Origin of the sequence: Actinomycetospora sp. CA-101289 (genome assembly GCF_050955895.1) — a bacterium.
Classification (GTDB): domain Bacteria; phylum Actinomycetota; class Actinomycetes; order Mycobacteriales; family Pseudonocardiaceae; genus Actinomycetospora.
Map to the genome: position 1 here is coordinate 5,169,418 of NZ_CP192093.1, position 57,294 is coordinate 5,226,711.

Sequence of the window (57,294 nt, forward strand, 5' to 3'; positions counted from 1 at the left end):
CGCCCACCCGGGCCGGATCGCCGCGGTGTTCATGGAGGCCGCCACCGCGCTGCACGACCCCGCGCCCGGCTTCCTCGAGGGCGTCCGCGAGCTGTGCACCGCGGAGGGCGCGGTGCTGGTGTTCGACGAGATGATCACCGGGTTCCGCTGGTCCGCCGCCGGTGCGCAGTCGCTCTACGGCGTGACCCCCGACCTGTCGACGTGGGGCAAGGCGATGGGCAACGGCTTCCCCGTCTCGGCCCTCGCCGGGCGCCGCGAGCTCATGGAGCTCGGCGGCCTGCGCACCGACGACGAGCGCGTCTTCCTCCTCTCCACCACCCACGGCCCCGAGACGGTCGGGCTCACCGCGTTCCGCGCCGTCGTCGAGGCCTACCGCCGCGAGGATCCCGTGGCCACCATGCGCCGCCAGGGCGAGAAGCTGGCCGAGGGCGCCGCACAGGTGATCGCCGCCGCCGGGCTCGCCGAGCACGTCGACGTCGTCGGCCACCCGGCGTGCCTCGTCTTCCGCACCCGCGACCGCGACGGCCGGCCCTCGCAGGAGATGCGCACCGTGTTCCTCGCCGAGCTGCTGCGCCGCGGCGTGCTCGGGCAGTCGTTCGTCATCTCCGCCGCGCACACCGACGCCGACGTCGAGCAGACCGTCGCCGCCGTCGAGGCCGCGCTGCCGGCCTACGAGCGCGCCCTGACCCACGGCGCAGCTGCGGTGCTCGACGGTCGCCCCGTCGCCCCGGCGCTGCGCGCCACCGCGGCCCCCCGCCGGCTGCGATGACGGGCCGCTGGCTGGTCACCGGCGGCGCGGGCTACATCGGCGCGCACACCGTGCGCGCGCTGCGGGCGCGCGGCGACGCGGTGGTGGTGCTCGACGACCTCTCCGCGGGCCTCGGAGAGCGCGTCGACGACGACGTGCCGCTGGTGCGCGCGAGCGTGCTCGACGAGGACGCCGTCGCGGGCGCGCTGACCGAACACCGCCTCGACGGCGTCATGCACTTCGCCGCCCGCAAGAGCGTCCCCGAGTCGGTGGCGCACCCGCTGTACTACTGGCGCGAGAACGTCGAGGGCCTGCGCAGCGTGCTCGGCGCGTGCGCCCGCGCCGGCGTGGAGCGCTTCGTGTACTCGTCGAGCGCCGCGGTCTACGGCGCGACGACGGGCGCCGCGGTGGCCGAGGACGACCCGTGCATGCCCGTCAACCCGTACGGCACCACCAAGCTCGCCGGCGAGTGGCTGCTCGCCGAGGTGCACCGCGCGACGGGCCTGCGCTACGTCGCGCTGCGCTACTTCAACGTGGCCGGCGCGCACGACGCCCGGCTCGCCGACCGGGGGCAGGCGAACCTCGTCCCGATCGCGCTCGACGCCGTCGTCCGCGGGGACGCGCCGACCGTGTTCGGCACCGACTACGACACCCCCGACGGCAGCTGCGTGCGCGACTTCGTGCACGTCGACGACCTCGCCGACGCCCACGTCGCGGCCACCGCGCTGCTCGACGGCCCGTGCGCGGAGACGCTGAACGTCGGGGTGGGGCGCGGCTACTCGGTGCTCGAGGTGATGGCCACCGTCGCCCGCGTCGCCGGCCGGCCCGTCGAGCCCGTCGTCGCCGACCGGCGTCCCGGCGACCCCGCCGCCGTCGTCGCCGACGTCACCCGCATCGGCGAACGCCTGGGCTGGCGGGCGCGCCACGACCTCGACGACATCGTCGCGTCGGCGTGGGACGCGCGGGTCAGCCGGTCGGCGTCAGGGTCCTGAACGCGCGGTTGGCCACCTTCCGGGCGACGCCGGTGCTCTTGCGGGCCACCTTGCCGAACAGCTCGCCCACGTCGGTGAGCGGCGTGAGCACGATGCGGTGCATCGCGAGCGGCGGCTCCTGCGGCCCCACGAGACCGGGCCGGGTGGTGACCGCGGCGCGGTAGCCCGCGGCGTGCGCGAGCTCCATCGTGCGCTGGTCGTAGTCGCCGGCGTTGCCGTTGGGGTAGGCGAGCAGGTCGACGGTCTGCCCCAGGCCCGCCTCGAGGGCGCGGCGCGACTCCTCGAGCTCCTGGCGCTGGGTCGCGGTCTCCTCGCGGGCCAGGATCGGGTGGGTCACCGTGTGCGAGCCGATGCCGTGGCCCGTCGCCGCGAGGGCCTTCGCGCCGGCCCAGTCGAGGAACATCGGGGGCCGCTCCGGCGGCGGCGGGGCGATGCGCTCGGCGATGCGGCCGACGGCCTCGACGCGGGTGGCGCGGTCGACGAGCTTGAGCTCGTCCTTGAGCGCGGACTGCGCCGCCCGGCGCGCCACCGGCGTCGACAGGTCGTGGACGCGCCCGGCCCACGCGAGCTCCGACGCGGTGCACCGGGCGAACGCGTCGGCCAGCTCCTCCCACCAGGCCCCGATGCGCCCGGAGACGATGTCGGAGACCAGGAAGAACGTGCCGTGCATGCCGCGGCGGTCCAGCGCCGGGACCGCGGCGTCGACCCAGTCCGCGTAGCCGTCGTCGAACGTCAGCGCCACCGCCCGCGGCGGCAGCGACCCGCCGGCGGCGAGGGTGTCGACGGCCTCGGAGAGCGGCACGACGGTGCCCAACCGGTCGATCGCGGCGAGCTGGCGCTCGAAGCCGCGCCGCCCCGCGCCGGGGGTGGCGGGGTAGAACGGCGTGGGGTCGATGTTGTGCCAGCCGAGCACGAGGAGCCGTCGACTCATGGCCACCGACGGTAGCGGCCCCCTCGGCGCGGGCGTCTCCCGGGCGCGCACCGCCGCCCAACTAGCATCCGCCACGCACCGCAGTCGACGACGGAGATCCTCATGAGAAGTCGGTCCCGCGCGGTCCGCGCGGAAGGCCCACTGCGTGTCATGTTCGTCGTCCCGCACCTGGGCAGGGGCGGCGCCGAGCGCCACGTGGCCACGCTCCTCCCCGCGATGGACCCGTCCCGCTTCGCCCCGTCGGTGGTGGCGCTCGCCCACGGGGGACTCCGCTTCGACGACCTGCAGCGCGCCGGGGGCCGGGCCGTCGCGCTGCACCGCAAGAGCCGTGAGGTCCTCGGCACGCTGCGTGACCTGGTCCGTCTCGTGCGGCGCGAGCGTCCGGACGTGATCGTCACGCGGGGGTTCAACGCCGAGGCGCTCGGCGGGCTGGCGGCGGTCCTGACCCGGACGCCCCGCCTGGTCGTCTGGGTCCACAACTGCGGGGACCTCGGCGGCCGGCCGCGCCACCGGCGCCTGGTCGACCGTCTCCTCGCCCGCGTGGTCAGCGCCGTCTACGGCGTCGCCCACGGGCAGGTGCCCTACATCACCGAGGACCTCGGCTACCCGGCGGAGAAGGTGCGGGTCGTCCAGAACGGCGCCGACCTGTCGGACCGCGTCGGCGACGACGAGCGCGACGAGGACGTGGCGCGCGAGTTCGGGATCGCCCCCGACGAGCCGATCGTCGGGATCACCGCCGTGCTCCGCACCGAGAAGGACCACCCGAACCTGCTGCGCGCGATGCGCATCGTCCTCGCCGAGCAGCCGCGCGCCCGCCTGCTCGTCATCGGGGACGGTCCCGAGCGCACGGCGATCGAGAAGCTCGCCGCCGAGCTCGGCCTCGCCGACCGGACGGTGTTCACCGGCTACCGGGACGACGTCCCGCGGCTGCTGCGGGGCCTCGACGTCTTCACCCTGAGCTCCCGCATCGTGGAGTGCTTCCCGATGGCGCTGCTCGAGTCGATGGCCGCCGCGCGGCCCTCGGTCTGCACCGCCGTCGGCGGCATCCCGGAGATGATCGACGACGGACGGACCGGCCACGTCGTCCCGAAGGAGGACCCCGAGGCGCTCGCCGAGGGGCTCCTCCGCGTGCTGCGCGACCCGGCGGCGGCGCGGGCGATGGGCCGGGCCGCGCGCGAGCGCCTCGAGCACGAGTTCAGCCTCGAGCGCTCGATCCGGGAGGCGGAGGCCGCCCTCGAGGAGACCGCCGGACGCGTCCCGGCGTGACCCGGGTCGCCCGGACCGTGTCCCGCCGCGGGGCAACCCCCGCCGCCCCCGGGGCGTCTTCTCTGGTGGAGAGCACCGGACCGACCGCCCGAGGCGTCGTCGGACCGCCCCGCTACCGTGGGTGCACTCCTCCGGGACGGCCCGGCACGGAGCGCGCCCACCGCACCCGACCCGCTGCGAGGCCACCACGATGAAGGTCAGTGTCTTCGGTCTCGGCTACGTCGGCACGGTGAGCGCCGCCTGCCTCGCGACGGAGGGCCACGACGTCGTCGGCGTGGACGTGAACCCGGCCAAGCTCGCCATGATCGGCGAGGGCCGCACGCCCGTCGTCGAGGAGCGCATCGGCGACATCGTCCGCGACGTCGTCGCCAGTGGCCGCCTCACCGTCACCGACGACGTCACCGCCGCGATCCACGGCACCGACCTCTCGCTCGTGTGCGTCGGCACGCCCTCGGCGTCCAACGGCGCCCTCGACACCACCTACCTGCAGCGCGCGGCCCGCGAGATCGGCGCCGCGCTCGCGACGCGCCCCGCGCCCGAGCGCCACACGGTCGTGTTCCGCTCGACGATGCTGCCGGGCACCTGCCTTGGCGTCCTGGTGCCGCTGCTCGAGGAGGCCTCGGGCCTCGTCGCCGGCGCCGACTTCGGCGTCGCGGTGAACCCCGAGTTCCTGCGCGAGGGTTCCAGCGTCAAGGACTTCTACGACCCGCCGAAGACGGTGGTCGGCGAGGTCGACCGCGCCAGCGGCGACGCCGTGCTCGGCCTGTACTCCGGGCTCGACGCCCCGGAGTTCCGGGTCGAACCGCCGGTGGCCGAGATGACGAAGTACGTGGACAACACGTTCCACGGGCTCAAGATCGGGTTCGCCAACGAGATCGGCGCGCTCGCCCGCGAGCTCGGGGTCGACTCCCGCGACGTCATGGAGATCTTCCTGGCGGACACCAAGCTCAACATCAGCCCGGCGTACCTGCGGCCCGGCTTCGCCTTCGGCGGGTCCTGCCTGCCGAAGGACCTGCGCGGGCTGGTGCACGCCGCGCGCCGCCACGACGTGCGGGTGCCGATCCTGGAGAACGTGCTGCCGTCGAACGACGAGCACATCCAGCGGGCGTTCGAGCACGTCGCGGCCACCGGCAGGCGCAAGGTCGGCGTGTTCGGCCTCGCGTTCAAGGGCGGCACCGACGACCTGCGCGAGAGCCCCCTGGTCGAGCTCTGCGAGCGGATGCTCGGCAAGGGCTACGACCTGCGCATCTACGACCCCGCCGTCGTCGAGTCGGCGCTGCTCGGCGCGAACCGGGCCTTCATCGAGGCCCACCTCCCCCACCTGCGCGATCTCCTCGTCGACACCGTCGCCGAGGTCGTCGACCACGCGGAGGTCCTCGTGGTGGGGAAGGCGGACGAGGACGTGCAGCACGCACTGACCGGCACCACGACGCCGGTCATCGACCTCATCCGGCTCCCGGACGCCTCCGCGCGTCGCCAACAGGAGGGATATGTCGGCCTTGCCTGGTAGAGCCCTGATCGTCGTCGAGAACCTCTCGGTCCCGTTCGACCGGCGGGTGTGGCAGGAGTGCCAGACCCTCACCGGCCACGGCTGGGAGGTCGAGGTGATCTGCCCGCTGGGGACGAAGCGGGACACCGAGACCGAGATCGTGATCGACGGCGTCCGGATCCACCGCTACCCGCTGGTGGCGGCCACCGGGGGGCCGCAGGGCTACCTCAAGGAGTACGGCACCGCCCTCTTCCACACCAACCGGCTAATCAAGCGCATCCAGAAGCGCGCGCCGGTCGACGTGGTGCACCTGTGCAACCCGCCGGACCTGCTGTTCCTGCCCGCGCTGCGCGCGAAGGCCCGCGGCGCCCGCATCATCTTCGACCAGCACGACCTCGTGCCGGAGCTCTACCTCTCGCGGTTCCGCGAGAAGCGCGACTCCATGTACTGGGCGATGCGCCTGCTCGAGTGGGGCACCTACCGCACCGCCGACACGGTCATCGCCACCAACGAGAGCTACCGCGCCGTCGCCACCGGGCGCGGCCGCGTGCCGGTCGAGGACACCTTCGTGGTGCGCAGCGCGCCGGCCGTCGAGCGGTTCTCGCTGCGCGCCCCCGAGCCCGCGCTGGCCCGGGGCCGCGAGCACCTGCTCTGCTACCTCGGCGTCATGGGCCCGCAGGACGGCGTCGACTACGCGATCCGCGCGCTGGCCGACCTCGCCGAGCGCCGTGACGACTGGCACGCCGTCTTCATGGGCACCGGCGACGCGTTCGACGACGTCGTCGCCCTGTCCCACGCCTACGGGCTGGACGACCGGGTGTCGTTCACCGGGCGCATCCCCGACGAGGACGTGCTGCGCCACCTGTCGACCGCGTCGGTGTGCCTGGCGCCGGACCCCCGCAACCCCCTCAACGACGTGTCCACCATGAACAAGATCATGGAGTACATGGCGATGGGGCGGCCGGTGGTCTCGTTCGACCTGGTCGAGGCCCGGGTGTCGGCCGGCGAGGCCGCCGTCTACGCCCGCCCCAACGACGTCGCCGAGTTCGCGGACCTCGTGTCCGAGCTGCTCGACGACCCCCGTCGCCGCGCGGCGATGGGCGAGATCGGCGTGGAACGCGTGTCCGGGCCGCTCTCGTGGACGAACTCCGAGAAGGAACTGCTGGCCGCGTACGAATCGGCCATGCGGGGACGCTGAGCGGTGAACCACCCCGACCGTCCCGCACGAAGGCGCCCGGACGTGCGAAGCATGTCTGAGACTCCGACGTTCGACATTAGGATGCCGGCAGGTGGCCGCTCCGAGCGACACGCCGAGGACCCGAGGAAAGGCACGTCATGAGCCCGCTCCAGATCCAGTGGGACCGCATCCGCCGCCGGTGGGTGCTGATCCTCGTCATCGGCATCGTGGCAGCGGCCGGTTCCCTGGGCGCCTCGCTCCTGCAGGGGTCGACCTACACCGGCCGCTCCGCCCTGACGATCGTGTCCCAGGACCGCGCACCGGAGCAGGACACGGTCCTCGCGCAGGGCTACGCCGACTACTTCAACCAGGCGTCGTCGCAGCAGCAGCTGCGCCAGACCGCCGGGGTCGACTCGTCGGTGGGCCTCAACGCCCGCATCGCCGCGGCCAGCCCGATCGTCTACATCGAGGCCGTCGCCGACACGCCGGAGGAGGCGGCGGAGTCCGCCACCAAGATGGCGGTGGCGCTGCGCGACGACGTCAACTCCAGCCTCGGCGGTGAGACCAAGCAGCAGCAGCTCGACGCGCTCGACGGGCAGCTGAACGCGGCGCGGGCCGCGGGCAACCAGACCGAGGCGGCGCGGCTGCAGGAGACGCGCAACGAGCTCCAGGCCAACACCACGAACCAGCTGCAGGACCTCCAGCTCAACGCCGGTGTCGTGGGCAACCCCAGCAACGCCGCCCGCAACGCCGGTGCCGCGCTGGTCGGTGGCCTGCTCCTCGGCGCCCTGCTGGCCATGGCGCTGGGTCGCTTCGAGAACCGCATCGTGACCCCGAACGAGGTCCGCGACCGGCTCGGTCTCCAGGTCCTCGCCGCCGTCGGCGGCAAGAAGCGCTCCGGCGAGAACGCCCGCAACGAGATGCTGCGCGCGCTGATGGGCCTCACCAACGCCGCCGGCATGCCCACCCCGGGCTCGCTGGCCATCACCGGCCCCACCACCACGCGGGCGTCGAAGTCCCGCGTGGCCGTGGCCCTCGCCGGCCTGCGCGCGCTGCAGGGCCAGACGACGTTGCTGGTGCAGGCCGACCTCGAGACCGAGCCCACCGGCGCCACCGAGCTCTCCTCGATGTCCGGTGTCGCCGACTTCCTCGCCGAGCGCGGCGACAGCCGCATCGACGGCAAGGTCTTCTCCAATGGGCGGGCGCTGCTCGTCGCGCCGCGCGGCAGCAAGCGGGACGACCTGTTCGCGCTGTTCTCGCGCTCGCACGTCTCGCGGCTGCTCAAGCAGGGCACGATGCTCGCCGACCTCGTGATCATCGACGCCCCGCCCGTTCAGTCGGTCGAGGGCCAGGTCGTGTGCTCGGCCGCTGACCGCTCGCTGCTGGTCGTCGAGGAGGGCGAGACCCGCTCCCGCGACGCATCGGCCGCGCTCGACGCGCTGGCTAGCGCCGGCGGCACCGCGCTCGGCGTGGTGCTGGTGCGCAACCCGAGCCAGCTGACCGACCCGGGCTTCCTCGCCGAGCGCTCCTGGACGCCCGTGCGCCTGCCCACCGGCCCCGCGCCGGTGCCCGCCGGCCGCCCCGGCCCGCCCGCCGGGGCCCCGGCGCAGGGCGGCCCCCGGTCGGCCGCCCAGGTGCCGCCGGCCGACCGCACCGCCCCGATCTCGCGCGAGAAGCTCGAGGAGGCCCGCGCCGCCATGGGCGCCGGCCCGTCCGCGGGCAGCGCGTCCGCCGGGCACGAGGGCACCAACGGCACCGCGGTCAACGGCACGAAGAACACCAACGGCGCCCCGGTGCGCACCCCGGGCTCGGGTCCCTCGGGGCAGTCCGGCCCGACGGGCACCAACGGCTCGTCGGCCGAGCGGCCCACCGGGCGGCGCGACGACCCGGCCGCCGGCCGCGGCGGCGCCCCGGCCGGCGGCGCCGGACGCGGCGGTGCCCCCGAGGGCACCGCACCCGCAGGCGGCGGCAAGCCGTCGCCCGGCGCCGGTCCCACCTCCAAGCCCTCCCCCGGCGCCAAGCCCTCCCCCGGCGCCAAGCCCTCCCCCGGTTCCGGCCCGTCGGGCGCGCCGGCTGGGCAGGCGGGTACGCCGACGGGCACCGCGAAGCCCTCCGCGGGCGCGGGACCGTCGTCCTCGGGCCCCTCGGGTCCGTCGTCGCCGTCGGGCCCGTCGGGTCCCGACGGGGCCGCCCCCGGCCTGAGCGTCCAGACCCGCCGCGGCGGCGCACCGTCCGGCGGCAAGCCGTCGCCGAGCCCCAAGCCCGGTGCCGGCCCCAAGCCCGGCGGCACGGGTCCCTCGGGCGCCAAGCCCGCGTCCGGCCCGAAGGCCGGGGGCTCCTCGTCCGGGTCGGCCTCCGGCGGCCCGTCGGCGTCGCCGAGCTCGCCCCCCGGGGCGAAGCGGGTCGGCACGGCGCGGTTCACGCGCAGCGCGGCGCCCAAGGGTGCGTCCTCCTCGGGCGCGCCGAGCTCCGGCGGACCCGCGTCGTCGGCCAAGGAGGGTGACGCCGCGTCCTCCTCCGCGCAGCCCGCCGGCGGGCTCTCCGCCCCGACGGTCACGCTGCGCACCGAGAAGTGAGCCTGATCCCCGGGCGTCTGCGCGCCTCGTCCCGGAGTGACCTGGTCGTGGGCGGGATCGCCGTCGTGGTGGTCTTCGGTCTCGCCGTCGCCGAGCCGGGCGACGTCGGCTTCCTGCTGGCGGGGCTCGCCGTGGGCGCCGTCGTGTTCGCCCTCGCCGTGAGCGACCCGCTGCTCGCGCTCCTGCTGGTGGTGGTGTCGAGCTTCCTGCGCACCGCGCAGAAGGAGTTCGTGTCGGTCGAGGCCCTGACGCCGGCGTTCTGGGCGATGCTCCTGGCCCTCGCCCTGGCCCTCGCACGGCGGGCCAAGGACTGGCCCCGCCTCGGGGTCGTCGAGTGGCTGATGGCGGCCTACCTCGCGTGGAACATCACGTCGATGCTCATCCCGCACGAGTACGACGCGGTCGACCCGGTCACCGGCACCTCGATCGACACGTACCGCTGGCTGTTCGCCGGGGTGATGCTGCCGCTCGTGGTCTACGTCGTGGCCAAGAGCGTGCTGGACGACGAGCGCTCGGTGCGCTGGCTGCTCTGGACCACCGTGGGCATGTCCGCCTACTCGTCGTGGGTCAGCATCCTGCAGTTCCACGGGCCGAAGTCGCTGGTCTGGCCGAGCTACATCGTCGACGCTCCCAACTGGGAGGGCCGCGCCAACGGTGTGTTCAACCAGCCCGTGGTCAACGGCCTCATCCTCGTCGTCGGCTTCGTGGTGTGCCTGTTCCTCGCCGATCGGCCGGGCACCCGCCGGTGGGTGCGGTTCGGTCTGTGGGCGCTCGCGGGTGCGGCGGCGTACTCGGTCTACCTCACCCACACCCGCGCGGCGCTCCTCGCGCTCATCGTGGTCCTGGGGCTGGGCATCGTGCTGGCCAGCGGGTGGCGGCGCGGCTTCGTCGTCAGCGCCGTGCTGGGCCTCCTCGCCGTCGCGGCCAACGCGTCGACGTTCTTCTCCAGCGACCGCTCCGCCGGCGGCGTCGGGTCCTCCAACGAGGTGTACGACCGGCTCAACATCATGGCGACCTGCCTGCGCGCCGTCGCCGAGCACCCGTTCGTCGGCATCGGCCTCGGCCGCTTCGAGGCGTACAACACCTCTGAGCACGTGGTCTGGTCGCAGGAGATGGACTGGAACCGCGGGTGGGGGATCATCTCCCACCAGAACGAGCTCGGCATCGCCGCGGAGCTCGGCATCCCCGGCGTGCTGCTCTGGATCGCCGTCGTGGTCGCGGTCATGTGGACGCTCTGGCGGGCCATCCGCGAGCTCCCCCGCGACGAGTTCCTCGGGGCGCCGCTGGCCGTGGTCGGCGCGATGGTCATGGTGGTGATGGTCGTCAACGGCCTCACCGTGGACCTGCGCATCCTCGACTTCGCCGGCATGCTGCCGTTCCTCTACGCGGGCATGGTCGCCGGGCAGCTCGACCGCCACCGGCGCCGGCGGCCCGAGCCCCGCAACGGCACCGCGGGCGCGGGCCTGCCCGGCGGGATGAGCCCGGCGGAGGTCGCCGACTGGGAGGCCGACCACCGTCGCCTCGTGACGGCGAAGTGAGGCGCCGCCCCCCGCGCACGCTGTGGGTCTCCACCAGCACCACCACCCAGGGCGGCATCGCCACGTGCGTGCGCACGCTCGCCGCGACCGGCCTGTGGGAGCGCTGGGGCGTGCGGCACGTCGCGACCCACCGCGACGGCTCGACGCTCACCAAGGCGACGACGTTCGTCCGCGGGCTCGTGCGCTACGCCGGCGAGGTGGTCCTGCGCCGTCCCGACCTCGTGCACGTCCACATGTCGTCGGCGGGCAGCTTCGTGCGCAAGGCCGCGATGGCCTGGCTCGCCTACCTGCTGCGCGTCCCGGTGGTGCTCCACGTCCACAGTGGCCGGTTCCACCTGTTCCACGACGGGGCGCCCGCGCCGGTGCGGCGGTTCATCCGCGCGACGCTCACCCGCGCCGACGTGGTCATCGCCCTCGGCGAGCTCATGCGCACCCGCCTCGCGGTGATCGCGCCCGACGCGCGGCTGACCTCGCTGCCCAACCCGGTCCCGATCAGCCCGGTGACCGAGCTGCCCGCCGGTGCGGCCCCGCACGTCGTGTTCCTGGGCCGGATCTGGGCGAAGAAGGGCGCGTTCGCCCTGGTCGAGGCCTGGGCCAAGCAGGTCGGCAGCAGCGGCGGGCACCTGACGATGGCCGGTGACGGCGAGCCCGAGCGCGCGCGCGAGATGGCCCGCGAGCTGGGCGTGGCCGACTCGGTCACCGTGCACGGCTGGCTCGCCCCCGACGAGGTCGCCGACCTCCTCGCCCGGGCCGACGTGCTCGCGCTGCCGTCGGAGAACGAGGGCCAGCCGATGGTCGTGCTCGAGGCGATGTCGCGCGGGCTGGCCGTCCTGGCCACGCGCGTCGGCGGCATCCCCGAGCTGGTCACCGACGGCGCGGAGGGCCTGCTCGTGCCGCCCCACGACGCGGGGGCGCTGGCCGACGCGCTCGGCGAGCTGCTCGCCGACGAGGACCGGCGCCGGGCGCTCGGCACGGCCGGCGCTGCTCGCGCGCGCGCCGAGTTCGCGGCCGACGCCGTCGCGGCGCGGATCGAGGAGCTGTACCACGAGGTCCTGGCCGGCCGTCGGCGCCGGTCGCGGGCCGTGTCGGCGGGCTCCGCACTACGGTGACGGCCATGATCGACGCGACGGTCGCGCGGTGAGGTCGCTCCATGCCCTCGCGGCCGGCCGCTGACGCCGGGCCCGTCCGGGTCACCCTCGTCCTCGACGTGGCCGCGGTCGGCGGCGCCGAGATCGTCCTGCGCGACACCTTCGCCCACCTCGATCGCGCGCGCGTCGTCACGGACGTCGTCTGCCTGCGCGAGCCCGGCCCCCTCGCCGACGACTTCCGCGCGGTGTCGGACGGGCTCACGACCCTCCCCCGCGGCGGGCGGCTGGGCCTCGCGCGCGTGCCGCGGCTGGTGCGGCACTTCCGGCGGCGCGGCACCGACGTCGCCGTGGTCTCCCACCACCACCGCGCCGCGCTGACCCTGGCGCGGGTCGCCGCCCGGCTCACCGGGCGGACGCGCTCGGTGATCGCGGCGCACGACATGGACCTGACCCGCGTCGGCGGGCGGGTGCTGCCGCGCTACGTCGTCGAGACCCTGTTCCTCAGCCAGGGGCTCGCCCTGCTCGCGCCGAGCCAGGGCCGCTACCTGCACGACGAGGAGGGCGTCGGGACCTCGTGGCGCAGCCGGGTGCGGGAGTACCTCGTCCCCAACGGCATCCCCGCGTCCGCTCTCCCGACGGCCGCGGAGCACGCCGCGCGGCGGGCCGAGGTCCGCGCCGAGCTCGGGGTCGGTGACGACGACGTCGTCGTGCTCATGGTGGCGCGGCTGAGCCCGCAGAAGGCGCACGAGGTGATGCTCGACGCACTCGCGCGCGCCGCGCACCCGCGCCTGCGGCTGGTCGTGGTCGGCGACGGCAAGCGCCGTGCCGAACTCGAGACGTTGGTGGCCGAGCGGGGCCTCGGCGCCACGGTGACCTTCCTCGGCCTGCGCCGCGACGTGCCGCGCCTGCTCGCCGGCGGCGACGTGTTCGCGCTGTCCTCGGTGCACGAGGGCGTGCCGATCTCGGTGATCGAGGCCATGACGGCCGGGCTGCCCGTCGTCTCCACCGACGTCGGCGCGCTGGGTGACCTGGTCACCGAGGGGGAGGACGGGTTCCTCGTCCCGTCCGGCGACGCCGCGGCCCTCGCCGAGCGGCTGACCCGGTTGGCCGACGACCCGGCCCTGCGCGCGGCGCTCGGGAACCGGGCCCGCACCCGCGCGCGCACCGAGTTCACGGTGGAGAACACCGCCGCCGCGTTCACCGCGATGGTCGAGTCGGTGACCGGGCGTCAGGCCGCCTGAGGCGGTGCCTCCCGGAGGCTCACCCGCGGAGCCCAGCGAGGGTGCTCATCCGTGCGGGGGACCCTGCCCCTACCGTGGAGTCATGCCCGGCTTCCGTGCTCTCGCCCCGGCGAAGCTCACGTGGTACGCCCGGCGACTCCGCTCGATGGGCCCCCGGGAGGTCGCGGACCGGGCGCTGACCGTCGGGGCCACGGCCACCCGGCGGGTCACCGGGGATCGGGAGCCGGACGACGCGGCGCTGCTGGGAGACGGAGCGCAGCGGAGCTCGACCCGATCGGGGGGCGACGGGGCGCCGGACTGGTCCGCGCTGCTCGCCGACTTCCGGGCCGGCACGGGGCGTCCGGTGCTGCTCGACCGCGCCACCGCCACCGCCGTGGCCGCCGAGCACCCGGACGCCGTGAAGGAGCTGCTCGCCGCGGCCGACCGCGTGCTCGAGCACCGCTTCACGTTCTTCGCCCACCCCGAGGCGCGCTACGACGGGCCGATCGAGTGGTCCTGCGACCCGCTGTCCGGGGTGCGCTGGCCCGACCTGCCCTCGCACGCGATCAACCACCGCGCCGGGCACGGCGAGCCCAAGTGGATCTGGGAGCTCAACCGGCTCCAGCACCTGCCCTGGCTCGCGCAGGCCTGGCTGCTGACCGGCGACGAGCGCTACGGCACCGAGGCCCTCGACCAGCTCGACGCCTGGATCACCGCGAACCCGCCCGGGCGCGGGATCGCCTGGCGCGGCGCGTTCGAGGTGGGCGTGCGGGCGATCTCCGTGCTCGTCGCGCTGCAGGGCCTCGCCGACCACCCGGCCCTGACCCCGGAGCGCTACGCCCGCGCGGTGCGGATGCTCGCCGCCGGCGCCCGGCGCTGCTGGCGCGACCGGTCGAAGCACAGCTCGGCCAACAACCACCTGGTCGGCGAGCTCGCCGGCCTCGCGACGGTGGCGATCCTGCTGCCCGAGCTCGCCCGCGCACCGCGCTGGGAGCGCGACGCCGTCGCCGCCCTGGCCGTCGAGGCCGACCGCCAGATCCTGGGAGACGGCGTCGGCGCCGAGCAGGCCGTCGGCTACCAGGTCTTCACCGCCGAGCTGCTCGCCGTCGTCGCCCTGCTGCGGCGCCTGCGCCCCGGCCACGTCCCGGGCCCGGCCGACACGACGCTGGTGGACGCCGTGCGGCGCTCCGCGGCGCACCTCGCCGACCTCGTGGGCACCGGTGACCCCACCCCGCGCACCGGCGACGACGACGAGGGCTTCGCGCTGCGCCTCGACCCCGCGCCGACCCGCGAGGTCCGCCCGCACCTCGCGCTGGCCGCCGCCCTCACCGGCCTGCCCGCCGCCCGCCGCGCCGGCACCACCGACCTCACGGCCGCGTGGATCGCCACGCGGCTGGGCGCCACGGACGCGCCGAGCTCCTGGGAGCCCGGGTCCGTCCACGCCCCCGACGGCGGGCTCGCGATCCTGCGGTCCGGGCGGCGCCGGGTGCTCGTCGACGTCGGGCCGCTGGGCTACCTGTCGATCGCCGCCCACGGGCACGCCGACGCGCTGGCGCTCGGGCTGGCCGTCGACGGGCACGACCTCGTCGGCGACCCCGGCACCGGCAGCTACTTCGCCCATCCCGACTGGCGCACCGCGCACCGCTCCACCCGCGCGCACGCCACGGTCGCCGTCGACGACGCCGACCAGTCGGTGATGGGCGGGCCCTTCCTGTGGACCGAGCACGCCGCGGTCCGGGTGCACGCCGTGGACCTCGCCGACGGCCGCGTCGACGCCGAGCACGACGGCTACCGCCGCCTCCCGACGCCCGCGACCCACCGCCGCGTCGTCCACGCCCCGCCCGACGACGACGTGGTGCTCGTCGTCGACGTCGTCACGACCGACGGCACCGGGGACGCCCCGGCGCCGGTGCGCACGACGTGGCCGCTGCACCCCGACCTCGAGGTCGACCCGGCGGGCACCGACGGCACCGTGGTCGCCCGCCGCGACGGCGAGCCGGTGCTGCAGATCGTCACCGCCGCCACGGCCCCGGCCACCGGCTGGCGGCTGCGCGGCGGCGACCCCGGCGCGGGCGAGCTCGGCTGGTGGTCCGACCGCCTCGAGCAGCGCCGGCCCTGCTGGTTCGTCGGCGCGCAGGTCGCCCCCGACCCGGGGACGCGGACGGTCGTCCTCGCCACCCTGCTCGCGGCCGGCGCTTCCACTACGGACCTGCCCGTCCCCGAGGTCCGGGTGGACGGCGACGAGGTCGACGTCCGCTGGACCGGCAGCCGTGGCCCCCGGCACACGAGGGTGCCGGGACGATGACCTCGCGGCCCCGGCAGGGCCCCGCCGACGGGACCCCCGTCGCGGACGCCGAGCACAACCCCTCGCTGAACGGGCTCAGCCGGACGCTGCGCCGCGGCGCCACGATCTCCGCGGCGATGCTCTTCCTCACGCAGCTCATCTCGCTGGGTCAGACGGTGGTCGTGGCCCGCCTGCTCACGCCGGCCGAGATCGGCGTGTTCACCCTCGGCACCCTGTTCGCCAACTTCCTGGTCGTCGTGGCGGGCGGCGGGATGAAGGCCGCGCTCATCCAGCGCGACACGGACGTCGAGACCGCCGCCAACACCGCCTTCTGGGCCAGCCTGTTCACCGGCGTGGCGATGACCACCGGCGCCCTCGCCGCGTCCCCGCTGCTGGGGATGTTCTTCGACGACCGGATGGTGGCCCTCGTCGCCGCGGCGACCTCGGGCACCCTGCTCGTCCACTCCCTGCTCAACGTGCCCGAGGCGCTCATGCAGCGCCGGTTCAACTTCAAGCGCAAGCTGATCGTCGACCCGCTCACCGCCGGGTCCTTCGCGGTGGTGACCGTGACGACCTGCGCGCTGGGCTACGGCATCTGGGGCATGGTCGCCGGGCTCTACGCCTCGCAGGTGGCCACGCTCGTCGCGTCGTGGTGGCTGGCCGGGTGGCGCCCGGGCCGGGACGGGTTCAGCTTCCGCGTGTGGCGGGAGATGGCGAGCTTCGCGTTCCCGCTCATCGTGCAGGGCCTGGCCAAGGACCTGCGGGAGATCGTCCAGCAGTCGATCGTGGGCCGCAGCCTCGACATCGGCACCGCCGGTCAGTACCGCTACGGGCGGCGCATCGGGATCCTGCCCGGCCAGGCGATCATCCAGGTCGCCTCGTACGTGCTGTTCCCCGCGTTCTCGCGCATCGCCGACGACGCGGTCCGCTTCCGGCGCGGCTTCCTGCGCGCGCTGCGCCTGCTGTGGACGGCCACCGTCCCGGTCGGCGCGTTCCTCGTCGCCGCGGGCGGACCCGCGATCGTGGTGCTCCTCGGCGAGCAGTGGGCCCCGGCCGGGCTGTTCGTCGCGGCGATGGCGGGGTTCGGCCCCGGGACCGCGCTCAACGCCGTGGGCGTCGAGTCCATCAAGGGCGCCGGCCAGAGCCGGCGCCTGCACTGGGTCACCGGCACGTCGCTCGTGGTCGGCATCGGCGGGCTGGTGGCCCTGCTGCCCCTCGGCCTGCTCGGGGTGGGCCTCGCGGTCTCGCTCGAGGGCCTCGTCGCCGGGATCCTGACCCTCGCGCTGGCGCGCCCGCTGGTGCACGTCTCCTGGCTCCAGCTCGGCCGCGTCCTGCTGCCGCCGCTGGTCGCCGCGGCGATCGCGGGGACGGCCACGTGGGCGCTGGAGACGCAGGTCCTGGCCTCGGGCAGCCGCGGGATCGTCGTCGGCCTGCTCTTCCTGCTCGTGGACGGCCTCGTCTTCCTCGTCGCCTACCTCGCCGTGCTCGGGGTGCTCGCGCCGGAGACGGTCACCGAGCTGCGTGGCCTGCTGGCCAAGGTCCTCGGGCGCCGCCGGGCGCGATCCGGGGGCGACGACGGAGCGGCCGGTGCCGACGGTCCCGGCGCGGGACCCGACGGTCCGCGGGACCCGGACGACGACCGGCAGCGTCTCGGCGAGGACGACCTGCTCGACGCCCCCACCGTCGTGCTCGGCCTGCGCGACCTGCGCACCGAGCAGCTCCGGCGGCAGGGCGCACCACGCCACGCCGCCGCACCGCCCGACCTCGGCGCGCCCACGGCGCCGGTGGTCCGCCAGGGCCCGCCCGCCCGCGGGTCGTCGCACGGCCCGGGTCACCGCCGACCGGGCACGAAGCGCCGGGTGGTCGCGCTGCAGGACGTCACGGCCCGGCACGACGGCCACTGAGCACACCCGCCCGGGCGCCGCGGGCGCCCGTCGGGCGGCCGGGCCTCACCGCGCGTCGTTACGATGGGTCCCGCACCGCCCGCTCCCGGACGGGTGCCACGGGGCCGGACGGCCCCGCGCCGCGCGGCCGATGACGGGGCGATGAACCAGCCACCGGACCACGACGGGCCTGCCGCCCGCGAGGGTGCACCCGGCTCGGGTGAGGGCGTCGACGCCCCCACGGTGACGCAGGCCACGCCCGGGCCGGACGATCCGGCCACCGAGGGCGGCGCCGACCGGCCGCAGAGCGCGGACGACGAGCACAACCCGGACCTGGAGAACCTCGGCGGCAAGCTGCGCCGCGGCGCCCAGTACGCCGCGATCGCCCTGACGTTCACCCAGATCATCTCGCTCGCGCAGACCATCGTCGTCGCCCGCCTGCTCACGCCGACCGAGATCGGTGTGTTCACCCTCGGCACGATGTTCGCGAACTTCGCGGTCACGGTGGCGGACGGCGGCATGCGCGCCGCCGTCATCCAGCGCGAGGAGAACGTGGCCGACGCGGCGGACACAGCGTTCTGGGCGAGCCTCGTCACCGGCACCCTGATGGCCTTCGCGGCGCTCGGTGTGGCACCCCTGCTGGCGCTGTTCTTCGACGACCGCATGGTGGGGCTGGTCTGCGCCGCGACCTGCGGGACCCTGCTCATCCACTCGCTGGTCAACGTCCCGGAGGCGCTGCTCCAGCGGCGCTTCAACTTCAAGCGCCGGCTCGTGGTCGACCCGCTCACCGCCGGCTCGTTCGCCGTCGTCACCGTCGTGATGGTCCTGGCGGGGTTCGGCGTGTGGGGCATGGTCATCGGCCTGTACGCCTCGCAGCTCGCCACGTTGATCTCGTGCTGGCTCCTGGCGCGCTGGCGCCCCGGGCGCGGGCGCTGGTCGTTCCGGCTGTGGCGGGAGCTGGCGGGCTACTCGTTCCCGCTCATCGTCTCGGGGCTGACCGACAACATCCGCAACGTCGCCCAGCAGACCCTCGTCGGTCGCGGCCTCGACGTCGCCGCCGCCGGTCAGTACCGCTACGGCCGCCGGATCGGCATCCTGCCCGGGCAGGCGATCATCCAGGTCGCCTCGTACGTCCTGTTCCCGGCGTTCGCCCGCATCGCGTCGGACATCGAGCGCTTCCACCACGGCTTCCTGCGCAGCCTGCGGATGCTGTGGACGGCGACCGTGCCCTTCGCGGTCATGCTCGTCGCGCTCGGGCAGCCGATGATCGTCGTCCTGCTCGGCGAGCAGTGGCGCCCGGCCGGCCTGTTCGTCGCGGCCATGGCCGGCTACGGGCCCGGCACGGCGATGAGCGCCATCGGCTTCGAGTCGATCAAGGGGTCGGGACGGAGCCGGCGCATCCACTGGCTCACGGTGATCTCGCTGGTCGTCGGGCTCGGCGGGCTGGTCGCGCTCATCCCCTTCGGCCTGCTGGGCGTGGGCCTCGCGGCCTCGCTCGAGGGCCTGGTGTCGGGGATCGCCAGCCTGGCCCTGGCGATGCCGCTGGCACGGGCCACGGTGCGCCAGGTCTCGGGGGTCCTCGTCCCGCCGCTGATCGCGGGCGCGGTCGCGGGCGTGGCCGTCGGGCTGCTCGAGCACACGGTGGTCCACGCCGACCAGCGCACCCTCGTGGTCGGCCTGCTCGCGATCACCGGCGAGGCCGTGCTCCTGCTCCTGCTGTTCGTGGGCGTGCTCTACCTCATCGCCCCGCAGTCGCTCCGGGACGTCGCCGCCGCCGTCCTGCGCCGGCGCGGGCGGGACGGCGACGGGGGCGAGGGGCCCGGCGAGGACGGTGAGGACGACGGCGCGGAGCGTGACGACACGCCCCGCGGGCCGGACGGCGGCGACCGGGATCCGGGCCGCGCCGGTCCCGCGCCGCCGCCGGACGACGCGCCCACCGTCGTCCTCGCCCTGCCCTACCTCGAGGACGCGACCGCGTGGGTGCTCGTCCGGCAGGCCGCCGGCCCACGGCGTCCGGCCCGACCCGCGCTGCCCGTCGCTCCCGGGCCACGGACCACCGGCGTGGGTCTCGACGCCCCGACCACCGCCCTCGACCCCGCCCCCCGCGCGCCGGCACCCCCCACCCCGGCACCGCACCCCTCGGAACCGGACCCCCCCGCGCCGGACGGGCCGGCGCCGGACGCCCCGGTCTCGGCGCGCCGCCTCGTCCGCGTGACCCCGCGCCCGCCGGGCCGGCCGTCCCCGCCCGACGGTCCGGACCCCGAAGGCGGCCCCTGACCCGCCGGCTCAGCACCCGGGCGGGGCGCCTCCGGTGCCGTCGGCGAACGCCCCGGCGCACGGGGCGCGGCGGGGGCCGCCGAGCGGGCCACCGCCGGGCGTCCCCGGGGTGTTGTTGTCGACGAGGTCGAGCAGGCGGAACACCTGGCTCATCTGCCCCGACCGCGCGTGCGGCAGCTCCTCGTCGGCGCCGGCCTGCACCGACAGCGAGTTGCTGTTCTGCCCGAAGGTGTCGTCGACGACGTACGCGCCGTAGGTCTGCATGGCCTCGGCGACCTTGCGCACGTCCGGCTCCGTGATGCCCGAGAGGTCCGCGTCCGGCGGGATGGCCATCAACGAGCCCATCCGCACGCCGGGGGTCTTCCCGCCGTAGTGCTCGGCGTAGTAGGAGTCGGCCTTCGTCGCCGGCCAGCGGAAGCCCCGCCCTTCCGTGCTGCAGCTGCGCGCGCAGTTCAGGCTGATCTTGAGGGCGTGGCGTATCGGCGCCGCCGCGCGGATCTCCCCGACGCGCACGTTGCCCCCGAGCCCGGACAGACCGGAGCCGCCGTGGCAGCCGGGCAGGCCCGTCGAGGTCAGCGACACCTCGGGCCAGGCGTACTCGTACGAGGGGTCGCCGCCCGGCTCGAGACGCAGGGGCTGCCCCTGGACGACGGTGCGCCGGCCGCCGTCGTCGACGAGGAACGTCGAACAGTGGTTCCAGGAGCCGTCGGCGGAGAGCTCGGGGTCGGTGTGCACCCGCACCGAGGTCCCCGAGGCGTCCAGCGTCCGCACCGGGAACGCGGGGTCGACGCTGATGTCCTCGATGTCGAGGTAGGTGCTCGACGCCCCGCTGTCGAAGGGGACGTAACGGGCGGACGTCGCCAGCGGGAGGTTCCACGGGGAGTCCCACGAGAACGGCTGGCGGTAGACGTCCCGCGCGCCGGCCGCGGTGGCGGGCGTCGCGCCCGCCGGGGCCGTCGCGAGGCCCAGCACCCCGAGGGCGACGAGCAGCGCGGCGGCGAGGCGGGCGGTCACCCGGCCGGGGAGTCGGCGGCTCACGGCGCCGTCACCCGCAGCCCGTCCTGCACCAGGGTGACCTCCGGACCGGTGTCGCGGTAGATGCCCTGCTTCAGGTAGTTCTCGCCGTCGACCATCGTGGCGCGCGGGGTGCGCTGCACGGTCTGGCGCCCGTTCTCCCAGGCCTCCACGAAGCCGGTGCCGGCGTTGCGGGAGAACTTCACGTGCAGCACGTAGTCGACCCACTCGCCGCGGCGCACCGGGCCGATCGTGCGCTTCGGGTGGTTGCGGACCCCGTCGCCGCCGATGTCGACCGTGCCCTGGTTGCTGATGTTCACCGCGAGCGGCGGCGAGCCCGAGGCGCTGTGCCACTGCAGGACGATGAACCAGCCGCCCGTGGGGTTCGGGAACTCCTGCGGGTACTGGACCGACCACTCGTACCAGCGCTCGTCGCCCTCGTGCACGAGCGCTCCGGGCGAGCTCGACTGCACCTCGCTGCGCTCTCCCCCGCCGAAGTTCGGCTTGTCGCCACGGCGCACGGTGAAGCGGGCGGCGTGGTCGCCCTGCCGCGCGCCGGGGGCGTCCACGATCGCCATGGACCGGTTGCCGCGCCCGACGCTGCCGCACCCGCCGTTGGTCAGCGCCGACTGGCAGACCTCCCACTGGCTGAAGTCGCCGGTCTCCCAGTCGCCGACGAACACCTCGCGCGGGCCGACCGGCACGGTGCCGCGGGTCTGGTCCCGGTCGGTGCCCGGGCCGGTGCTCGGGTCGATCTCCACGCCCGCCTCCAGGCCGTCCAGGCCGATGTCGATGCCCGGCGGCGGGACCGCCGGGTCGGCGGCGGCCGCGGCCGCGTCGAGCACGGTCAGCGACAGGGCCAGCGCCAGCGCCGCGGCCACCCGTGCGGGTCGACCCCGGCCGACCCGTACCGTTCGTTCGTCCCTGGCCACAACCACTCCTCGAACCGCTCGTCGTCTTCGCGGTACCGCCGACAGCGCCGGCTCGACCGTTGGACCGTTTGGCGCAATAAGACGACCATTCGGCGCAGTTCGAGGACAAGTACACGTGCTGGTGAGGCGCAACGACACTGACGGGGCCGCTGGGACACGTGTGACGCGAGGGAAAACTGGCGAGGGATCACCCGACCGGAGCGGAACGCGGGCCACGGTCGGGCGTCGTTATAGTCGGGCCGCTCGTCCAAATAGTGGTGGCCTGTGACGTGCGTGGAGGAACCGGACGTCGCCGACCGTGAGGAGACCCGGCACGTGGATCTCACCAACCGACCCGCCCGGCGGTCGGGGGCCCGTGTGGCCGTCCCCTCGGCGCGCGCGAGTGCGGAGGACCGGGGACAGACGATGACGATCGACGAACCCTTGCCCGGACCGGCCGACGACGCCGGCTCGGTGATGTTCAGCTTCCTCATCCCCGCGTACCGCACGGAGCACCTCGTCTCCGAGACGCTGGACTCGCTCCTCGCCCAGACGCGGGACGACTGGGAAGCCGTCGTGGTCGACAACGGCAACTCCGACGAGATGGCGGCGGTGGTCCGCCCCTACACGGCCGACCCCCGGGTGCGTCTGGTCCGCCAGGAGAACAAGGGCTACGCGGGCGGGGTGAACGCCGCGGCCGACGCGGCCGTCGGCCGCTGGTTCGTCCCTCTCTGCAGCGACGACCTCGTCCTGCCCGACTACTGCGAGCGCATGGCGGCCGCCGCGGACGCGAACCCGGGCGTGCACGCCCTGAGCCCGGACGCGCAGGTGTTCGACGACGCCGACCGCCAGGTGCGGGCGCTGACGTTCGTCGAGCTGTCGGGGGTGCGGCGCCAGCGCGTCCCGCGCGGGGACCTCACGCTCGCCGACCTCATGAACCAGCAGTTCCTCTACTACGGCTCGGCGTTCCGCCGCGACGCGTGGAAGGCGCTGGGTGGGCACCACTCCGACACGCGCCGTGTCGAGGACCTCGACCTCTGGCTGCGCCTCGTCGGCGGCGGCTGGTCGGTGCGCGCCGTGCCCGACGTCGTCGGGTGCTGGCGCCTGCGCGAGGACTCCATGTCGCACGCCGCCGACGGGGTCGACCAGTTCGAGGCCGAGGCCGAGCAGGCGTTCACCCGCGCCGCGCACGCGTCCGGCCGGCCCGAGGACCTCGCCGCGCTCGAGGTCGCGATGCGGCGCCTGCGCTACCGGTCGGCGATCCGCCGGGCCCGGGCGGCGTTCCTCGCCGGCGACGACCGGGCCGCCCGGGAGGCCGCGCGCACGGCGGTGCGGGCCCGCACCAACCCGCGATCCCTGACGATCCTGGCCGGCGTCTCCGTCGCCCCCGGGGTTCTGCGCCGGGCCTGGCCGCTCAAGCAGAGGACGACCGTCCGGGTCCGCCGGGTCGTGGCCCGCTGGCGCGGGCGCCGCGCGGTCTGAGTCCCGCTCAGGACGCGGGCGCCACCACGCGCACGCCGGGGTCGACGATCACCCAGTTGCTGCCGCCCGCCTCGACCTCGGGCATCCGGCGGCGCATCTCCGCGAGCATGTCGGTGACGAACAGCACGACCTCGTCCGGCCGGCGCTCGACGACCGCGTCGGGAGCCACGATCGGCACCCCGACGCCGGGCACGCGCCGGCCCTGCTTGCCCGGGGCGCCGTCGGCGATGGCCGGGAGCAGGTCGGGCCCGACGCCGGCGCGGTTGAGCAGCGGCACCGCCCGGGAGGCCGCCGCGTACCCCAGCACGTCGCGCCCCGCGTCGCGGGCCTCGACGAGGTGGGCCCGCAGGTCCTCGGCGCTGCGTCGCGCGGCGTCCTCGAGGCCGCCCACGACCTCCGGGTCGGTGACCCCCAGGGAGCGCTCGCGCTCGAGCAGCGCGTCCACCGACGCGGGGTCGCGCGGGCCCTCGACGCCGCGGCGCCGGGCCGCGAGCAGCACCGTGCCGCCGTAGAGGTCGAACAGGAAGCCGTGGGTGACCTCGAAGCCCAGCTCGTCGAGCATGCGCGCGAGCACCGGGGTGGCGTAGTAGGCGAAGTGCCCGTGGCGCAGGGCGTTCCAGGCGCCGTCGGCGACGATCGCGGCGAGCGTGTGGAACTGCAGCAGGAGGACGCCGCCCGGCGCCGTCGCCGCGGCGCGCTCCGCGAGGCCCGCGCGCTGGTCGGCGGCGTGCATGAGGCCGAAGCAGTCGATGACGACGTCGGCGGTCCCCGCGCCCGGCGCGACCTCGGTCAACCCCGTGGCGGCGAGCAGCTCCAGCCACGAGCCGCCGTGCGGGCTGCCGAACTCCGCGACGCCGCCCCCGCGCGGCAGCAGCCCCGCCGACTCCACGCGGGCCACGGCGTCGCGGGCCTGCACCACCAGCGCGTCCGGCTCGGCGCCGCGGGGCTCGTCCGGGGTCGTCGGGTCCTCGGCGAGCTGCGCGAGCCCGCACGCGGCGCACAGCCACATCCGCAGCGGGTGCACGGGGTCGGGGCCCGGGTCGTCGGCGGCCGGGAAGTGGTCGGCCGGGGGCTGCTCGCCGAGGTCGAGGACGACCGTGCCGTCCGTGCCGCCGCACCAGCGGCAGGTCAGGGTGTCGACTGTGGTCTCCGGGCTGCTCACCGGGCGATCCTCGCAGCGGCCCTCGCGGGGCCGTGACGGCGGGGATGGGAGGCTCGCGGCGTGGAGGTACACGAGGGCGCCATCGAGGGGGTCCGGGTCTTCGTCCCGACCCCGCACCGCGACGACCGGGGGCTGTTCACCCGCACGTTCGACACGGCGATCGGCATCGCGCACGGGGTGGACCTGGGGCCCGAGGCGCAGGACAGCCAGTCGCGGTCCCGCCGGGGCACGGTGCGCGGGATGCACACGCGCCGCGGGCGGGGCGAGGCGAAGCTGGTGCGCGCCGCGCACGGTGCGGTGTTCGACGTCCTCGTCGACGCCCGGCCCGGGTCGCCGACCTTCGGCCGCGTCGAGACGTTCCTGCTCGACGACGAGGACTTCCGCCACCTCTACGTCCCGCCAGGCCTGCTGCACGGGTTCCAGGCGCTCACCGACGTCGCCGACGTCTGCTACCGCATCGACCGCCCGCACGCGCCGGGCGAGGACCTGGGCGTGGCGTACGACGACCCAGACCTGGCCATCGCGTGGCCGGAGCCCGTCACCGTGGTGTCCGAGCGCGACCGCACCGCCGGTTCCTGGCAGGACCTGGTCGCCGCCCTCCGTGCGTGATCTTCTGAGCCATAGCTCAGAAGATCACGCACATGGGTCGTCAGGCGGGGCGCAGGGTCGCGTCGAGGGTGCCGGCGGACTGGCGGTCCTGGAGGACGGCGAGGCGGGTGAAGCGCCGCTCGAAGCCCTCCTGGGTCAGGCCGCGCTCGCGGTACTCGCGGATCAGCTCGGCGGCGCCGTCGGCCACCGACCACGCGGGCCGGAACTCGGGCAGGAACTTGCCGATCTTGGTGAAGTCGACGCGGTAGGAGCGCGGATCGCCGCCGGTCTCGCCGGTGATGACGAGCTCCGCCTCGGGCACCGCGACCTTGACCGCGTCGGCGATGTCGCGCACCTGCACGTTGTTCTCGGTCGAGCCCACGTTGAACGCCTGCGCCCGCACGGTGTCCGCCGGCGCCGCGAGCGCGGCCACGACGGCGCCGCCGATGTCGCGGGCGTGGGCCAGCGGGCGCCACGGCGTGCCGTCGCTCATCACGAGGATCCGGTTGGACAGCAGCGCGTGCCCGACGAGGTTGTTGAGCACGATGTCCGCGCGCAGCCGCGGCGAGAAGCCGAACGCCGTCGCGTTGCGCATCGAGACCGGGACGAAGTCGGCGTCGGCCATGTCGACCAGGTCGGCCTCGACGCGCACCTTCGACTCGGCGTAGGGGGTCACCGGCCTCATCGGCGCCTCCTCGTCGAGCACGTCCTCGGTGCCCGACGCCCCGTACACCGAGCACGTCGAGGCGTAGACGAAGCGCCCCACGCCCGCCTCCTTCGCCAGGCGCGCCAGGCGGGTGGAGGCGTGGTGGTTGATGTCGTAGGTGTGCTGCGGCGCGAGCGCCCCCAGCGGGTCGTTCGACAGCGCCGCGAGGTGCACGACGGCGTCGAACCCGGCGAGCTGGTCGGCGGTGACGTCGCGCAGGTCGACGGCCAGCGCGGGCGGCTCGGGGGCGGGCAGCGCGCCGAGCACGCAGTCGGCGTAGAGGCCCGAGTCGAGCCCGGTGACCTCGTGGCCCGCCTCGGCGAGCATCGGCGCCATCAGCGTGCCGAGGTAGCCCTGGTGGCCGGTGAGCAGCACGCGCATCGCGGGCCGTCCTTCCTTCGTGTGCGTCTCAGGCTGACGGTACGGGGGCGCCCAGCAGCGCCCGCGTCAGGTGGAAGCCCTCGGCGTAGCGCACGCCGCCCTGCACCCCGCGCACCCGGGCGAGCCCGCGGAACGTCTCGTCGTCGAACCAGCCGCGCGGCCGCTGCGAGGGGTAGTGCTCCCACAGCAGCCGGCACTTCTCGTCGACGACGTCGGGCTCCAGGGGCAGGAGCAGCGGGGTCTGCGCGAGGTCGGGCTCGGCTTTGAGGATCTCGTAGCCGAGCGCGAGGTGGTCGCGGAACACCGTGGGGACGAGCCGGGCGAGCTCGCGGTGGTCCTGGTGGTCGTCGCCGCGGTGCCCGGCGAGCACGAGGTCGGGCTCGCAGGTGCGGCGGAACGCCTCGAGCTGCTCCTTGGCCCACTGCCAGTGGTGCGGCAGGCGCCCGTCGGGCATGTCGAGCACGGTCACCGCGAGGTCCGCGCCGGGGCAGAACGCGGCCAGGGCGGCGCGCTCCTCGTCCTCGCGTGGGGTGCCGCCGCCCGAGAGCACGAGGGCCCGCACGCGCAGCCCCGGGTGCGCCCGGCACAGGGTCAGCACCGTGCCGCCGGCACCGATGGCGATGTCGTCGCAGTGCGCGGCGAGCAGGACCAGCTCGTCGAGGGCGTCGGGGACCAGCGCCCGCATCACGGATGGGCGGAGCGGTCGAGCTGCTCCTCCACGAGGCTCTCGAGCGGCGTGCGCTCGGGCTCGCGCTCCCAGACCATCCACGGGCGGGTGCCGGCGCGGTACGCCGCCTCGAGGGCGTTGCGCTCCTTGAGGGTGTCGGCGGGCTGCCAGAAGCCGTCGTAGGTGTACGACAGCAGGCGTCCCTCCTTCGCCAGGCGCGTGCACGCGTCGCCGACGAGGTCGCCGTTCTCCGGGATGTAGTCGATGGCCTCGGGGCGCAGCGCGAAGTAGCCCCCGTTCTCCCGGATCCGCATGTCGGTCACCGGGTAGATCGAGTTCACGTGGTCCGAGCCGTCGACGTCGACGATGTGGAACACCGCCTGCGGGGGCACCGCGAGCAGCGACGCCGTCGCGTCCGAGGCCCGGAAGCGCGCGAGCATGTCGTCGAGCGGGGCGTCGGTGAGCACGTCCGCGTAGTTGGCGAGGAAGATCTCCTCCTCCTGCACGAGGTGGCGCACGCGGCGCAGGCGCTCGCCGATCGGCGACTCCAGCCCGGTGTGGACGAAGTGGATCGTCCAGTCGGCGATGTCCGAGCCCTGCAGCTCGACCTCACCGCGCCGCAGGACGAAGTCGTTGGACTCCGTCTCGCGGTAGTCCAGGAAGTAGTCCTTGACGTGGTGGGCGCCGTAGCCCAGGCACAGGATGAACTCCTTGTGCCCGAAGTGGGCGTAGTAGCGCATCACGTGCCAGATCAGCGGGCGCGGCCCGACCATCTGCATCGGCTTGGGTGCGTCGGATTCCCCGTTGCGCATCCGCATGCCGTAGCCACCGCAGAAGAGAACGACCTTCACGGGTCGAGCACCTTGCCAGACCCGGGTTCGACCACCTGCAGCGAGGGGATGGGGAAGACCAGCGACCCACCCCAGTCGGCCACGTGGGCGAGCTGCGCCGTGATCTCCTCGCGCAGGTTCCACGGCAGGACCAGCACGTGGTCGGGACGGTCGGCGTCGATGCGCTCCGGCTCGTGGATCGGGATCCGCGTGCCCGGGGTGTACCGGCCGTGCTTGTAGGGGTTGCGGTCGACGGTGTAGGCGAGCAGGTCGGGGCGGATGCCGCAGTAGTTCAGCAGCGTGTTGCCCTTGCCCGGCGCGCCGTAGCCCACGACCGTCCTGCCGGCGTCCGCCGCGTCGACGAGGAAGCGCACGAGGTCGTTGCGGATGCGCGAGACGTCGCGGGCGAACCCGGCGTGCCCCTCGACGGTGTCCAGCCCCGCCGCGGCCTCCTCGGCCAGCACGTCGGCCACGGCCTGCGAGGGCTGCAGCCCCAGCTCGGCGGGCCGCGCCCAGCAGCGGATCGACCCGCCGTGGGTGGGCACCAGCTCGACGTCGACGAGCTCCAGGCCGCCGCTGCGCAGCGCCTTCTGCGCCGTGCCGAGCGTGTAGTACTGGAAGTGCTCGTGGTAGATCGTGTCGAACTGGTTGAAGCGCACCAGCGTCAGCAGGTGCTGCACCTCGATCGACACCCAGCCGTCGTCGGCCAGCATCGCCCGCAGCCCCTGGGTGAAGCCCACGAGGTCGGGGATGTGGGCGTAGACGTTGTTGGCCACCACGAGGTCGGCCGGCCCGTGCTCGGCGCGCACCTCGGCGCCGGTCTCCGGGGAGAGGAACGCCGTCTTCGTCGGCACGCCCTTGTCCCGGGCCGCCTGCCCGACGTTGACGCTGGGCTCGACGCCGAGGGCGCGCATGCCGTCGGCCACCACGTGCTGGAGCAGGTAGCCGTCGTTGCTCGCCGCCTCGACCACCAGCGAGTCGGCGGTGAGGCCGGCCCGGGCGGTCGCGTCGGTGACGAAGCGCCGGGCGTGCTCGACCCAGGACGACGAGAACGACGAGAAGTACGCGTACTCGGTGAACGTCTCGCCGGGGTCGATCAGGGGCGGCAGCTGGACGAGCAGGCACGAGCGGCACACGCGCGGGTGGAGCGGGAACGTCTGCTCCGGGGCCTCCAGGGCCTCCGCGGTGAGGAACAGCTCGCAGGGCGGGGTGGCGCCGAGGTCGACGAAGCTCGCCAGGTCGGCCGAGCCGCAGAGTCGGCAGATGATCTTGTTGTCCAAGGCTTCTCTCAGTAGGCGCCGTCGCCGCGGAACACCGCGGAGACCGTCTTCCACATGATCACCAGGTCCATCGCCGGCGACCAGTTCTCCACGTAGCGCAGGTCGAGCCGCACCGACTCCTCCCAGGAGAGGTCCGAGCGCCCGCTGACCTGCCACAGCCCGGTCATGCCCGGGCGCACGAGGAACTTCCGCTTGGCGGCGTCGGTGTAGGCGTCGATCTCGCTCGGCAGCGGCGGGCGCGGCCCGACCAGCGACATCGAGCCGCCCAGCACGTTGAGCAGCTGCGGCAGCTCGTCGAGGGAGTAGCGCCGCAGGAGCTGGCCGATCCGGGTGACGCGCGGGTCGCGGCGCAGCTTGAACAGCGGCCCCGAGCCGTCGTTGGCCCCGGTGATCAGGTCCTCGCGCAGCTTGTCGGCGTCCGGCACCATCGACCGGAACTTGATCATCTTGAAGGTCCTGCCGCGCTGCCCGACGCGGGTCTGGCGGTAGAACACCGGCCCGCCGTCGAGCTTGACGACGAACGCGATGAGCGCGAACACCGGCGCCAGCACGAGAAGGATCATCGCCGTCGTGACGCGGTCGAACATCAGCTTGAACACGCGCGGCACGCCCGAGAGGCGCGGCTCGGTGAGGCGCAGCAGCGGCAGGCCGTCGACGGGCGCGACGTGCAGGCGCGGGCCGGCGACCTCCATGAGGCCCGGGTCGACGACCAGCTCGGAGCCGGTGCCCTCGAGGTCCCAGGCCAGGCGGTGCAGGCGCTTGGGGCTCCAGCCCGGCGTCGGGGCGACGGCGACGACGCCGTAGCGCCCGCTGCCCACGCTGGTGGAGAGGTCGTCCAGGTCGCCGATGACGGGGACGCCGGCGACGTGGCCCTGGCCCTCCTCGCCGAGACCGGTCGGCGTGCAGACCGCGACCACGACCCAGCCCATGTGCGGCACGCGGCGGGTGCGCTCCACCAGGTCGCGCACGGCCTGCTCGGTGCCGACCGCGAGGACCGGCAACATCCCGCGGCCACGCTTGCGGGCCTGGTGCAGCCACCGGCGCAGCAGGTAGCGCCCGGACATGGCCAGCAGGCCGGCGACGGGCAGCACCCCGAACACCCACGGCCGCACGCCGAGCCGCTCGATCGCGAGGCCGCCGAGGCCCAGCACGATCGCCGAGGAGACGAAGGCCCGCATGAGGCGGCTCCACTCCTCGGCGCCCTGGCCCAGGGTGCGCGGGTCCCACGCCCGGCACGCGACGAGGGCGAGCGGGACGAGGACGGCGACGCCGGCGCCGAGACGCCACGGGTCGGAGGCCTGGGGACCGGTGCCCTCACCGAAGCCGATGAACCCGCCGAGCAGGACGCAGACGGCGAGGGTGAGGAGGTCGGAGGCGGCCACGGCGAGCGCGAACTTGCGCTGCCAGCTCGTGGCCGTCGCGACGCTGCCCGGCTGCTCCGGGCCCTCGTCCTCCCAGATGCGCACGAAGCCGGGCGCGGTCGGGGCCGGCTCCACGAAGACGGGGCGGTCGCGCGGCACGTCGGTCACCGGCGCCGACACGGAGGACGGCGCTCGGCCCGGGACGTCGTCGTGCGACATCCCGGCCTCCTCGGACACCCTTGTTCGCCCGTTCATCACGTCGCCCCCGTCGTGGGCTGTACGGGTGGGCACGCCCACCCGTAGCACCTCGTCGGCCATGGACACCTTTCTGCTCGACGTGAGACGCCTCGGGCCGGGTCGAGGTTGCGTCGGGTCGTCCGGGGAATTTCCGGCCGCCGCTCCCTCGCCCCCGTGGTCCGCGCGTGGTGATGGGGACAACGACCCATCCCCGGCACGGTCACGCCGGCGTCACCGGGCTATTGGACCGAGTGGGTCTTCGTCACCGACGAGCACCCCGGTTCGTGCACGGGGCGCCACGACGGACCTCCCCGGCGAGGGCCCCGCGGCGTCCGGGCCGCCCGGGAGCACCTGTTCGTCGGCACGACGCCGTCCGTCGTCGCGATCGGTGACGGGCGCGGTGCTCGTCCGGGTCGCCCCGGGCTCACGGCGGTCACGCGCCACCGATCGGTATCGTCGGTGGGACCGCCCGAGACGAGGAGTACCCGTGAGGACGTACGACCCCGCCGGCCGGGCCGTCGGCCGACGACCGGTCGGCGTGACCGTCGTCCTCGCCGTCCTGACCGCGCTCCTGGTGGCCCTGGTGCCCGGCGCGCTGCTCGCGGGTGGCGCGAGCGCGAGCACCGCCCCGCCCGCCGACGGCCAGCGGCCGCTGTGGGTGATGCCGGACAGCGGGGATCCGCTCGCCGCGTTCGACCGCAACGACTACAACGAGCAGGACGGGACCCCGCGCGTGGTCCCGTCGCCGAGCGGGTCCGGCCAGCAGGCCCTGGAGTTCAGCCTGGACGGCGGCGGTGAGCGCTCCGAGGTGCAGCCCCGCATCCCCATGCAGCGCGAGGGCGACGTCCAGTACTACTCCTACAGCGCGGTGCTGGCCGACGACTTCCCCACCGACGTCACCACGTGGCAGCTCCTGCTGCAGTGGCACCACTTCGGCGACTCCGGCTCGCCCCCCGTGGCCGTCGAGGTGCGCGACAACCGCCTGATGCTCTCGGCGGAGGGCGAGGACCGGCAGGACCTCGGGCCCGTGCGCGGCGGCGACCGGATCGACCTGACCATGCGGATCGCCTTCTCCCGCGACTCCGACCGCGGCACCGTCGACGTGTGGCGTGACGGGGACCGCGTCCTGCGGGGCTACAAGCCGCCGGGCGGCACGCTGCTCGACCAGTCCGACTACATGAAGCTCGGCCTCTACCGCGACGAGTCGATCGACGAGCCGGCCCGGCTGGTGCTGGAGGACCTGCGGATCGGGCCGTCGCTCGCGTCGGTCCGCTCGCAGGAGTCGGGCTCGTCCGCGATCGCCGAGGACGACGCGCCGAGCAGCACGTCGGGCGGCTCGGACGACGGCACGCTGTCGACGGCCTCGTGGGTCGCGGGCGGCCTGCTGGTCCTCGTGGTGATCCTCGCCGGCGCCGCCCTGCGGAACCGCCGGGTCCACCGCTGACGTCGCGTCCGCCGGGCCCCGTGCGACCATGGTCGGTGTCGCGGGCACCGCGGCGGTCCGCCGTGGTGTAAGGGCAACACCTCGGATTTTGGTTCCGATGATCCTGGTTCGAATCCAGGCGGCGGAGCAGCAGGTCGCACGCGTGTGTCCGGCGTGTGGTCCGGGTAGCACCTCGCCCATGGCGAGTTCCGACGGGCCACACACCGTCGACGGCGTCACGGTCACGCCGCCGGGTGTCGTGTGCCGCGCGGTCACCGCGTCGGGCATCGGCAACGTGACCGAGTGGTACGACTTCGGGGTCTACGCGTACCTGGAGACGACGATCCAGGTGGTGTTCCTGCCGCCCGGCACCGCCGGCGGCCCGATCATCACGGCCGGCTTGTTCGCGGCGTCCTTCCTCGCGCGGCCCTTCGGCGGGCTGTTCTTCGGACCGCTGGCCGACCGCATCGGGCGCACCAAGACCCTCGCCACGACCATGCTGCTGATGGCGCTGGCCACCTTCGGGATCGGCGTGCTGCCCACGTACGCCTCCATCGGCCTGGCCGCGCCGATGCTGCTGTTGCTGTGCCGCCTGCTGCAGGGCTTCTCCACCGGCGGCGAGTACGCCGGGGCGATGACGTTCGTCGCCGAGTACGCGCCGGACCGCCGCCGCGGCTTCCTGGCGAGCTTCCTGGAGTTCGGCACGATCACCGGCTACCTGCTCGGCGCCGCCGTGGTCACCGTGCTCCAGACCGTCCTCGGCGAGGACTCCCCCGAGCTCCTGAGCTGGGGCTGGCGCATCCCGTTCCTCCTCGCCCTGCCGATGGGCATGATCGGGCTCTACCTGCGCTACCGCCTCGAGGAGACCCCGGCCTTCAGCCAGCTGTCGGAGTCCTCCGAGGAGCAGGGCAAGCAGTCGTTCCGGGAGTTCTTCCGCGCGGCGGCCCGCTACGGGTGGCGTCCGGTGCTCGTGTGCGGCGGCCTGGTGATCGTCTTCAACGTCACCAACTACACGCTCACCACCGTCGTGCCCACCTACCTGACCGAGACGCTCGGCGAGTACGGGGCGCCGACGCTCACGACGACGACCTCGCACGTCCTGCAGATCATCCTGTTCCTCGTGCTCCTGGCCATCGTGCCCGTGCTCGGCAAGCTCGCCGACCGCGTGGGCCGCAAGCCGATCATCCTGACCGGCTGCGTCATGCTCGTGGTGCTCGCCCTGCCGGCGTTCCTGCTGCTGCGCACCGGGTCCATCCCCGGCGTCCTCGGGGGCCTGCTCCTGCTGGGCGTCACGATGGTCTGCTTCAACGCGACCATGCCCTCGACGTTGCCCTCCCTGTTCAGCACCGGGGTGCGCTACGGCTCGCTCGCGATCACGTTCAACATCGCGGTCTCGGTGTTCGGCGGCACCACGTCGGTGATCGTCGAGGGGCTCATCGCCCTCACCGGCCTGCTGGTCATGCCGGCGGTGTACCTGATGCTCGCGGCCGTCGTCGGCCTCGTCGCCGTGCGGTACCTGCGGGAACCGGGCCGTCAGCCGCTGCCGGGCTCGGGCCCGGCGGCGGCCTCGGACGAGGAGGCGCGCGAGCTCGCCCGCGCCCGCGGTTGACCCTCCGGCGCCTGCGCCCGGGGCAGCACGTCGGTCGGGCGCTCGCGGGGGTCGAACTCGCGCGGGTCGGGGCCCGGGTCGGCGACGACGTCCGCGAACGCGTCGACCGCGAGGGCCGCGGCGAGCACGACGGCCAGCGCCACGCCGACCGCGCCGGCGGTGTCGGTCGGGTAGTGGTAGTCCCGGGCGATCAGCGCCACGGCGACCGCCGTCACCACCGCGCCGGCCGCGAGGGCGACCAGCGCTCGGCGCGCGCGGGAGAGGCCGGGCAGGCCGAGGACGAGCACCGCGGCGGCCACCGTCAACGAGGCCACCGAGGTCGCGTGGCCGCTCGGGAACGCGAGCTCGTCCCCCCGCGTGCGTCCCACCAGCGGCTTGAGCGCCAGCGACGTCGTCACCATCGCGGCCGGCGGACCCGCCAGCACCAGGGCCAGCCCGCGCCCGCCCCGCACGCGCCACGCGACCGCGGCCAGCACCAGCAGGACCACGGCCGTCGGCACCGGGCCGCCGACGGAGGCGACCACCTCGCTGACGGCCCGGCCGGTGCCGCGCTGCTCCAGGAGGTCGCCGAGCTCACGGTCGGTGCGCCCGGCGCCGGAGTCGCCGGCGTAGCGCCAGGCGAGCACCGCGGTGACCACGGCGGCGAGCGCGGCGAGCGCCCCGACGGCGAGGCGGCGGTCGGGCGGCACCAGGCGGGCGTCACGGGCCGTGAGCGACCGTGCGGGACCTGTCGTCGGGCGCGGCATGGGTCCCGAGGATGCCGGATGCCCGGGGCCGGTCGCGGGCCCTCCCCGGTGACGTAGCAGAGTGGCCCCCGACGGTCGGCGGAGCGTCCACACCCGGCGTGCAGAGATCGCCCGATCGTCCGAACCCGGACGTCCCCTCTGGGGCGGGCCGGAGGCGGAGGTGCCCATGCTCCCGGGACGCACGACCAGCCCCCCGGCACGGCGGCACGCCCCGACCCGCACCGGGCTCGTGGACCGGGCGCGCTGCGCGACCCTCGCGGCCTCGTTCGTCCCCGCCACCGACCCGGTCGGGGTGATCGCCGAGCTCGACGCCGTGCTGGACGCCGGCCGCGGGCAGGACCCGGGCGTGCGGGCGCTGCTGCTGCGCCTGTCCCTCGTCGCCCGGACGATCCTCGCCGCCGACCCCGCCGGCGCCCACCCGGCCGACCCCGCCGGCAGCACCGGCGCGATCGACCGCCAGCTCGACGAGCTGCTCGCCCTCGTCGCCGAGCACGGGCTGTCGCTCTTCGCCGCCGACGCGCAGATGCTCGTCGCGCGCCGGGCCATGCTCGACGACGACGACCACACGGCCCTCGCGGCGGCGTCGGCCGCGCTCGCGCACCTCGAGGAGCCGGTGCTCGTCGACCACGCCCCGAGCGTGGCCGAGCACCGCCGCAACCTCGCCTGCGCCCGGTGGCTGGCCGCGAGCACGCTGGTGTCGCTGGACCTGCACGACCTCGCCGAGACCCTGCTCGACCAGGCCGCCGAGACCGAGACCACCGGCTACGAGCGCGTGCGCCTCGGGCTCTCGTGGGGGCTGCGCCTCGAGCGCGGCGGCCGGCCCGGCGGGGAGCACGTGCGCGCCGCGGCGGAGCTCGCCGCGGACCTGCGGGCCGACGCCGCGCCCGAGCAGCGTCCCCTGCTGCGCGCCGCGTGCGTGCTGGCCCGGGGGCACGCGCCGGCCACCACCACCGTCGCCCGGCACCTCGCCCGCCAGGACGCCGCCACCCTGGCCCGCGAGCACGTCGTCGCCTCCCACCACGACCGCCTGCTGACCCTCGTCGCGCGCGCCCGCGCGCTCGAGCGCGCCGACGAGGTCGCCGCGGCGGTGTGTCTGCTCGAGGAGCTGCGTGCCCGCCGACCCCGCGGCGAGCCGGGCCTCGGGCTCACCGTGAGCCGCGAGCTGGCCCGCCTGCGCGCCGCGCTCGCCCCGTCGGCCGGCCTCGTCGCGCGCCGTGCCCGCGCGGCCGCCGACGACTACACCGCGCAGCTCGAGACCGAGCTGTGGGCGCTGCAGCAGGCGCGCGTGCACTCGCTGCGCACCCACCTCGCCCACGACCGCCTGCGCCGCGAGCACGGCCAGGTCGCCGCGCTGGCGCTGGCCGACGCGCTCACCGGGCTGCCGAACCGGCGCGCGCTGGACCGGGCGCTCGCCGAGACGCTCGCCGCCTGCGCGCCCGGGGCGACGCCCGCGGTGGCCATGGTCGACGTCGACCGCTTCAAGCAGATCAACGACACGATCTCCCACGCCCACGGCGACGAGGTGCTGCGCGGGGTGGCCGCGGCCCTGCGCTCGTCGCTGCGCGCCCCGGACCTCGTCGCCCGCTACGGCGGCGACGAGTTCGTCGTCGTCCTGCCCGACACCGCGCCCGCCGACGCCGCGGCGGCCCTCGGTCGCGCCGCCGCCGCGGTGGCCGCGATGCCCTCGGGCGCCGCCGCCGGCGCGCCGGTGACGCTGTCCGTCGGCGTCGTCGGGGCCCTGCCCGGGGAGGCCGCCGAGGAGGTCCTGGCCCGCGCCGACGCGGTGATGTACGCGGTCAAGCGGGCGGGCGGCGACGCCGTGCGCGGGACCGACGGCCCGGCTCCCCTCGCACGCCCCGCCGGGGCGGCGCGGACGCGGTCGTAGGATCGCACTCGACGAGCCCCGGACCGGGGGCCGGCCCGCGCCTGCAGTGGGAGTCAGCAACCGATGACGCCGAGTCCGACCGCCGTCGTCGTCCTCGCGGCCGGTGAGGGCACCCGCATGCAGTCGGCCACCCCCAAGGTCCTGCACGCGGTGGGCGGGCGCAGCCTGCTCGGGCACGCCGTGCACGCCGCCGCGGGGACGTCGCCGGAGCACCTCGTGGTGGTCGTCGGCCACGAGCGCGAGCAGGTCGGCACCCACACCATCGGCCTCGCCGCCGAGCTCGGCCGCGAGGTCACCACCGCGGTGCAGGACCGCCGCCGCGGCACCGGGCACGCGGTGTCCTGCGGCATCGCCCGCCTGCCCGCCGACCTCGACGGCACCGTGCTCGTGTCCTACGGCGACGTACCGCTGCTCGACGCCGCGACGCTGCGCGCGCTGCAGGCCGAGCACGCCAGCGGCGACTACGCCGTGACGGTGCTGACCGCCGAGCTGGACGACCCGCGCGGGTACGGCCGCATCGTCCGCGACGACGCCAACCAGGTCACCGCGATCGTCGAGCACCGCGACGCGACGCTGGAGCAGCTCGCGATCAACGAGGTCAACTCCGGGGTCTACGCCTTCGACCTGGCCTTCCTCCGCGAGGCGCTGGGCCGGCTGACCACCCACAACGCGCAGGGCGAGCTCTACCTCACCGACGTCGTGGCGATGGCCGCCCAGGAGGAGCGGGGGGTCGGGGCCGTCGAGACCGCCGACCCCTGGCTCGTCGCCGGCGTCAACGACCGCGTGCAGATGGCCGCGCTGGGCGCCGAGCTCAACCGCCGGCTGCTGGAGCGCTGGATGCGCGCCGGGGTCACGGTGGTCGACCCGCGCAGCACGTGGATCGACGTCGGCGTGCGCCTCGAGCGCGACGTCACGCTGCACCCGGGCACCCAGCTGCACGGGCGCACGACGATCGCCGAGGGCGCCACGATCGGGCCGGACACCACGCTGACCGACGTCGCCGTCGGCGCGCGCGCCGCGGTGGTGCGCACGCACGGGTCGTCGTCGCGCGTCGGCCCGGAGACCTCGGTCGGCCCGTTCGCCTACCTCCGGCCCGGCGTCGAGCTCGACGCGCGCGGCAAGATCGGCACGTTCGTCGAGGTCAAGAACAGCCACATCGGCGAGGGCAGCAAGGTCCCGCACCTCACCTACGTCGGCGACGCCACCATCGGCGAGGGCAGCAACATCGGCGCCTCCTCGGTGTTCGTCAACTACGACGGCGTCACCAAGCACCGGACCGTGGTGGGCTCGCACGTCCGCACCGGTTCGGACAACACGTTCGTCGCCCCCGTCTCCGTCGGGGACGGGGCCTACACCGGCGCGGGCACCGTCGTGCGCGAGGACGTGCCCCCCGGCGCGCTCGCCGTGTCGTCGGGGCCGCAGCGCAACGTCGAGGGCTGGGTCGCGCGCAAGCGGCCGGGCACGGCCGCCGCGACGGCCGCGGAGCAGGCCGCGGCCACCCGGTCCGCCGGTGGCGACACCAACGAGCAGGAGGAGCCGTGACCGTGAGCATGTCGTCGACGCCCAAGAAGAGCCTCATGCTCTTCTCCGGCCGGGCACACCCGGAGCTGGCGGAGGAGATCGCCAAGGAGCTCGACGTCACGATCACCCCGCAGGCGGCGTACGACTTCGCCAACGGCGAGATCTTCGTGCGCTTCGAGGAGTCGGTGCGCGGCTGCGACGCCTTCGTCATCCAGAGCCACACCGCGCCGATCAACCAGTGGATCATGGAGCAGCTCATCATGATCGACGCCCTGAAGCGGGCGTCGGCCAAGCGGATCACCGCGGTGGTGCCGTTCTACGGGTACGCCCGCCAGGACAAGAAGCACCGCGGCCGCGAGCCCATCTCCGCCCGCCTCGTCGCGGACATGCTCAAGACCGCGGGCGCGCACCGGATCATGACGATCGACCTGCACACCGACCAGATCCAGGGCTTCTTCGACGGTCCCGTCGACCACCTGCTGGCCAACAAGGTCCTCGCCGAGCACCTGCGCGACACCTACGCCGACCACGACCTCGCCGTCGTCGCCCCCGACTCCGGTCGCGTGCGCGTCGCCGAGAAGTGGGCGGACATGCTGGGCGGCGTCCCGCTGGCCTTCATCCACAAGAGCCGCGACAAGACCCGGCCCAACGAGGTCGTCGCCAACCGCGTGGTCGGCGAGGTCTCCGGGCGCACCTGCATCCTCGTCGACGACATGATCGACACCGGCGGCACGATCGCCAAGGCCACCGAGGCGCTGCTCGCCGACGGGGCCAAGGACGTCATCATCTCCGCCACCCACGGCGTGCTCTCGGGCCCGGCGGTCGAGCGCCTGTCGACGTGCGGGGCCCGCGAGGTGATCGTCACCAACACCCTGCCGATCCCCGACAGCAAGCGCTTCCCGTCGCTGACGGTGCTCTCGATCGCGCCGGTCATCGCCCGCGCGGTGCGCGAGGTCTTCGAGGACGGCTCGGTGACGAACCTGTTCGACGGCAACGCCTAGCGTCGTGGGCCTCTGGGGCGAGCACGTCGTCCCGCGCGTCACGGACCTCGCGCTCGGCAGCCCGGACGTCCGGGCGCTGCGGGTGCGGGCCGTGGCGCAGGCCCGCGGTGAGGTCGTGGAGCTGGGCTCGGGCAGCGGGCCGACGCTGCCGCTCTACCCCGACGCCGTGACCTCGGTGCGGGCGGTCGAGCCGTCGGCGGTGGCGCGCCGGCTGGCGGCCCGCCGGGTGGCCGCGGCCCGCGTGCCCGTCGAGCACGTCGGCCTCGACGGCGCCGACCTGCCCCTGCCCGACGCCTCCGCCGACACCGTGGTCAGCACGTTCACCCTGTGCACCATCCCCGACGTCGAGCGCGCGCTGCGCGAGGTCCGGCGCGTCCTGCGCCCCGACGGGCGGTTCCTGTTCCTCGAGCACGGGCTCTCCCCCGACCCGCGCACCGCCCGCTGGCAGCACCGCCTCGACGGCCTCCAGCAGCGCCTGTGCGCGGGGTGCCACCTCACGCGCCCGATCGACGCGCTGGTCCGCGACGCCGGGCTGGTGATCACCGACCTGTCCCACGACCGGCTCCGGGGCCCGGGGCCGATGTCGTACCTCTACCTCGGGGTCGCGACGCCCTGAACGGTCTCGGCGAGGCGCGGCACGCGGGCAGCGAAGGTCACCCCGACTGCGTCCCTCGCAGCACGGACCCCGCCCGGGCGGGGGACTTCGGTGGCAGGAACCGCGCTGAGCGCGGGTTTCGCCACCGAAGTCTGTCGGGGGCGGTCGGGTGCGCGGAGATCCCGATCTGCGGGAGCGCGCGTTTCGCTGAGCGGAGCGTCCGCTCCACAGACACGGATCTCCGCGCTCGCCCGCCGCAGCGAAGGTCACCCCGACTGCGTGACACGCAGCGGAGGCGTCCCTCGCGACACGAACCCCACCCGGGCGGCGCACTTCGGTGGCGGGAACCGCGCTGAGCGCGGGATTCGTCACCGAAGTCCCCGGGGGGGCGTGCGGAGATCTCGATCTGCGGAGCGCGCGTTCCGCTGAGCGGAGCGTCCGCTCCACGGACACGGATCTCCGCGCTGCCCCGCCGCAGCGAAGGTCACCCCGCCTGCGTCCCACGCAGCGGAGGCGTCCCTCGCGGCACGAACCCCGCCCGCCGAGCACCACCACGCGCCCCGGTATCGTCGGACCTGCACTTCGGCGAGGGCCCGGTCCGAGCACCGGCCGTGATCGACGCAGTGCGGCCTCCCGGCGTCCCGGGCGGGGCCGCGCGCGGCGCGCCGACCCGCAGACGACCGCAGGAGAGACACACCATGGCCGACGAGGTCCGCATCGCGGTGGAGACCCGCACCGAGTTCGGCAAGGGCGCGGCCCGCCGCACCCGTCGTGCCGGCAAGGTCCCCGCGGTGCTCTACGGGCACGGCACCGACCCCGTGCACCTGTCGTTCGACACCGTCGAGCTCGCCGCCGCGCTGCGCGAGAACGGCCGCAACGCGGTCCTCACGCTCACCGGCCTCGAGGGCCAGCCGCAGCTCGCGCTGACCAAGAGCATCGTGCGCGACCCCATCAAGGGCTTCTTCGAGCACATCGACCTCGTCCTCGTCCGCCGTGGCGAGAAGGTCCAGGTCGACGTCCCGATCGTCATCATCGGTGACCCCGCGTCCGGCACCCTGGTGTTCCAGAACGAGGACCGGCTGACGATCGAGGCCGACGCGATGGACATCCCCGAGGAGATCTCGGTCGTCATCGAGGACGCCGAGATGAACACCCAGTTCCTCGCGAAGGACATCCGCCTGCCCGACGGCTCGACGCTCGTCACCGACCCCGACGTCCTCGTCGTCAACGTCACCGAGGCGCCCAGCCAGGACGCCATGGAGGACGAGATCGACACCGAGGGTGCCGGCGTCGAGGAGGACACCCCCGAGGACGAGGCCGCCGAGACCGGCGAGCCGTCCGAGGCCGCGTCCGGCGACCAGCCCGCCGGCGACGCCGAGTCGTCCTCCGACGAGAGCTGATCGCACACCCGTGAGCCCCGACGGTGCCCGGCCCGACGGCCCCCTGCTGGTCGTCGGGCTGGGCAACCCCGGCCCCGACTACGACGGCACCCGGCACAACGTCGGGTTCGTCGTCGCGGACGTCCTCGCCGGACGCGTCGGTGCCCGGTTCTCGCCGCACAAGCGCTCCGGGGCCGACGTCGCCGAGGGCCGGCTCGCCGGCCGCCGTGCCGTGCTGGCCAAGCCCCGCGGCTACATGAACCTCTCGGGCGGACCCGTCGCCGGCGCCGCCCGCTTCTTCTCGGTCGCGCCGGCCGACGTGGTGGTCGTGCACGACGACCTGGACCTCGAGTTCGGCGTCGTGCGCCTCAAGCGCGGTGGCGGCGAGGGCGGGCACAACGGGCTGCGCTCGATCTCGAAGTCACTGGGCACCAAGGACTACCTGCGCGTGCGCTTCGGCATCGGCCGTCCGCCGGGCCGCCAGGACCCCGCCGACTACGTGCTCAAGCGCTGGTCGGCCGCCGAGCGCAAGGAGCTCGACGTGTCCGTCGAGCTGGCCGCCGACGCCGTCGAGGCGCTGGCCGCCGAGGGCCTGGAGCCGGCGCAGAACCGCTTCCACTAGCCCCGCAGGTACGCCAGCACCGCCAGGACGCGGCGGTTGTCGTCCGGCCCGGCCACGAGCCCGAGCTTGGTGAACGCCGAGCGGGCGTAGGCCTCCACCGTCTTCTCCGACAGGTGCAGCCGCTCGCCGACCCCGTGGTTCGACCGTCCCTGCGCCATCTCCGCGAGCACGTCCCGCTCGCGGTCGGACAGCGCGTCCAGGGGGTTGCGCACGCGCCGGCGCCCGACGAGCTGGGCCACCACGGCCGGGTCGACCACGACGCCGCCGGCGACGACGCGGCGCAGCGCGTCGGTGAGCTCGTCGACGTCGCCGACGCGCTCCTTGAGCAGGTAGCCCGTCCCGCCGCTGTCCGCGTCGATGATCGACAGCGCGAAGTGCGGCTCCAGGTGCGCCGAGAGCACGAGCACGCCGACGTCGGGGTGCCGCTGCGCGAGGGTCCGCGCGGCGTCGAGGCCCTCGGTGGTGTGGGTCGGCGGCATCCGGATGTCGACGAGGACGGCGTCGGGGCGGTGGGCCGCGACGGCCCCGAGCAGCGCCGGCGCGTCGCCGACCTCGGCGACCACCTCGATCCCCGCGTCGCCGAGCAACCGGGCGACGCCGACGCGGAACAGCGCCGCGTCGTCGGCGACGATCACCCGCACGGCAGGGTCGCCGTCACGCGCGTGCCGCCGCGGGCGGGGCTGCTGACCAGCAGGTGGCCGCCCAGCGCGGCGACCCGGTCGGCGAGCCCCCGCAACCCCGAGCCCTCCGCGTCCGCCCCGCCGACGCCGTCGTCGGCCACCTCCACCCGCAGCTCCCCGCCGTCGGGGACGACGCGGACAGCGACGTGCGACGCCGACGCGTGCTTGGCCGCGTTGGTGAGGGCCTCGGACACCACGAAGTAGCAGGTCTGCTCCACCGGCTCCGAGCGTCGCTGGGTCGGCACGTCCTCGAGCACGACGGGCACCGGCGCGCGCTCGGCCAGCGAGGCCAGCGCCGGACCGAGCCCCGCGTCCGTGAGCAGCGCCGGGTAGATGCCGCGGGCGAGCTCGCGCAGCTCGGCGAGCGCGGCGGTGAGCTCCTCGCCGGCCTCCACGAGCAGCGCGTCGAGCTCCGCCGGCGGCGACGCGAGGCGGGCGCGGGCCAGGCGCAGCGCCAGCCCGACGGCCACGAGGCGCTGCTGCGCGCCGTCGTGGAGGTCCCGCTCGACCCGGCGACGGGCGGCGTCGGCGGCCTCGACGAGCCGCGTCCGCGACGCCCGCACCTCCTCCAGCTGCTCGCGGACCGCGGCGTGCAGGCGCTCGTTCTCCACCGCCAGCCCGGCGCCGGCGGCGACGGCCGCGACGAGGTCGGGCTCGCCGGCGAGGACCGGGTCGTGGCGCAGGACGGCGACCACCTCGCCGTCCCGCTCGAGGTGGGTGACCGCGCGGTCGTCGCGGGGCGCGACGTCGGCGGGGCGCCCGGCCGCGTCGAGAAAGGTGTCGGTGCCCGGGACGCGGTAGGCGATGTCCGCGGTCGGGTCGTGCAGCGTGCGCGCCACGACCGAGCGCAGGCGCGCGGGCACCGCCGGGCCGTCGCCGAGCTCGACGACCAGCCGCCCGACCCCGGAGCGGTCGAGGCGGCTGCGCAGCAGCCCGAGCAGCAGCGCGACCGGCCAGACGACGAGGACGACCTGCGCGGACCAGGCGAGGACGACCCCCACGGACGGGGGCAGGAGCAGCAGGATCGCGGTGCGCTCGACGAGCAGGGTGGCGACGACGACGGTGCCGCCGACCAGGCCCGAAGTGAGCGCGCGGCGCGCGGCGGCGCCCGCGGCGCGCCAGCGGGTCCAGATCGACACGAGCACCGACACGAACAGCGTGACGACGACGGCCTGGACGACGAGGTCGACGGGCTCCGGGGAGAACTCGCCGTTGGACGGGGTGATGAGCAGGCCGTTCGGCGGCGGCCCCTCGCCCCGGCCCCGCTGCGTCCCGAGGGCGAGGAACACGGCGTCGAGCGGCGCGGAGAGCAGGTAGCCGACGCCGACGAGCACGCGCTGGCCGGGGCCGGTGGTCCGCCCGGTCGGGAACGTCACCAGCAGGTGCACGAACAGGCTCAGGGCGACCGAGCCGAGGAGCACTCCCAGCACGAACGCCGGCGTCGTGTCCACCGCGACGAGGAACCGCGCGAGCCACGCGAACCCGAGCAGGACCATCAGCACGCCCGTGCGGTTCCCGGGCCGCCGGCGCCGCGCGGCTAGCCCGACGCCGACGAACGACCAGCCGACCGCGAGGTTGAGCACCAGCGTCGGGGCGACCACGTCGGCGGGGACCTCGTAGCCGCCCCGCACGAGCGCGCCGGCGGCCGCGGCGCCGGCCAGCACGGCCGCGAGCGCGATCGCCCAGGTCGTGACCGCCGCGCGCCGGGGGCTCACGGGTCGCCCAGCACCCGGCGCAGGGCGTCCCCGGAGAGCTCGTCCTTGGCGATGAAGCCGCGCGCGGGGCTGGCGTCCACCCGCCGGCCGTAGTCGTCGCGGGCGCGGCTCGACACGAGCACCACCGTGGGCGCTCCGTAGACACCGTCGTCACCCGCCAGGACCTCGGCCACACCGAAACCGTCGAGGTCCGGGAGCCGGATGTCCAGCAGTACGACGTCGGGCGCGAGGGTCCGCACCGCGTCGAACGCGTCCGCGGCGTCCCCGGCCTCCCCGACGACGTCGAACCCGTCGGCCACCAGCAGCCGCCGCGCGAGGGACCGGAACGACGCGTGGTCGTCGACGATGAGCACCCGGGCGGTCACGCTCCGGACGCTGGCACCGGCGGGGCCTCCCGGGCTACGGGGATGTCCCTGGTCCTCGCGAGGGCTGGCCTGCTGGTGACCGGTCCGCGACGCGCGGACGCTCCGGGAGCATGACGACGGCGACGACGGTGCTCCGCACGGCACGGCGGGGCCACGCCGGCCTGTTCTGGCTGGCCGCGGCGCTGGGCGCGCTGGCGGTGGTGGCGGCGCTGGGCGTCCTCGTGGACGACCGGGAGTTGCTCGGCGCGCCGATCTGGCTCAAGCCGCTGAAGTTCGCGCTGTCGTTCGGGCTCTACGCCCTGGCGCTCGCGTGGATGATCGGCGGGCTCGAGCGGGGCCTGCGCACCGCCCGGGCCGTCGGCTGGGTGCTCGTGGTCGGCTCCGCGGTGGAGGTCGGCGTCATCGTCGTCCAGGCCGCCCGGGGCCGGCGCAGCCACTTCAACGAGGAGACCGCGCTCGACGGATCGCTGTACTCGCTCATGGGCGCGACGGTGGCGCTGATCTGGCTCGCCACCGCCGTCGTCGCCGTCGTGCTGCTGCGGCAACGGGTGGCCGACCCCGGGATGCGCTGGGGCATCCGGCTCGGGCTGGGCGTGGGCCTGGTCGGCATGGCGCTCGGGATGCTCATGGTCGACGGCGGCGCGCACGCCGTCGGGGTGGCCGACGGCGGGCCGGGCGTGCCCTTCGTCGGCTGGAGCACGGTCGGCGGCGACCTGCGGGTCGGGCACTTCGTCGGCATCCACGCGCTGCAGGTCCTCCCGCTGCTGGCCGCCGCGCTGGCCGCCACCCGGCTCGACGCCGACGCGCGGCGCGCGCTGGTGGTGATCGCCGGGCTCGGCTACCTCGGCCTCGTCGCCCTCGGCACGTGGCAGGCCCTGCGCGGCCAGCCGGTGCTCGCCCCCGACGGCCTCACCCTCGCCGTGCTCGGCGCGCTCGTGCTCGGCGTCGGGCTCGCCGCCGCCACCGTCCTGCGCCAGCACCCCGCGACCGACCGACCGGAGGTTCTCCGATGAACGCGTCCACCACGACCACCACCACCGACTCCCGCGTCGCCCGCCTGTTCGGCCTGCAGGGCGAGCACTGGATGCGCCACGCCAACCCGTGGAGCGTCTGGACGCGCTTCCTCGCGCTGCCGCTGCTCGCCCTCGCGGCCTGGAGCCGCGTGTGGCTCGGCTGGTGGGCGGTGCTCGCCGGCGTCGCCGCGCTCGTGTTCACGGTGGTCCAGCCGCTGATCTTCCCCCCGCCCCGCTCGACGCGGAACTGGGCGTCGAAGGGGGTGCTCGGCGAGCGGATCGCCGCCGAGCGCGCCCCGGCGGACCTGCCGCCGCAGTTCGGGACCTCGCGGGTGCCGGCCGTGACGATCGCCTGGCAGGTGCTCGGGATGGCGATCCTCGTCGTCGGCCTCCTCCGGCTCGACCTGCTCCTCACCGTCGCCGGCATCGCGATCGTGCAGTGCGCCAAGGCCTGGTTCATCGACCGCGCCGTCCTGCTCTTCGAGGACATGAAGGCCCGCGACCCCGCCTACGCCGCGTGGGAGTACCCCGTGCCACCCGCCCCCTGACCCCGCCCGTCCCCGAGGAGATCCCCGTGCCCGCCGTCCGCCGCCATCCCCTCGTCACCTTCTTCGTCCTGACCTTCGTCATCGCCTGGGCGTTCGTGCCGTTCGGCTCGTTCGGGGCGTTCTCGCCGCTGATCGCGGTGCTGGTCGTGGCCCCGCTGGCCCAGGGCCGCGCCGGGCTGGCGGCGCTCGGGCGGCGCCTCGTGCGCTGGCGGGTCCGGTGGTACTGGTACGTGCTCGCCCTCGCCGTGCCGATCGGCGTGCACGTGGTCGCCGTCGTGCTGGGCAGCCCGATCGCCGCGTCCGCCACCGTCGGCGCCGTGCTGCTGTCGTTCGCGGTCCGCCTGGTCGACCCGACCGACGGCGCCCTCGGCGAGGAGCCGGGGTGGCGGGGCTTCGCCCTGCCCGGGCTGCAGACGCGCCTCTCGCCGCTGGCCGCCACGGCGGTCCTCGCCGTCGTGATCACGGTGTGGCACCTCCCGCTGGCGTTCCTCGAGGCGGGGGATCCGTGGTCGAACCTGTCGATCATCGTCGTGGGCACCGTCGCGGTGACCTTCTGGTACTCGTGGCTGTTCGACCACACCGGCGGCAGCGTCCTGCTCGTGGTGATCGCCCACGCGGCCGAGGGCGCCGTGCAGCACGAGGGCCTGCTCTACATGGTGGTCTGGCTGGCCCTGGCGGTCGTCCTCGTCGTCGTCGACCTGCGGTGGTGGCTCCGGCCCGCTCCGGTGGCGGCGACGACGGTCAGTCGACCGCCTGCTCCAGCCACGCCTCCTCCAGCTCCTCGCGCTCGCTGACCAGCGCGCGCAGGTCGGCGTCGAGGGCCATGAGGCGCTCGGGCTCGGTGGCCGCGGCGGCGAGCTTCTCGTGCAGCTTCGTCTCCTGCGTCGCGATCTTCTCCAGCCGCCGCTCGATGCGCGCCACCTCCTTGCGCGCGGCGCGGCGCTCGCCCTCGGCGCGCGCGTCCCCGGTCGGGGGCGCCGACGAGGAGGACACCGACGGCGCGGCCGGCTGGCCGGCGCGGCGCCGGAGGTACTCCTCGATGCCGCCGGGCAGGTCGGTGATGCGGCCGTCGCCGAAGAGCCCCACCACGCGGTCGCACACGCGCTCGGTGAGGTAGCGGTCGTGGCTGACGACGACGAGCGTGCCCGGCCAGCCGTCGAGGAGGTCCTCGAGCTGCTGGAGGGTGTCGACGTCGAGGTCGTTGGTGGGCTCGTCGAACATCAGCACGTTGGGCTCGCTCATGAGCAGGCGCACGAGCTGGAGGCGCCGCCGCTCGCCGCCGGAGAGGTCGGCGACCGGCGTCCACTGGCGGGCGGCGGGGAAGCCGAACCGCTCGGCCAGCTGCGACGCGGTCTGCTCGTACTTGCCGATCGTCACCCGCTCGGCGATGTCCTCGACGGCCTGCAGCACGCGGCGGTGCAGCGGGAGGTCGGAGAGGTCCTGGGACAGGTGGGCCAGGCGGACGGTGGTGCCCTGGACGCGCTTGCCGCCGTCGAGCTCGCGCTCGCCGGCCAGCGCCCGCAGCAGCGTCGTCTTGCCCGAGCCGTTCATCCCGATGATGCCGACGCGGTCGCCGGGGCCGATCCGCCAGGTCTGACGGTCGACCAGCGTGCGGTGGCCGACGGCGAGGGTCGCGTCCTCCAGCTCGAGCACGGTGCGCCCGAGCCGGTGCTTGGCCATGGTCACGAGCTCGACGGAGTCGCGGGGCACGGGGACGTCGGCGATGAGCGCCTCGGCGGCCTCGACGCGGTAGCGCGGCTTGGACGTGCGCGCCTGGGGCCCGCGACGCAGCCAGGCCAGCTCCTTGCGGGCGAGGTTGCGGCGGCGCTGCTCGGCGGCGTCGGCCAGGCGCGCCCGCTCCGCCCGCGCGTAGATCCAGTCGCCGTAGCCGCCCTCGTACTGCTCGACGTGGGCGTCGACGACCTCCCAGGTGCGCGACGCCACCGTGTCGAGGAACCAGCGATCGTGCGTGACGACGACGAGCGCGGTGCGCCGGGCCAGCAGGTGCTCGGCGAGCCAGCCGACGCCCTCGACGTCGAGGTGGTTGGTGGGCTCGTCGAGCACGAGCAGGTCGAGCTCCTGCACCAGCGCCGCGGCCAGGGCGATCCGCTGGCGCTCCCCGCCCGAGAGCCCCTCGATCGAGGTGTCGAGGCCGCGGTCGCCGCCGGGGCGCAGGCCCTCGATCACCGCGCGGCTGCGGCTGTCGGCGGCCCACTCGTGGTCGGGGACGGGCCCGCCGAGCACGGCCTCGCGCACCGACGCCCCGGTCGGGCGCGACTGCTGGGTCACCGTCGCCATGCGCAGCCCGCGCACCGGGCTGACGCGCCCCGAGTCGGGCGTCGTGAGGCCGGCGAGGATCGAGATCAGCGTCGACTTCCCGCCGCCGTTGCGGCCGACGACGCCGATGCGGTCGCCGGTGTCGACGCCGAGGGACACGCCGTCGAGCACGGGCTTCGGGCCGCCGAAGGCGATCGAGACCGACTCGAGGTTGACCAGGTTGGGCACGGTTCTTCAGTCTCCGGGAGGAGCGAACGGGGAGTTCACTCGCATGGGAGCAGCGAACGGGGAGTTCGTTGCGTAGGCGGGCGGGGTCAGGCGTAGGCGCCGGGGCCGGGGTCGCGGGGCCGGGGCCGGGGCGGGCCGGTGGACCCGCCCTCGCCGTCGACCACGCGCGCGCCGGGCACCGGGCCGTGGGCGACGCGCACCGTGCGGCACACGCCGACGCCGGCGAGCTCGGCGGCCACACGCACGGCGGCGTCCTGGCCGTCGCAGAGGAACACGCAGGTCGGCCCGGAGCCCGAGACGACGCCGGCCAGGGCCCCGGCGTCGACCCCGGCGCGCAGGGTGCGCCGCAGGCCCGGGTCGAGGCTCACCGCGGCCGCCTGCAGGTCGTTGCCCAGCAGCAGTGCCAGCGAGCGCGCCTCGCCGGACGCCAGCGCCTCGAGCACCGGCTCGACGTCGCCGACCCGTCGAGGCGCCTCGGGGCGGGCGCGCAGGCGGTCGAGCTCGCCGAACACCGTCGGCGTCGACAGCCCGTGGTCGGCGACGGCGACCACCCAGTGGAACGTGTGCCGCGAGAGCACGGGCACGAGCCGCTCGCCGCGCCCGGTGCCCAGCGCCGTGCCGCCGTGCAGCGCGAAGGCCACGTCGGAGCCGACCTCGGCGGCGACGCCCATCAGCGCCTCGCGACCCAGGTCGAGGCGCCACAGGCTGGCCGTGGCCAGCAGGGCGCCCGCGGCGTCGGCGCTGCCGCCCGCCATGCCGCCGGCCACCGGGATCGCCTTGCGCAGGCGGATGCGGACGTCGGGGCTGCGGTCGGCGCGGCGGGCGAGGGCCTCGACGGCCCGCCAGGCGAGGTTGGTGGTGTCGGTGGGCACGTCGTCGGCGCCGGTGACGCCGTCGGCGGCGGACACGGTGACGCCGGGCTCGATGGCGCCGGGGACCGCGGCGGTCACGCTGACCTCGTCGGTGATGCTCAGGGCCTGGAAGACCGTGACGAGGTCGTGGTAGCCGTCGGGGCGCAGGTCACCCACGGCCAGATGCAGGTTGATCTTGGCCGGGACGCGGACGGTGACCGGCGGTCCGACGGCGGAGAGCACCTGTCCAGGGTACGGACCGCGGCCGGGCGGCCTCGCCGTCACGCCGTCTTCACGCCGTCGCCGGGTGACGCCCGGCGCGGGCGATCGCGGTGAAGGCGGCGACGTCGAGCTCCTCGCCCCGCGCCCCGGGGTCGACGCCGGCCGCCCGCAGCGCCGTCTCGGCCGCCGGCGCCGAGCCCGCCCACCCCGCGAGCGCGGCCCGCAGCGATTTCCGACGCTGGGCGAAGGCGGCGTCGACGACGGCGAAGACGTCGCGGCGCGGGACGTCGGACTCCACCGGGTCGGGGTGCCGGGAGAACGCCACGAGCCCGGAGTCGACGCCGGGCACGGGCCAGAACACCGCCCGCGGGACCGACCCGGCGCGCCGGGCCTCGCCGTACCAGGCGAGCTTGGCCGACGGCGCCCCGTACGCCCGCTCCCCCGGCCGCGCTGCGAGCCGCTCGGCGACCTCGGCCTGCACCATCACCAGGCCCCGGCGCAGCGAGGGCAGCACGGCGAGCAGGTGCAGCACCACGGGCACGGCGACGTTGTAGGGCAGGTTCGCGACCAGCGCGGTGGGCTCGACCGGCAGGTCCGCGGGCGCCAGGCGCAGCGCGTCGGCGGTGACGACGCGCAGGTCGGCGTCCGGAGCGCGCATGGCGACGGTGGCCGGCAGGCGCCCGGCGAGCAACGGGTCGATCTCGACGGCGACGACGGTGGCCGCCGCCTCGAGCAGCGGCAGGGTCAGCGAACCGAGGCCCGGCCCGACCTCGAGCACCACGTCGTCGGGACCCACGCCGGCGAGGCGGACGATCCGGCGCACGGTGTTGGCGTCGTGGACGAAGTTCTGCCCGAGCCGCTTGGTCGGGCGCAGGTCGAGCTCGGCGGCCAGCGCCCGGACGTCCGACGCCCCGAGCAGACGGACGGGGTCGGGCTCGCTCACCCCGTCAGTGTCGTCTACTCGGTCGTCTACTTGCGGCCGCAGACCGGCCAGGCGCCGTAGCCACCGCGGTCGGCGCGGACGCGCTCGGCGACGGCGATCTGCTCCTCGCGCGTGGCCTGGTGCGGCAGCGAGGCGTACTGCCCGCCGCCGTAGGCGCGCCAGGTGCTGCGGTCGAACTGCAGGCCGCCGTAGTAGCCGTTGCCCGAGTTGATCGACCAGTTGCCGGTCGCCTCGCACTGGGCGATGCGGTCCCACTTGCCGCGGCCGACCGAGGGCGCCGTGTTCTTGGGCTTGGTGCCGCGGTGGACGACGCCGCCGACGGGCTGGCGGGTCACCTGCGACTCGCCGACCTGGGTGCGGCCGGTCTCCGAGCCGTTGGTCGCGTTGACCGACCAGGTGACGACCTCCTCGCCCGCCGTGCCGGCCTGCTCGACGCGGGTCTGGCCCTGCTCGAGGTCCGGGTCGTCGACCGTGCGCATCGGCGGCGCGATCGGGCGGGTCTCGGTGACCTGGGTGACCGTGTTGCGGGTGACGGTGATCGTCGACCCGCCGGTCAGCGTGTCGCCGCCGGCGATCGTGTCGGTCGGGCTGAGCGCCAGGCCGTTCTGCGCGAGCAGCTCCTGCGCGTTCAGGGCCGTGGTCGTGACCTGGCGCGGGGCGCCGCCGCCGTCGACGAGCGTGACCGTCTTGGGCACGCGGACGTCGAGGTTCATCCCGTTGACCGGGATCGCGGCACCCATCGGCGCCGAGGTGACGACCTGGTCGGTCGGCAGGCCGAGCTGGGCGAGCGCGTCGGCGACCGTGCGGGCCGTCGTCGTGATCGTCTGCGGGCGCCCGTCGACCATGAGGGCGACGTCGCGCGAGCGGTTGATGACGAGGTGGTCCCCGTCGGCGACCGAGGCGTTCGGGCCCGGGGCGAGCTGGTCGGCCGGGCCGAGCTCGATGTCGCCGCTCTCGAGCGCGCCGGCGACATCGCCGGAGAAGGTGTGCACGACCTGGTCGACGCCGTCGACCGTGACCGTGACCTCCTTGTCGAGCGCCACCGCCGTGCTGCCGCCGGCCGCGACGGCCAGCAGGGCCACCGCGACGCCGCCCTTGACGGCGTTCGAGCGGCGGCGGGTGTCGGTGGTGAGGCGCTCGGGGTCGTCGAGCTCGGTGAGCCCGGCCGGCGCGGCGGCGCGGAGGTCGTCCTCGCCCTGCTCGTCGGCGAACGCCTCGAGGTCGTTCCACTCGTCGAGGTCGGGCAGCGCGATGGCGCCGGAGGCACCGTCGGCGCGCGCGATCGGCAGCGGGCCGGTGATGTCGTCGAACCAGGCCGGCACCTCGGTCGCGGACGTGCCGTAGGCGGTGCCGTAGCCCCGGTCCGTCCCGAACTCGTGGGCGGCGTCGTAGCCGTAGTCCGACTCGTACGACTGCTCACCGGTGTAGGCGGTGCCGTACCAGTCGTCGCCGGGCGTGCCCTCGACCAGCGGGAAGCCCGCGGTGTCGGAGTCGCCGGTGTCGGCGTGACCGGCGCGGCCGCGGGCGGTGGCGGTGTCGGCGCTCATCGTGCGTCCGCCGCGACGAGCAGGCCGACGAGCGGGGAGCACGAGGAGGACATCGATGCGAGCAGGGAGCGCACAGGCACAGGGGAGTCCACATCGTTCGTACCTCCGGGCAGGAGCAGCGCCCTGGGGAGTCGGTCAGGACCTCGGTGAGGTCCTGGCGTCCTCCCTGTGGTGGGGACCTGGGGAAGTCCTCATCACGCGGGCCTCGGGGGTGGCTCCATCCCGGCGAGTCACAGCACGGTAACGAGTTGGGTGTCGCCACCATCAAGCCGACACGACCGTGTTGCGCCGAACGGCGTCCCGGCGACGACGAGCGTGGTCACTGCGTGCTCCCTCGTTCCACGGAGCGTGAAGGTTGAGGCTGTTCGGCCAGCCGGAAGGCCCACTGGGCGTTCTGGGTGCTCGCCGCGGCCAACCGCTCCGCGGGCTCGTCACGCAGCTCCGCCAGGTCTCGCACCGTGTGGGGGACGCAGTAGGGCTCGTTCGGCCGACCGCGGTACGGGTGCGGGGTCAGGAACGGCGCGTCGGTCTCGACGAGGACGAGCTCGGCGGGCATCCACCGTGCCGCTCGCCGCAGCTCGGCGGCGTTGGCGTTGCGGAAGGTCGCCGTGCCCGAGAGCGACGCGTACCAGCCCTCGTCGGCGCAGCGCCGGGCCAGCTCGAGGCCCCCGGAGAAGCAGTGGAAGACGGTCACCGGCGGGGCGCCCTCGGCGTCCAGGACGTCGAGGATCGCGTCGTGGGCGTCGCGGTCGTGGATGACCAGCGGCAGCCCGGTGCGCTTGGCGAGGTCGATGTGCCACGCGAACGCCTCGCGCTGCACGTCCAGCGGCGCGCAGTCCTCGCGTCGGGTCGTCCAGTAGTCGTCCATCCCCGACTCGCCCACCGCGACCACGCGCGGCTGCGCCGTCAGGGCCTCGAGGGTCGCCCGCGCGTCGTCGGTGAGGTCCCGCGAGCGCGTGGGGTGCAGCCCGACCGCGGCGAACACCCGCGGGTCGGTGTCCGCGGCCCACGCCGCCCACTGCGCCGAGGCGAGGTCGTCGGCGGTCGTGACCATCGCCGTGACGCCCGCGGACGTCGCCCGGTCCAGGACCTGCGCCAGGACCTCGGGCTCCCGGGCGCCGCAGGCGTCGAGGTGGGTGTGTGCGTCCACCACCCCGTCCCCGATGGGCTCGGGGACGGGCGGCGGGACGCGGTCCTCACTCACCGATGGGCGCCCACGAGGGCCCGGTCTCGCCCAGCGACGGGTCGAGCTTGGCGAAGAGCGGGGTCGGGCGCGCCAGCGGCCGGCCGACCGGGATCGGGGTCGACTCCCACCGCGCCTGCTCGTGGGCGTAGTCGCCGGTGAGCACCGAGTGGCTGGTGCCGAGCTCGCCCGAGACGCCCGCGTCCTCGCGGTGGGGCTGCTCGGCCCACACCCCGGTGCCGCCGAGGGCCTCGTGCACCTTCTGCGCGGCGTGCGGCAGGAACGGCGTGAGCAGGGTGTTCGCGTCCTGCACCACCTGCAGGGCGGTGTGCAGGATCGTGTCGCGGCGCGCCGGGTCGTCCTTGCGCTTCCACGGCTCCTGGTGCGACAGGTAGGCGTTGGCCTCGCCCACGATCCGCATGCCCTCGGAGATCGCCTGCTTGAACCGGGAGCGGGCGAGGTGCGCGCCGACGGTGTCGAACGCCGCCCGCGACTGCGCCAGCAGCGCCTCGTCGGCCGGGTCCGGGCTCGTCGGCTCCGGCACCGCGCCGACGTTCTTGAACGCCAGCGACACCGAGCGGTTGACGAGGTTGCCCCACTCGTTGGCCAGCTCGAAGTTGGTGCGCCGGACGAACTCGTCCCAGGTGAAGTCGCTGTCCTGGTTCTCCGGGCCCGCCACGGCGATGAAGTAGCGCAGCGCGTCGGGGCCGAACTCGCGCAGGAAGTCGCCGACGTAGATGACGGTGCCTCGGCTGGTGGAGAACTTCGAGCCGCTCATCGTCAGGAACTCGGAGCTGACGACCTCGGTGGGCAGGTTCAGCCGGCCGAACGACCCGACCTCGCCGCCGCGGTCGCCCTCGCCGTTGTGCCCGAGCAGGATCGCGGGCCACATCACCGAGTGGAAGGTGATGTTGTCCTTGCCCATGAAGTAGAAGGACTGCGCGTCCGGGTCGCACCACCACTGCTTCCAGGCGTCCGGGTCGCCGGTGCGCTGGGCCCACTCGATCGACGCCGACAGGTAGCCGATCACCGCGTCGAACCAGACGTAGAACCGCTTCATGGGCTGGTCGTGCCAGCCGTCGAGCGGGATGCGCACGCCCCAGTCGAGGTCGCGGCTGATCGCCCGGGGCTTGAGGTCGTCGGCGAGGCGCTTGCTGAAGTTCAGGACGTTGGGCCGCCAGTGCGTCCGGGTGTCGAGCCACGACCCGAGCGACGTCGAGAACGCCGGCAGGTCGAACAGCAGGTGCTCGGTCTCGACGAACTGCGGGGTCTCGCCGTTGATCCGGCTCTTCGGGTTGATCAGGTCGGCCGGGTCGAGCTGGTTGCCGCAGTTGTCGCACTGGTCGCCGCGGGCGCTCGGGTAGCCGCAGATCGGGCAGGTGCCCTCGATGTAGCGGTCGGGCAGCGTGCGGCCGGTGGACGGGCTGATCGCGCCGAGCGTCTTCTCGGTGCGCACGTAGCCGTTGTTCCACAGCGCCGTGAACAGGTCCTGCGTGACGCGGTGGTGGTTGTCGGTGCTCGTGCGCGTGAACAGGTCGTAGGACAGGCCGAGCCCGACCAGGTCGTCCTGGATCACCCGCGAGTACTTGTCGACGAGCTCGCGCGGCGTCGTGCCCTCGGCGTCGGCCTGCACCTGGATCGGCGTGCCGTGCTCGTCGGTGCCCGAGACCATGAGCACCCGGTTGCCGACCATGCGCTGGTAGCGCGAGAAGACGTCGGAGGGCACACCGAAGCCGGACACGTGGCCGATGTGCCGGGGGCCGTTGGCGTAGGGCCACGCCACGGCGGTCAGCACGGGAACGCTCATGACACCAGTCTGTCCTACAGGCCGACGAGGGGAGCCAGGGTGGGATCCGCGCTGCTGGTGATGGACTTCCAGGCGGCGTTCCTGGACCTGTTCGACGACCCCGCGGGGGTGGTCGACCGCGCGGCGGGGGTGCTCGCGGCGACGCGGGACGCGGGCCGGCCCGTGGTGCACCTGCGGGTGGCGTTCCCGCCCGTTGGGCCACCCGTCCCGGCCGCCAACCGCATGTTCGGGCAGCAGTTCCGCGGGCGGATGATCGAGGGCTCCCCCGACGTCGCGGTGCCCGACGACCTGGCGCCGCGCCCGGGCGAGCCCGTGGTCACGCGCCGGCGCACCGGGCCGTTCGCCGGGTCCGACCTGGCACCCGTGCTGCGCGGCCTGGGCATCGACGCGCTGGTGCTGACGGGAGTGTCGACCGGCGGTGTCGTCGCCTCGACGGTGTGCGCCGCGGCCGACGAGGACCTCGCACTGACCGTGCTGTCCGACGCGGTCGACGATCCTGACCCCGACCTGCACGCCGCCCTGGTGGGCGGGCTCTTCCCCCAGCACGCCCGCGTGGTGACGAGCGCGGAGCACCTCGCGCAGGGCCGGGCGCGCTAGATTCCCCGGGACCGCGCGAGAGAACGAGGAGGTGCACCCGTGGACGCAGCGACAGGGGCGCTCCCCTCCGGGGTCAGCGGGCGATAGATCGTCCGGGAGCGCCGTCCCAGGCACTCCCGAGAGGCACGACCATGCGCTTCACCTCCGACCGACGCCTCGACGACGGCGTCCGCGAACGCGACTTCACCCTCGACGGAGTCCCCGGCGTCCTGTGGACGTCCGGGTCCGCGCCGGCACCGCTGATCCTGCTGGGCCACCCCGGCGGGCTGGGCGCGATGTACCCCCGGCTGGTGGGCCGGGCCCGGGGCGCCCTCGCGGCGGGCTTCGCCGCGGCCACCCTCGAGCTCCCCGGGTGCGGCGACCGGCCCCGCTCCGCCGCCGCCGACGAGGCCCGCGCCGACCTGCGGCGGGCGGTGGCGGCCGGCGAGCCGGTCGACGACGCCGTCGACCGCCTCGTCCTCCCGCTCGTCGAGGAGGCGGTGCCGGAATGGCGGGCCCTCCTGGACGCCCTCCTCCCGCTGCCCGAGGTCCGCGGCCCGGCCGGCTACGCGGGCGGCGTCATCGCCATCGGCCTGCGGCTGGCGCTGGTCGAGCCGCGGATCGCGGCGGCCGTCCTGTTCGCCGGATCCTTCGTGCCCCGCGCCATGGTCGAGGAGGCCCGGCGGGTCACCGTCCCGCTGCACGTGCTGCTGCAGTGGGACGACGAGGGGAACGACCGGCAGCGCTCCCTCGATCTCTTCGACGCCTTCGGCTCCGCGGAGAAGACGCTGCACGCCAACACGGGCGGGCACACGGGCGTCCCGGCGTTCGCGGGCGAGGCCGCGAACGCCTTCCTCGCCCGGCACCTCCTCTGAGGTCAGGGCATGGCGCCGAACTGCCGGTCCCCCGCGTCCCCGAGGCCCGGGACGATGTAGCCGTTCTCGTCGAGGCGCTCGTCGACGACGGCGGCGACGACGGGGACGGTCGGGTGCGCCTCGGACAGCCGCGCGACGCCCTCGGGCGCGGCGACCAGGCACACCGCGGTGACGTCGTCGGCGCCCCGCTCGGCGAGGAGGTCGATGGTGTGCGCCATCGACCCGCCGGTCGCCAGCATGGGGTCGAGGACGAGCACGGGGATGCCGGCGAGGTCGCCGGGCAGCGACGCCATGTACGGGGTGGGGCGCAGGGTCTCCTCGTCGCGGGCGACGCCGACGAAGCCCATCACCGCGCCGGGCACCTGGGCGTGCGCGGCCTCGGCCATGCCCAGCCCGGCGCGCAGCACGGGCACGAGCACCGGGGGCTTCGCGAGCACGGCACCGGTCGTCCCGGCCACCGGCGTGGTGATCGCGGTCGGGCTCGTCGGCGCGTCCCGCATGGCCTCGTAGACCACCATCGCGGTCAGCTCGCGCACCGCGGCGCGGAACGTCGCCCGGTCGGTGCGCACGTCCCGCAGCGTGGTCAGGCGCACGTCGACGAGCGGGTGGCGCACGACGCGCGGCTCCGGCATGCCGCCGGACGCTAGCGGGCGGCGATCAGCCCGGCTCGCCACCCGGCGGGGTGCGGCGCCGGTCGGCCTGGACGAACGAGGCGACGATCTGCCCGAGGCGGGGCCCGGCGTCCTCCTGGAGGAAGTGCCCGGCGTCGGCGATCACCGGGTGCGCCAGGCCGAGGGCGCCGGGGACGTGGCGCTGCAGGATCGGGCCCATGTCGGCGGTGATCGGGTCGGAGTCGGCGAACGCGACGAGGAACGGGCGCTCGTAGCGCCCGAGCGCCTCCCACGCGGCGCGGTTGGCGCCGTTCTCCGGGTCGTCGGGGCGGGTCGGCACGAGCAGCGGCATCGCCCGCGGCCCGGCCTTGTACGTCTCGTCGGGGAACGGCGCGTCGTAGGCCGCGCGGACGTCGTCGGCGAGCCCGCGCGCGCACCCGGACGCGACGAGCCGGCCGACGTCGAGCGGGTCGGCCTTCTCCACCGCACGCCGGAACCGCCACCAGACCTCGGGCATGTCCCGGTCCCCGGTGGGCAGGCCGGTGTTCGCGGCCACGACGGCGCGGAAGCGGTCGGGGTCCTCGGCGACCAGGCGCAGCCCGATCAACCCGCCCCAGTCCTGGCCGAGCAGCACGAGGTCGCGCTCGCCGAGCGCGTCGAGCGCCTGGCGCGTCCAGGTCACATGGCGGGCGTAGCTGTGGTCGGCGACCTGCGCGGGCTTGTCCGAGCGGCCGAAGCCGACCATGTCGACCGCGACGGCCCGCAGGCCCGCGTCGACCACGGTGTCGATCACGTGCCTGTAGAGGAACGACCACGTGGGCTCGCCGTGGAGCAGGAGCACGGTCGGGGCGCCGTCCGGGCCCGCGGTGTAGGTGGCGACGCGGATCGCGGCCCCACCGTCGGGGTCGGGGACCTCGACGTAGCGCGGCTCGAGGGCGAAGCCCGGGAGGTCGGCGAAGCGGTCGTCCGGGGTGCGCAGGAGGT

48 protein-coding genes and 1 tRNA gene (2 of these 49 cut by a window edge) are annotated in these 57,294 nt (G+C 75.1%); 28 read left to right on the forward strand and 21 right to left on the reverse strand.

All coding sequences use genetic code 11. The features are described from left to right. Positions 1-769 carry the 3' portion of a glutamate-1-semialdehyde 2,1-aminomutase gene (locus ACQPX6_RS25790; RefSeq protein WP_433783504.1) on the forward strand. The gene continues 611 nt to the left of window position 1, outside the view, so only the last 769 of its 1,380 coding nucleotides appear in the window; its start codon lies off the left edge, out of view; the stop codon is at positions 767-769. Continuing rightward, positions 766-1,740, forward strand: coding sequence for a UDP-glucose 4-epimerase GalE (gene galE / locus ACQPX6_RS25795; protein WP_433783505.1), 975 nt, complete (start codon positions 766-768; stop codon positions 1,738-1,740). Before ACQPX6_RS25790 ends, galE begins: the two co-directional genes overlap by 4 nt. Here the strand turns inward: galE and ACQPX6_RS25800 are convergent. After that, positions 1,715-2,671, reverse strand: a complete 957-nt coding sequence (locus tag ACQPX6_RS25800) for a polysaccharide deacetylase family protein (RefSeq protein WP_433783506.1) — start codon at positions 2,669-2,671, stop codon at positions 1,715-1,717. The two genes, galE and ACQPX6_RS25800, sit on opposite strands and share 26 nt — an antisense overlap. A gap of 150 nt (positions 2,672-2,821) precedes the next feature. Between ACQPX6_RS25800 and ACQPX6_RS25805 the strand changes: the two genes are divergently transcribed. The 10 genes from ACQPX6_RS25805 to ACQPX6_RS25850 all read left to right on the forward strand — a co-directional run bounded on the left by ACQPX6_RS25805 (position 2,822) and on the right by ACQPX6_RS25850 (position 19,469). Then, positions 2,822-3,937, forward strand: coding sequence for a glycosyltransferase (locus tag ACQPX6_RS25805; RefSeq protein WP_433783507.1), 1,116 nt, complete (start codon positions 2,822-2,824; stop codon positions 3,935-3,937). 190 nt (positions 3,938-4,127) lie between these two features. Then, positions 4,128-5,447 carry a nucleotide sugar dehydrogenase gene (locus tag ACQPX6_RS25810; RefSeq protein ID WP_433783508.1) on the forward strand — a complete coding sequence of 440 codons (1,320 nt, stop codon included), beginning with the start codon at positions 4,128-4,130 and terminating at the stop codon, positions 5,445-5,447. Beyond that, entirely contained in the window at positions 5,428-6,624 is a 1,197-nt protein-coding gene (locus ACQPX6_RS25815; protein WP_433783509.1) for a glycosyltransferase family 4 protein, read from the forward strand. Before ACQPX6_RS25810 ends, ACQPX6_RS25815 begins: the two co-directional genes overlap by 20 nt. Before the next feature lie 137 nt (positions 6,625-6,761). After that, positions 6,762-9,179: a hypothetical protein gene (locus tag ACQPX6_RS25820; protein WP_433783511.1), complete on the forward strand. Its 2,418-nt coding sequence runs from the start codon at positions 6,762-6,764 to the stop codon at positions 9,177-9,179. Continuing rightward, positions 9,176-10,717: an O-antigen ligase family protein gene (locus ACQPX6_RS25825; RefSeq protein ID WP_433783512.1), complete on the forward strand. Its 1,542-nt coding sequence runs from the start codon at positions 9,176-9,178 to the stop codon at positions 10,715-10,717. The genes ACQPX6_RS25820 and ACQPX6_RS25825 overlap by 4 nt, the downstream gene beginning before the upstream one ends. Then, positions 10,714-11,826, forward strand: coding sequence for a glycosyltransferase family 4 protein (locus tag ACQPX6_RS25830; protein ID WP_433783513.1), 1,113 nt, complete (start codon positions 10,714-10,716; stop codon positions 11,824-11,826). The genes ACQPX6_RS25825 and ACQPX6_RS25830 overlap by 4 nt, the downstream gene beginning before the upstream one ends. A 41-nt stretch (positions 11,827-11,867) precedes the next feature. Beyond that, the gene (locus ACQPX6_RS25835) at positions 11,868-13,046 is read left to right on the forward strand and encodes a glycosyltransferase (protein ID WP_433783515.1); all 1,179 of its coding nucleotides are present in this window, start codon (positions 11,868-11,870) and stop codon (positions 13,044-13,046) included. 82 nt (positions 13,047-13,128) lie between these two features. Next, entirely contained in the window at positions 13,129-15,330 is a 2,202-nt protein-coding gene (locus ACQPX6_RS25840) for an alginate lyase family protein (RefSeq protein WP_433783517.1), read from the forward strand. Beyond that, the gene (locus tag ACQPX6_RS25845; RefSeq protein WP_433783518.1) at positions 15,327-17,213 is read left to right on the forward strand and encodes an oligosaccharide flippase family protein; all 1,887 of its coding nucleotides are present in this window, start codon (positions 15,327-15,329) and stop codon (positions 17,211-17,213) included. Before ACQPX6_RS25840 ends, ACQPX6_RS25845 begins: the two co-directional genes overlap by 4 nt. 141 nt (positions 17,214-17,354) lie before the next feature. Beyond that, a complete protein-coding gene (locus ACQPX6_RS25850) occupies positions 17,355-19,469 on the forward strand; it encodes a lipopolysaccharide biosynthesis protein (protein WP_433783520.1) in 2,115 nt (704 codons plus the stop codon). A 9-nt stretch (positions 19,470-19,478) separates the two neighbouring features. Here the strand turns inward: ACQPX6_RS25850 and ACQPX6_RS25855 are convergent, their stop codons facing one another. Then, positions 19,479-20,507 carry a hypothetical protein gene (locus tag ACQPX6_RS25855; RefSeq protein WP_433783522.1) on the reverse strand — a complete coding sequence of 343 codons (1,029 nt, stop codon included), beginning with the start codon at positions 20,505-20,507 and terminating at the stop codon, positions 19,479-19,481. After that, complete coding sequence (locus ACQPX6_RS25860; RefSeq protein ID WP_433783523.1) at positions 20,504-21,364, reverse strand: polysaccharide lyase; 861 nt, start codon at positions 21,362-21,364, stop codon at positions 20,504-20,506. Before ACQPX6_RS25860 ends, ACQPX6_RS25855 begins: the two co-directional genes overlap by 4 nt. A 456-nt stretch (positions 21,365-21,820) precedes the next feature. Here ACQPX6_RS25860 and ACQPX6_RS25865 point away from each other — a divergent pair, with 456 nt between their 5' ends. Continuing rightward, positions 21,821-22,876: a glycosyltransferase family 2 protein gene (locus ACQPX6_RS25865; protein ID WP_433783525.1), complete on the forward strand. Its 1,056-nt coding sequence runs from the start codon at positions 21,821-21,823 to the stop codon at positions 22,874-22,876. 7 nt (positions 22,877-22,883) lie between these two features. On the opposite strand, the gene ACQPX6_RS25870 is transcribed toward ACQPX6_RS25865, so the two are convergent. After that, entirely contained in the window at positions 22,884-24,038 is a 1,155-nt protein-coding gene (locus ACQPX6_RS25870; protein WP_433783526.1) for a class I SAM-dependent methyltransferase, read from the reverse strand. 60 nt (positions 24,039-24,098) lie between these two features. Here ACQPX6_RS25870 and ACQPX6_RS25875 point away from each other — a divergent pair, with 60 nt between their 5' ends. Next, positions 24,099-24,647, forward strand: a complete 549-nt coding sequence (locus tag ACQPX6_RS25875) for a dTDP-4-dehydrorhamnose 3,5-epimerase family protein (protein WP_433783527.1) — start codon at positions 24,099-24,101, stop codon at positions 24,645-24,647. Between the two features lie 40 nt (positions 24,648-24,687). Here ACQPX6_RS25875 and ACQPX6_RS25880 read toward each other — a convergent pair whose 3' ends face one another. The 5 genes from ACQPX6_RS25880 to ACQPX6_RS25900 are packed head-to-tail and all read right to left on the reverse strand — an operon-like array spanning position 24,688 to position 30,169. Next, positions 24,688-25,713, reverse strand: coding sequence for an NAD-dependent epimerase/dehydratase family protein (locus ACQPX6_RS25880; RefSeq protein WP_433783528.1), 1,026 nt, complete (start codon positions 25,711-25,713; stop codon positions 24,688-24,690). A 28-nt stretch (positions 25,714-25,741) separates the two neighbouring features. Further along, positions 25,742-26,398 carry a PIG-L deacetylase family protein gene (locus ACQPX6_RS25885; protein ID WP_433783529.1) on the reverse strand — a complete coding sequence of 219 codons (657 nt, stop codon included), beginning with the start codon at positions 26,396-26,398 and terminating at the stop codon, positions 25,742-25,744. After that, a complete protein-coding gene (locus tag ACQPX6_RS25890) occupies positions 26,398-27,231 on the reverse strand; it encodes a glucose-1-phosphate cytidylyltransferase (RefSeq protein WP_433783531.1) in 834 nt (277 codons plus the stop codon). The genes ACQPX6_RS25885 and ACQPX6_RS25890 overlap by 1 nt, the downstream gene beginning before the upstream one ends. Further along, positions 27,228-28,490 carry a class I SAM-dependent methyltransferase gene (locus ACQPX6_RS25895; RefSeq protein ID WP_433783532.1) on the reverse strand — a complete coding sequence of 421 codons (1,263 nt, stop codon included), beginning with the start codon at positions 28,488-28,490 and terminating at the stop codon, positions 27,228-27,230. The genes ACQPX6_RS25890 and ACQPX6_RS25895 overlap by 4 nt, the downstream gene beginning before the upstream one ends. A gap of 8 nt (positions 28,491-28,498) precedes the next feature. Beyond that, positions 28,499-30,169: a sugar transferase gene (locus tag ACQPX6_RS25900; protein ID WP_433783533.1), complete on the reverse strand. Its 1,671-nt coding sequence runs from the start codon at positions 30,167-30,169 to the stop codon at positions 28,499-28,501. Between the two features lie 406 nt (positions 30,170-30,575). Here ACQPX6_RS25900 and ACQPX6_RS25905 point away from each other — a divergent pair, with 406 nt between their 5' ends. The 3 genes from ACQPX6_RS25905 (at position 30,576) to ACQPX6_RS25915 (ending at position 33,120) form a co-directional block, all read left to right on the forward strand. After that, positions 30,576-31,532, forward strand: a complete 957-nt coding sequence (locus ACQPX6_RS25905) for a polysaccharide lyase (protein ID WP_433783534.1) — start codon at positions 30,576-30,578, stop codon at positions 31,530-31,532. 56 nt (positions 31,533-31,588) lie between these two features. Then, positions 31,589-31,659: transfer RNA gene (locus tag ACQPX6_RS25910), tRNA-Gln, on the forward strand. Positions 31,660-31,710: 51 nt separating this feature from the next. Next, positions 31,711-33,120, forward strand: coding sequence for an MFS transporter (locus ACQPX6_RS25915; RefSeq protein ID WP_433783535.1), 1,410 nt, complete (start codon positions 31,711-31,713; stop codon positions 33,118-33,120). On the opposite strand, the gene ACQPX6_RS25920 is transcribed toward ACQPX6_RS25915, so the two are convergent. After that, on the reverse strand, positions 33,045-33,866 hold the full coding sequence (locus ACQPX6_RS25920) for a hypothetical protein (RefSeq protein WP_433783536.1): 822 nt from the start codon (positions 33,864-33,866) through the stop codon (positions 33,045-33,047). The genes ACQPX6_RS25915 and ACQPX6_RS25920 overlap by 76 nt on opposite strands. Before the next feature lie 166 nt (positions 33,867-34,032). Between ACQPX6_RS25920 and ACQPX6_RS25925 the strand changes: the two genes are divergently transcribed. The 6 genes from ACQPX6_RS25925 (at position 34,033) to pth (ending at position 40,869) form a co-directional block, all read left to right on the forward strand. Then, positions 34,033-35,751 carry a diguanylate cyclase gene (locus tag ACQPX6_RS25925; protein WP_433783538.1) on the forward strand — a complete coding sequence of 573 codons (1,719 nt, stop codon included), beginning with the start codon at positions 34,033-34,035 and terminating at the stop codon, positions 35,749-35,751. Between the two features lie 63 nt (positions 35,752-35,814). Then, complete coding sequence (gene glmU, locus ACQPX6_RS25930; RefSeq protein ID WP_433783540.1) at positions 35,815-37,293, forward strand: bifunctional UDP-N-acetylglucosamine diphosphorylase/glucosamine-1-phosphate N-acetyltransferase GlmU; 1,479 nt, start codon at positions 35,815-35,817, stop codon at positions 37,291-37,293. 8 nt (positions 37,294-37,301) lie between these two features. Further along, on the forward strand, positions 37,302-38,273 hold the full coding sequence (locus ACQPX6_RS25935) for a ribose-phosphate diphosphokinase (RefSeq protein ID WP_433788357.1): 972 nt from the start codon (positions 37,302-37,304) through the stop codon (positions 38,271-38,273). Positions 38,274-38,277: 4 nt separating this feature from the next. Further along, complete coding sequence (locus ACQPX6_RS25940) at positions 38,278-38,889, forward strand: class I SAM-dependent methyltransferase (RefSeq protein ID WP_433783541.1); 612 nt, start codon at positions 38,278-38,280, stop codon at positions 38,887-38,889. A gap of 677 nt (positions 38,890-39,566) precedes the next feature. Next, a complete protein-coding gene (locus ACQPX6_RS25945) occupies positions 39,567-40,268 on the forward strand; it encodes a 50S ribosomal protein L25/general stress protein Ctc (protein WP_433783542.1) in 702 nt (233 codons plus the stop codon). Positions 40,269-40,278: 10 nt separating this feature from the next. Continuing rightward, positions 40,279-40,869, forward strand: coding sequence for an aminoacyl-tRNA hydrolase (gene pth / locus ACQPX6_RS25950; protein WP_433783544.1), 591 nt, complete (start codon positions 40,279-40,281; stop codon positions 40,867-40,869). On the opposite strand, the gene ACQPX6_RS25955 is transcribed toward pth, so the two are convergent. Genes ACQPX6_RS25955 through ACQPX6_RS25965 form a run of 3 tightly spaced genes read right to left on the reverse strand, consistent with a single transcriptional unit; the run spans position 40,866 to position 43,629 of the window. Continuing rightward, on the reverse strand, positions 40,866-41,504 hold the full coding sequence (locus ACQPX6_RS25955; RefSeq protein ID WP_433783546.1) for a response regulator transcription factor: 639 nt from the start codon (positions 41,502-41,504) through the stop codon (positions 40,866-40,868). The genes pth and ACQPX6_RS25955 overlap by 4 nt on opposite strands. After that, positions 41,501-43,264 carry a sensor histidine kinase gene (locus ACQPX6_RS25960; protein WP_433783547.1) on the reverse strand — a complete coding sequence of 588 codons (1,764 nt, stop codon included), beginning with the start codon at positions 43,262-43,264 and terminating at the stop codon, positions 41,501-41,503. The genes ACQPX6_RS25955 and ACQPX6_RS25960 overlap by 4 nt, the downstream gene beginning before the upstream one ends. Next, the gene (locus ACQPX6_RS25965; RefSeq protein ID WP_433783549.1) at positions 43,261-43,629 is read right to left on the reverse strand and encodes a response regulator; all 369 of its coding nucleotides are present in this window, start codon (positions 43,627-43,629) and stop codon (positions 43,261-43,263) included. The genes ACQPX6_RS25960 and ACQPX6_RS25965 overlap by 4 nt, the downstream gene beginning before the upstream one ends. Before the next feature lie 110 nt (positions 43,630-43,739). Between ACQPX6_RS25965 and ACQPX6_RS25970 the strand changes: the two genes are divergently transcribed. From ACQPX6_RS25970 to ACQPX6_RS25980, 3 genes are read left to right on the forward strand one after another with little or no spacing between them, the layout of a single operon-like run. Continuing rightward, positions 43,740-44,642: a hypothetical protein gene (locus ACQPX6_RS25970; RefSeq protein ID WP_433783550.1), complete on the forward strand. Its 903-nt coding sequence runs from the start codon at positions 43,740-43,742 to the stop codon at positions 44,640-44,642. Next, positions 44,639-45,190, forward strand: a complete 552-nt coding sequence (locus tag ACQPX6_RS25975; protein WP_433783552.1) for a DUF6653 family protein — start codon at positions 44,639-44,641, stop codon at positions 45,188-45,190. Before ACQPX6_RS25970 ends, ACQPX6_RS25975 begins: the two co-directional genes overlap by 4 nt. 26 nt (positions 45,191-45,216) lie before the next feature. Then, a complete protein-coding gene (locus ACQPX6_RS25980) occupies positions 45,217-45,984 on the forward strand; it encodes a CPBP family intramembrane glutamic endopeptidase (protein ID WP_433783553.1) in 768 nt (255 codons plus the stop codon). On the opposite strand, the gene ACQPX6_RS25985 is transcribed toward ACQPX6_RS25980, so the two are convergent. From ACQPX6_RS25985 to metG, 6 genes are all read right to left on the reverse strand, one after another. Further along, on the reverse strand, positions 45,932-47,695 hold the full coding sequence (locus tag ACQPX6_RS25985; protein WP_433783554.1) for an ABC-F family ATP-binding cassette domain-containing protein: 1,764 nt from the start codon (positions 47,693-47,695) through the stop codon (positions 45,932-45,934). The two genes, ACQPX6_RS25980 and ACQPX6_RS25985, sit on opposite strands and share 53 nt — an antisense overlap. 86 nt (positions 47,696-47,781) lie before the next feature. Continuing rightward, complete coding sequence (locus ACQPX6_RS25990; protein ID WP_433783555.1) at positions 47,782-48,789, reverse strand: 4-(cytidine 5'-diphospho)-2-C-methyl-D-erythritol kinase; 1,008 nt, start codon at positions 48,787-48,789, stop codon at positions 47,782-47,784. Positions 48,790-48,838: 49 nt separating this feature from the next. Beyond that, positions 48,839-49,711: a 16S rRNA (adenine(1518)-N(6)/adenine(1519)-N(6))-dimethyltransferase RsmA gene (rsmA, locus tag ACQPX6_RS25995; protein WP_433783556.1), complete on the reverse strand. Its 873-nt coding sequence runs from the start codon at positions 49,709-49,711 to the stop codon at positions 48,839-48,841. 26 nt (positions 49,712-49,737) lie between these two features. Beyond that, on the reverse strand, positions 49,738-51,258 hold the full coding sequence (locus ACQPX6_RS26000) for a transglycosylase family protein (RefSeq protein WP_433783558.1): 1,521 nt from the start codon (positions 51,256-51,258) through the stop codon (positions 49,738-49,740). A 319-nt stretch (positions 51,259-51,577) separates the two neighbouring features. Next, a complete protein-coding gene (locus ACQPX6_RS26005) occupies positions 51,578-52,408 on the reverse strand; it encodes a TatD family hydrolase (protein ID WP_433783559.1) in 831 nt (276 codons plus the stop codon). Positions 52,409-52,454: 46 nt separating this feature from the next. Next, positions 52,455-54,248 carry a methionine--tRNA ligase gene (metG, locus tag ACQPX6_RS26010; protein WP_433783560.1) on the reverse strand — a complete coding sequence of 598 codons (1,794 nt, stop codon included), beginning with the start codon at positions 54,246-54,248 and terminating at the stop codon, positions 52,455-52,457. 39 nt (positions 54,249-54,287) lie between these two features. Between metG and ACQPX6_RS26015 the strand changes: the two genes are divergently transcribed. Together ACQPX6_RS26015 and ACQPX6_RS26020 are read left to right on the forward strand one after the other, a co-directional pair. Continuing rightward, positions 54,288-54,845, forward strand: a complete 558-nt coding sequence (locus tag ACQPX6_RS26015; RefSeq protein ID WP_433783562.1) for a cysteine hydrolase — start codon at positions 54,288-54,290, stop codon at positions 54,843-54,845. A 131-nt stretch (positions 54,846-54,976) separates the two neighbouring features. After that, the gene (locus ACQPX6_RS26020) at positions 54,977-55,699 is read left to right on the forward strand and encodes an alpha/beta hydrolase (protein WP_433783564.1); all 723 of its coding nucleotides are present in this window, start codon (positions 54,977-54,979) and stop codon (positions 55,697-55,699) included. Between the two features lie 2 nt (positions 55,700-55,701). On the opposite strand, the gene upp is transcribed toward ACQPX6_RS26020, so the two are convergent. Both upp and ACQPX6_RS26030 read right to left on the reverse strand, forming a co-directional pair. Beyond that, a complete protein-coding gene (gene upp / locus ACQPX6_RS26025; RefSeq protein ID WP_433783566.1) occupies positions 55,702-56,331 on the reverse strand; it encodes a uracil phosphoribosyltransferase in 630 nt (209 codons plus the stop codon). A 25-nt stretch (positions 56,332-56,356) separates the two neighbouring features. Continuing rightward, positions 56,357-57,294, reverse strand: partial view of a haloalkane dehalogenase gene (locus tag ACQPX6_RS26030; protein WP_433783567.1) — the 3' portion only. The gene runs 4 nt beyond the window's last position; only the last 938 of its 942 coding nucleotides appear in the window; its start codon lies off the right edge, out of view — the gene reads right to left on this strand; the stop codon is at positions 56,357-56,359.

What these genes read in the sequence shown, in the direction of transcription:
- ACQPX6_RS25885 (WP_433783529.1), bottom strand. Translation starts at nt 26,398, where the DNA reads ATGCGGGCGCTGGTCCCCGACGCCCTCGACGAGCTGGTCCTGCTCGCC.
- ACQPX6_RS25835 (WP_433783515.1), top strand. Translation starts at nt 11,868, where the DNA reads ATGCCCTCGCGGCCGGCCGCTGACGCCGGGCCCGTCCGGGTCACCCTC.
- ACQPX6_RS25850 (WP_433783520.1), top strand. Translation starts at nt 17,355, where the DNA reads ATGAACCAGCCACCGGACCACGACGGGCCTGCCGCCCGCGAGGGTGCA.
- glmU (WP_433783540.1), top strand. Translation starts at nt 35,815, where the DNA reads ATGACGCCGAGTCCGACCGCCGTCGTCGTCCTCGCGGCCGGTGAGGGC.
- ACQPX6_RS25945 (WP_433783542.1), top strand. Translation starts at nt 39,567, where the DNA reads ATGGCCGACGAGGTCCGCATCGCGGTGGAGACCCGCACCGAGTTCGGC.
- ACQPX6_RS25975 (WP_433783552.1), top strand. Translation starts at nt 44,639, where the DNA reads ATGAACGCGTCCACCACGACCACCACCACCGACTCCCGCGTCGCCCGC.
- ACQPX6_RS25925 (WP_433783538.1), top strand. Translation starts at nt 34,033, where the DNA reads ATGCTCCCGGGACGCACGACCAGCCCCCCGGCACGGCGGCACGCCCCG.
- ACQPX6_RS25865 (WP_433783525.1), top strand. Translation starts at nt 21,821, where the DNA reads ATGACGATCGACGAACCCTTGCCCGGACCGGCCGACGACGCCGGCTCG.
- ACQPX6_RS25840 (WP_433783517.1), top strand. Translation starts at nt 13,129, where the DNA reads ATGCCCGGCTTCCGTGCTCTCGCCCCGGCGAAGCTCACGTGGTACGCC.
- ACQPX6_RS25900 (WP_433783533.1), bottom strand. Translation starts at nt 30,169, where the DNA reads ATGGCCGACGAGGTGCTACGGGTGGGCGTGCCCACCCGTACAGCCCAC.
- ACQPX6_RS26000 (WP_433783558.1), bottom strand. Translation starts at nt 51,258, where the DNA reads ATGAGCGCCGACACCGCCACCGCCCGCGGCCGCGCCGGTCACGCCGAC.
- ACQPX6_RS25805 (WP_433783507.1), top strand. Translation starts at nt 2,822, where the DNA reads ATGTTCGTCGTCCCGCACCTGGGCAGGGGCGGCGCCGAGCGCCACGTG.
- ACQPX6_RS25815 (WP_433783509.1), top strand. Translation starts at nt 5,428, where the DNA reads ATGTCGGCCTTGCCTGGTAGAGCCCTGATCGTCGTCGAGAACCTCTCG.
- ACQPX6_RS26020 (WP_433783564.1), top strand. Translation starts at nt 54,977, where the DNA reads ATGCGCTTCACCTCCGACCGACGCCTCGACGACGGCGTCCGCGAACGC.
- ACQPX6_RS25810 (WP_433783508.1), top strand. Translation starts at nt 4,128, where the DNA reads ATGAAGGTCAGTGTCTTCGGTCTCGGCTACGTCGGCACGGTGAGCGCC.
- ACQPX6_RS25920 (WP_433783536.1), bottom strand. Translation starts at nt 33,866, where the DNA reads ATGCCGCGCCCGACGACAGGTCCCGCACGGTCGCTCACGGCCCGTGAC.
- ACQPX6_RS25915 (WP_433783535.1), top strand. Translation starts at nt 31,711, where the DNA reads ATGGCGAGTTCCGACGGGCCACACACCGTCGACGGCGTCACGGTCACG.
- ACQPX6_RS25800 (WP_433783506.1), bottom strand. Translation starts at nt 2,671, where the DNA reads ATGAGTCGACGGCTCCTCGTGCTCGGCTGGCACAACATCGACCCCACG.
- ACQPX6_RS25970 (WP_433783550.1), top strand. Translation starts at nt 43,740, where the DNA reads ATGACGACGGCGACGACGGTGCTCCGCACGGCACGGCGGGGCCACGCC.
- ACQPX6_RS25880 (WP_433783528.1), bottom strand. Translation starts at nt 25,713, where the DNA reads ATGCGCGTGCTGCTCACCGGCCACCAGGGCTACCTCGGCACGCTGATG.
- ACQPX6_RS25820 (WP_433783511.1), top strand. Translation starts at nt 6,762, where the DNA reads ATGAGCCCGCTCCAGATCCAGTGGGACCGCATCCGCCGCCGGTGGGTG.
- galE (WP_433783505.1), top strand. Translation starts at nt 766, where the DNA reads ATGACGGGCCGCTGGCTGGTCACCGGCGGCGCGGGCTACATCGGCGCG.
- ACQPX6_RS25935 (WP_433788357.1), top strand. Translation starts at nt 37,302, where the DNA reads ATGTCGTCGACGCCCAAGAAGAGCCTCATGCTCTTCTCCGGCCGGGCA.
- upp (WP_433783566.1), bottom strand. Translation starts at nt 56,331, where the DNA reads ATGCCGGAGCCGCGCGTCGTGCGCCACCCGCTCGTCGACGTGCGCCTG.
- ACQPX6_RS25845 (WP_433783518.1), top strand. Translation starts at nt 15,327, where the DNA reads ATGACCTCGCGGCCCCGGCAGGGCCCCGCCGACGGGACCCCCGTCGCG.
- metG (WP_433783560.1), bottom strand. Translation starts at nt 54,248, where the DNA reads ATGAGCGTTCCCGTGCTGACCGCCGTGGCGTGGCCCTACGCCAACGGC.